The 45,472-nt window shown below is 72.8% G+C and carries 35 protein-coding genes; 18 read left to right on the forward strand and 17 right to left on the reverse strand.

The features are described from left to right. Window positions 1–68: 68 nt before the first annotated feature. Window positions 69–3,758: a hypothetical protein gene (locus tag ACFU7Z_RS02885; protein WP_380775572.1), complete on the reverse strand. Its 3,690-nt coding sequence runs from the start codon at window positions 3,756–3,758 to the stop codon at window positions 69–71. 357 nt (window positions 3,759–4,115) lie between these two features. Here ACFU7Z_RS02885 and ACFU7Z_RS02890 point away from each other — a divergent pair, with 357 nt between their 5' ends. Further along, on the forward strand, window positions 4,116–4,907 hold the full coding sequence (locus ACFU7Z_RS02890; RefSeq protein ID WP_380775574.1) for a putative protein N(5)-glutamine methyltransferase: 792 nt from the start codon (window positions 4,116–4,118) through the stop codon (window positions 4,905–4,907). A 122-nt stretch (window positions 4,908–5,029) separates the two neighbouring features. On the opposite strand, the gene ACFU7Z_RS02895 is transcribed toward ACFU7Z_RS02890, so the two are convergent. Beyond that, on the reverse strand, window positions 5,030–5,458 hold the full coding sequence (locus ACFU7Z_RS02895) for a PPOX class F420-dependent oxidoreductase (RefSeq protein ID WP_049652970.1): 429 nt from the start codon (window positions 5,456–5,458) through the stop codon (window positions 5,030–5,032). Window positions 5,459–5,673: 215 nt separating this feature from the next. On the opposite strand from ACFU7Z_RS02895, the gene ACFU7Z_RS02900 reads away from it, so the two are divergent. Both ACFU7Z_RS02900 and ACFU7Z_RS02905 read left to right on the forward strand, forming a co-directional pair. Next, window positions 5,674–6,120, forward strand: coding sequence for a hypothetical protein (locus ACFU7Z_RS02900; protein WP_049652968.1), 447 nt, complete (start codon window positions 5,674–5,676; stop codon window positions 6,118–6,120). An 83-nt stretch (window positions 6,121–6,203) separates the two neighbouring features. After that, the gene (locus ACFU7Z_RS02905) at window positions 6,204–6,707 is read left to right on the forward strand and encodes a DinB family protein (protein WP_380741200.1); all 504 of its coding nucleotides are present in this window, start codon (window positions 6,204–6,206) and stop codon (window positions 6,705–6,707) included. A gap of 68 nt (window positions 6,708–6,775) precedes the next feature. Here ACFU7Z_RS02905 and ACFU7Z_RS02910 read toward each other — a convergent pair whose 3' ends face one another. Then, a complete protein-coding gene (locus ACFU7Z_RS02910; protein WP_380775576.1) occupies window positions 6,776–8,164 on the reverse strand; it encodes a pyridoxal phosphate-dependent decarboxylase family protein in 1,389 nt (462 codons plus the stop codon). Between the two features lie 433 nt (window positions 8,165–8,597). Here ACFU7Z_RS02910 and ACFU7Z_RS02915 point away from each other — a divergent pair, with 433 nt between their 5' ends. From ACFU7Z_RS02915 to ACFU7Z_RS02925, 3 genes are all read left to right on the forward strand, one after another. Further along, complete coding sequence (locus ACFU7Z_RS02915; protein ID WP_380775578.1) at window positions 8,598–9,956, forward strand: cytochrome P450; 1,359 nt, start codon at window positions 8,598–8,600, stop codon at window positions 9,954–9,956. A gap of 135 nt (window positions 9,957–10,091) precedes the next feature. After that, window positions 10,092–11,069 carry a pentalenene synthase gene (locus ACFU7Z_RS02920; protein ID WP_380775579.1) on the forward strand — a complete coding sequence of 326 codons (978 nt, stop codon included), beginning with the start codon at window positions 10,092–10,094 and terminating at the stop codon, window positions 11,067–11,069. An 81-nt stretch (window positions 11,070–11,150) separates the two neighbouring features. Next, window positions 11,151–12,350: a cytochrome P450 gene (locus ACFU7Z_RS02925; protein WP_380775580.1), complete on the forward strand. Its 1,200-nt coding sequence runs from the start codon at window positions 11,151–11,153 to the stop codon at window positions 12,348–12,350. Window positions 12,351–12,536: 186 nt separating this feature from the next. Here ACFU7Z_RS02925 and ACFU7Z_RS02930 read toward each other — a convergent pair whose 3' ends face one another. Further along, window positions 12,537–13,208 (reverse strand): hypothetical protein, encoded by a 672-nt coding sequence (locus ACFU7Z_RS02930; protein WP_079272198.1) that lies wholly within the window; start codon window positions 13,206–13,208, stop codon window positions 12,537–12,539. A gap of 10 nt (window positions 13,209–13,218) precedes the next feature. On the opposite strand from ACFU7Z_RS02930, the gene ACFU7Z_RS02935 reads away from it, so the two are divergent. Then, complete coding sequence (locus tag ACFU7Z_RS02935; RefSeq protein WP_181970420.1) at window positions 13,219–13,362, forward strand: hypothetical protein; 144 nt, start codon at window positions 13,219–13,221, stop codon at window positions 13,360–13,362. Window positions 13,363–13,452: 90 nt separating this feature from the next. Here ACFU7Z_RS02935 and ACFU7Z_RS02940 read toward each other — a convergent pair whose 3' ends face one another. Then, window positions 13,453–14,364 (reverse strand): S41 family peptidase, encoded by a 912-nt coding sequence (locus ACFU7Z_RS02940; protein ID WP_380741205.1) that lies wholly within the window; start codon window positions 14,362–14,364, stop codon window positions 13,453–13,455. 58 nt (window positions 14,365–14,422) lie between these two features. On the opposite strand from ACFU7Z_RS02940, the gene ACFU7Z_RS02945 reads away from it, so the two are divergent. Then, window positions 14,423–14,929: a winged helix-turn-helix domain-containing protein gene (locus ACFU7Z_RS02945; RefSeq protein WP_049652949.1), complete on the forward strand. Its 507-nt coding sequence runs from the start codon at window positions 14,423–14,425 to the stop codon at window positions 14,927–14,929. Between the two features lie 44 nt (window positions 14,930–14,973). Here ACFU7Z_RS02945 and ACFU7Z_RS02950 read toward each other — a convergent pair whose 3' ends face one another. The 7 genes from ACFU7Z_RS02950 to ACFU7Z_RS02980 all read right to left on the reverse strand — a co-directional run bounded on the left by ACFU7Z_RS02950 (window position 14,974) and on the right by ACFU7Z_RS02980 (window position 26,497). Further along, window positions 14,974–15,864, reverse strand: coding sequence for a transglutaminase family protein (locus tag ACFU7Z_RS02950; RefSeq protein WP_380775582.1), 891 nt, complete (start codon window positions 15,862–15,864; stop codon window positions 14,974–14,976). Between the two features lie 191 nt (window positions 15,865–16,055). Then, the gene (locus tag ACFU7Z_RS02955) at window positions 16,056–18,974 is read right to left on the reverse strand and encodes a poly(A) polymerase (protein WP_380775583.1); all 2,919 of its coding nucleotides are present in this window, start codon (window positions 18,972–18,974) and stop codon (window positions 16,056–16,058) included. Beyond that, window positions 18,974–20,770: an RNA ligase family protein gene (locus ACFU7Z_RS02960; protein ID WP_380775585.1), complete on the reverse strand. Its 1,797-nt coding sequence runs from the start codon at window positions 20,768–20,770 to the stop codon at window positions 18,974–18,976. The genes ACFU7Z_RS02955 and ACFU7Z_RS02960 overlap by 1 nt, the downstream gene beginning before the upstream one ends. Before the next feature lie 159 nt (window positions 20,771–20,929). After that, a complete protein-coding gene (locus ACFU7Z_RS02965; RefSeq protein WP_380775586.1) occupies window positions 20,930–22,222 on the reverse strand; it encodes a protein kinase in 1,293 nt (430 codons plus the stop codon). A gap of 1 nt (window position 22,223) precedes the next feature. Further along, on the reverse strand, window positions 22,224–23,204 hold the full coding sequence (locus ACFU7Z_RS02970; RefSeq protein WP_380775588.1) for a WD40 repeat domain-containing protein: 981 nt from the start codon (window positions 23,202–23,204) through the stop codon (window positions 22,224–22,226). A gap of 45 nt (window positions 23,205–23,249) precedes the next feature. Continuing rightward, window positions 23,250–25,817, reverse strand: coding sequence for a WD40 repeat domain-containing serine/threonine protein kinase (locus ACFU7Z_RS02975; RefSeq protein ID WP_380775589.1), 2,568 nt, complete (start codon window positions 25,815–25,817; stop codon window positions 23,250–23,252). Between the two features lie 14 nt (window positions 25,818–25,831). Continuing rightward, window positions 25,832–26,497, reverse strand: a complete 666-nt coding sequence (locus ACFU7Z_RS02980) for a DUF7019 family protein (RefSeq protein ID WP_380775590.1) — start codon at window positions 26,495–26,497, stop codon at window positions 25,832–25,834. A gap of 282 nt (window positions 26,498–26,779) precedes the next feature. Between ACFU7Z_RS02980 and ACFU7Z_RS02985 the strand changes: the two genes are divergently transcribed. Then, a complete protein-coding gene (locus ACFU7Z_RS02985) occupies window positions 26,780–27,565 on the forward strand; it encodes a class I SAM-dependent methyltransferase (RefSeq protein WP_380775592.1) in 786 nt (261 codons plus the stop codon). A 104-nt stretch (window positions 27,566–27,669) separates the two neighbouring features. Beyond that, window positions 27,670–28,185 carry a hypothetical protein gene (locus ACFU7Z_RS02990; protein WP_380775594.1) on the forward strand — a complete coding sequence of 172 codons (516 nt, stop codon included), beginning with the start codon at window positions 27,670–27,672 and terminating at the stop codon, window positions 28,183–28,185. Between the two features lie 23 nt (window positions 28,186–28,208). On the opposite strand, the gene ACFU7Z_RS02995 is transcribed toward ACFU7Z_RS02990, so the two are convergent. Then, the gene (locus tag ACFU7Z_RS02995) at window positions 28,209–29,234 is read right to left on the reverse strand and encodes a DUF5937 family protein (RefSeq protein WP_380775597.1); all 1,026 of its coding nucleotides are present in this window, start codon (window positions 29,232–29,234) and stop codon (window positions 28,209–28,211) included. A 270-nt stretch (window positions 29,235–29,504) separates the two neighbouring features. Between ACFU7Z_RS02995 and ACFU7Z_RS03000 the strand changes: the two genes are divergently transcribed. After that, window positions 29,505–30,221 (forward strand): flavodoxin family protein, encoded by a 717-nt coding sequence (locus ACFU7Z_RS03000; protein WP_079272196.1) that lies wholly within the window; start codon window positions 29,505–29,507, stop codon window positions 30,219–30,221. A gap of 570 nt (window positions 30,222–30,791) precedes the next feature. On the opposite strand, the gene ACFU7Z_RS03005 is transcribed toward ACFU7Z_RS03000, so the two are convergent. After that, window positions 30,792–32,537, reverse strand: coding sequence for a UvrD-helicase domain-containing protein (locus tag ACFU7Z_RS03005; RefSeq protein ID WP_380775598.1), 1,746 nt, complete (start codon window positions 32,535–32,537; stop codon window positions 30,792–30,794). Continuing rightward, window positions 32,537–34,492: an ATP-dependent endonuclease gene (locus ACFU7Z_RS03010; RefSeq protein ID WP_380775599.1), complete on the reverse strand. Its 1,956-nt coding sequence runs from the start codon at window positions 34,490–34,492 to the stop codon at window positions 32,537–32,539. Before ACFU7Z_RS03010 ends, ACFU7Z_RS03005 begins: the two co-directional genes overlap by 1 nt. Window positions 34,493–34,584: 92 nt before the next feature. On the opposite strand from ACFU7Z_RS03010, the gene ACFU7Z_RS03015 reads away from it, so the two are divergent. Continuing rightward, window positions 34,585–35,043 carry a hypothetical protein gene (locus ACFU7Z_RS03015; RefSeq protein WP_380775600.1) on the forward strand — a complete coding sequence of 153 codons (459 nt, stop codon included), beginning with the start codon at window positions 34,585–34,587 and terminating at the stop codon, window positions 35,041–35,043. Here the strand turns inward: ACFU7Z_RS03015 and ACFU7Z_RS03020 are convergent. Next, window positions 35,021–36,811: a prolyl oligopeptidase family serine peptidase gene (locus ACFU7Z_RS03020; RefSeq protein WP_380775602.1), complete on the reverse strand. Its 1,791-nt coding sequence runs from the start codon at window positions 36,809–36,811 to the stop codon at window positions 35,021–35,023. The genes ACFU7Z_RS03015 and ACFU7Z_RS03020 overlap by 23 nt on opposite strands. Before the next feature lie 666 nt (window positions 36,812–37,477). On the opposite strand from ACFU7Z_RS03020, the gene ACFU7Z_RS03025 reads away from it, so the two are divergent. Then, window positions 37,478–38,533 (forward strand): PIG-L deacetylase family protein, encoded by a 1,056-nt coding sequence (locus tag ACFU7Z_RS03025; RefSeq protein ID WP_380775603.1) that lies wholly within the window; start codon window positions 37,478–37,480, stop codon window positions 38,531–38,533. 209 nt (window positions 38,534–38,742) lie between these two features. Here ACFU7Z_RS03025 and ACFU7Z_RS03030 read toward each other — a convergent pair whose 3' ends face one another. Then, on the reverse strand, window positions 38,743–39,900 hold the full coding sequence (locus tag ACFU7Z_RS03030; protein WP_380775604.1) for a hypothetical protein: 1,158 nt from the start codon (window positions 39,898–39,900) through the stop codon (window positions 38,743–38,745). Window positions 39,901–40,139: 239 nt separating this feature from the next. Here ACFU7Z_RS03030 and ACFU7Z_RS03035 point away from each other — a divergent pair, with 239 nt between their 5' ends. The 5 genes from ACFU7Z_RS03035 to ACFU7Z_RS03055 all read left to right on the forward strand — a co-directional run bounded on the left by ACFU7Z_RS03035 (window position 40,140) and on the right by ACFU7Z_RS03055 (window position 45,381). Then, window positions 40,140–41,342 (forward strand): nucleotide disphospho-sugar-binding domain-containing protein, encoded by a 1,203-nt coding sequence (locus tag ACFU7Z_RS03035; RefSeq protein ID WP_380775606.1) that lies wholly within the window; start codon window positions 40,140–40,142, stop codon window positions 41,340–41,342. Beyond that, complete coding sequence (locus ACFU7Z_RS03040; protein ID WP_380741216.1) at window positions 41,339–42,583, forward strand: hypothetical protein; 1,245 nt, start codon at window positions 41,339–41,341, stop codon at window positions 42,581–42,583. Before ACFU7Z_RS03035 ends, ACFU7Z_RS03040 begins: the two co-directional genes overlap by 4 nt. A 94-nt stretch (window positions 42,584–42,677) precedes the next feature. Continuing rightward, the gene (locus tag ACFU7Z_RS03045) at window positions 42,678–43,433 is read left to right on the forward strand and encodes a TylF/MycF family methyltransferase (RefSeq protein WP_234348545.1); all 756 of its coding nucleotides are present in this window, start codon (window positions 42,678–42,680) and stop codon (window positions 43,431–43,433) included. Then, window positions 43,430–44,185 (forward strand): tRNA-dependent cyclodipeptide synthase, encoded by a 756-nt coding sequence (locus ACFU7Z_RS03050; protein WP_049655871.1) that lies wholly within the window; start codon window positions 43,430–43,432, stop codon window positions 44,183–44,185. Before ACFU7Z_RS03045 ends, ACFU7Z_RS03050 begins: the two co-directional genes overlap by 4 nt. Beyond that, window positions 44,182–45,381, forward strand: coding sequence for a cytochrome P450 (locus ACFU7Z_RS03055; RefSeq protein ID WP_074002874.1), 1,200 nt, complete (start codon window positions 44,182–44,184; stop codon window positions 45,379–45,381). Before ACFU7Z_RS03050 ends, ACFU7Z_RS03055 begins: the two co-directional genes overlap by 4 nt. Window positions 45,382–45,472: the final 91 nt, after the last annotated feature.

Genomic DNA, 45,472 nt, shown 5'->3' on the forward strand with positions numbered 1-45,472 from the left:
GTGCCAGCAGGCACCGAGGGCGGTACGTCGACCGCAGGACGGCGGGGATCAGGCGGTGATCGGGGCTGCTACGCCACGAACCGACCGGCGGCCGCGCGGCGCCGGGCCCGGTAGAACAGCGCCCCACCGAGGGTCACCAGCCCGCCCCCGGCCAGGCCGAGGACGGCGACCGGCGCCCCGGCCTGGGGCAGCTCGCCGCCGGGGCCGCCCTTCTGCGGCGGAATCGGATGGTGGCCCGGACGGCTCGGGCAGCCCTTGCCCCCGCCGCCCTTGTGGTCGTGCCCCTTCGGTGGGCAGGGTGCGACGGAGATGCAGAGCTCGACCGGCGGGCTCTGCACGGTCTGCCCCTGCGGGTCGCGGGCGGAGGCCTGGGCGGTGTTGGTGACGCTGCCCGCCTGAGCGTCCGCCTCCGTCACCGTGTACGTGCCGTGGCAGGTGGTGCTCTGCCCCGGGTCGAGGGCGGTCTGCTCGCAGGTCACCTGCCGGACGCGGTCGTCGCCGACGGTGAGGCCGGTCAGCGTGGTGCTCCCGGTGTTGGTGACGGTGTACGTGTAGGTGACGGTGTCACCCGGGTACACGGTCCCGGCGGCGTCGGACCGCTTGGTGACGGCCAGCGAGGAGGTGGCGGTACCGACCGTCACCGTGGCCTGGACCGGTGCGCTCTGCACGGGCCGGCCCTGGGGGTCGGTGCCGTTGGCGTGGGCGGTGTTGGTGACGTGCCCGGCCTGCGCGTCGGCCGCCGTCACGGTGTACGTCCCGTGGCAGGTGGTGCTCTGGCCGGAGGTGAGGGTCGTCTGGTCGCAGGTCACCGACGACACGTGGTCGTCGCTGACGGTGATGCTGTTGATCACCGTCATCCCGGAGTTGGTCACCGTGTAGGTGTAGTGCACTGTGTCACCGACCTGGAACGGCCCGGCGCTGTCGGCCTGCTTGGCGATGGTGAGCGCGGACACCGGGGTGACGACGTCGACGGTGGCCTCGACGGGCGGGCTCTGCACGGGCTGGCCCTGGGGGTCGGCGCCGTTGGCGTGGGCGGTGTTGGTGATGTGCCCGGCCTGGGCGTCGGCCGCCGTGACGGTGTACGTCCCGTGGCAGGTGGTGTTCTGGCCGGAGGTGAGGGTCGTCTGGTCGCAGGTCACGGACGACACGTGGTCGTCGCTGACGGTGATGCTGTTGATCACCGTCATTCCGGAGTTGGTCACCGTGTAGGTGTAGTGCACCGTGTCACCGACCTGGAACGGGCCCGCGCTGTCGGCCTGCTTGGCGATGGTGAGCGCGGACACCGGGGTGACGACGTCGACGGTGGCCTCGACGGGTGGACTCTGTACCGGCTGGCCCTGGGGGTCGGTGCCGTTGGCGTGCGCCGTGTTGGTGATGTGCCCGGCCTGGGCGTCGGCCGCCGTGACGGTGTAGGTGCCGTGGCAGGTGGTGTTCTGGCCGGGCTCCAGGGTGGTCCGGTCGCAGCTCACGGACGAGACGTGGTCGTCGGCCACGGTCAGGTCGTCGATCACCGTTGTCCCGGAGTTGGTCACCGTGTAGGTGTACGCGACGGTGTCCCCGACGTGGAACGGCCCGGCGCTGTCGGCCCGCTTCGTCAGGTCGAGCTTCGGGACGCCCGCCACCGGCAGCGTCACCTGGGCGATCGGGCTCTGCACCAGCTCGCCCAGCGGCCCGGTGCTGTCCGCCTGGGCCGTGTTGGTGACGTGGCCGAGCTGCTCGTCGGCGGCGGTCACGGTGTAGGTGCCGTGGCAGGTGGCGGCCTGCCCCGCGAGCAGGGTGGTGTGGTCGCAGGTCACGTTCTGGACGTGGTCGTCGGCCACGCTCACGTCGGTCAGCGTGGTCGTGCCGGTGTTGGTCACCGTGTAGGTGTAGGTGACGGTGTCCCCGGTGTGGACCGGACCGGGGGTGCCGGCCTGCTTCGTCAGGGAGATCGAGGACGGGCCGATCACCGTGACGGTGGCCTGGGCCTCCGCGGTGACCGGCCGGCCGTCCGAGGTCCCGTTGGCCGTGGCGTGGTTGAGCACCTTCCCGTCCTGGGCGTCGGCCGCCGTCACGACGTAGGTGCTGTGGCAGACCGTGCTGTCCCCGGGGCTGCCGGCCGGTGCCAGGACGGTGGAGTCGCAGGTGATCCCGGTGGCCTTGTCGTCCGTCACCGAGAGCGCGGTCACCGGGCTGCCGCCGGTGTTGGTGACCACGTAGCTGTACGGCACGGTGTCGCCGACGTGGAAGGGCTCGGGCGCGTCGACGTGCTTGGTCAGCGTGATGCCCGGCGGCGCCACCACCGGCAGGGTGACCGTGTCGGGCGGCGAGGTGACCGGGCCGACGTCGGTGGTTCCGGTGGCCTGGGCGGTGTTGGTCACGTGGCCCTGGGCGGCGTCCGCGGCGGTGACCAGGTACGTCGCCGTACACGTCACCGTCTCACCGGGCGCCAGGGTGCTCACCGGGCAGGTGACCGGCCCGACCTTCGGGTCGTTGACGGCCAGGTTGGCGATCGGCACGTTCCCCGAGTTGGTGACCACGAAGTCGTACGGGATCGGGGTGCCCACCGTCAGCAGCCCGGGCAGCGGCTCGTGCGGCTGCTTGACCAGGTTCAGCTCGGGCAGCGGCTGGTCGGTGTAGATCACCACGTTGCGGATCAGGTGGACGTCGGTGAACAGGCCGGTGGAGCCGGCGAAGCCGAACTTGTAGGTCGAGGGCACCGGTTCCGGTGCGGGGGTCTGGAGCACCTGGTGCGAGCCGGTGCCGTCGTTGAAGTCGACGGAGACCGTCAGCACCGGGGAGGGCGCCGGCGTCAGGTGCACGTTCACCCGGCGGCGCGAGGGCTCCAGCAAGGTCTGGGCCTCAGCTGGGGTCACCCCGGCCGGCAGCGTGGTGAGCGGGCCCTGGAGCTTGCCGGGCAGGGTGGAGGGCCACGGGCCGTTGGTGGTGAAGTTGCTGGTCGTCGCGGTGAGGAAGCAGTAGCCGGTGGTGCCGTCGCCGGGGCCGCGGACGGTGACCATGTTGGCGCCGGGCGCGGGCACGCGGAAGGACGTACCGGCGGGGGAGCGCTGGGAGCAGCCGTTGCCGCGCTGCTCCCAGTCGCCGAAGTAGTTGCCGAGCACGTCGAGCCCGACGCCGAGGTAGCCGCGGTCGACGCCGGGCAGGAAGCCGAGGTTCGGGTTGTCGTCGGGCAGCTTCTGGGCGTAGCCGAGGCTGCCGCCGAACGCGCCGGGGTGGGTGAGCGAGACGTCGCCGTTCACCAGGAAGAACGAGATGCCATCGGCCGGGGTGTTCGGCGTGGTGCTGCCGTACTGCCACTGGTCGAAGGTCACGTCCAGGCCGTTGCCGGCGGGCAGGGCCTGGTCGAAGAGCACCGCGCCGCTCTGGTCGTTGCCGGAGTCGGTGATCCGCAGGTAGCCGAGCGGCGCGGAGTCCAGCGGCGGCACCGGGCCGGTCTCGGCGGCGGGGCAGCCGCCGAGCGGGTGGTCGCCCGGCCCGGGCTGGGCGGGGGCCGCGCCGGTGAGGCAGGCGGAGCCGACGGCGATGAAGCGCGAGTCGGCGGTGGCACCGGTGAAGGCCTCCTGGAGCAGGGGGGTGCCGGTGGCCCGGACCCGCTCCGGCAGCGGCGCGGCGGGGTGGTGCGCGGGCGTGACGGCCTGGGCGAGTGGGGCGAGCGGGGCGGCGAGGCCTGCGCCGAGCAAACCCAGCGTGGCCGCGGCGCTGATGAAGCGGGCCGTTCGGGCGCGAAGCCGTGACGCTCCGCGGGATTGTCTCGTCATAGCGTCACTATGGGTGGCCGTCACGATCCGCGACAAGCTGTGTACTGTCAGTGGAGCTATCGAATAGCTCGGATGAACGAGCGTGAGGCACGGCGCGCGCCAAGGCGGGTTCGGCGGGGCCGGTGGACATTGTTCGACCGTTCCCGACTGACGGTGCGGTAGGGTGGCCGACGCCGAGTATGACCGCGACTCAGGGAGGTGAGCCCCATTTACGGAATGTCCGAGCGGGTGCTCCCGGAGCGCGGCCGCGTGGGCGCCTCGCGCGCATAGCGCGAACGGCGCGCCGACGCGGTGTCGGCCCCCGCGGGAGCCCTGACGGAGTCGTCAGCTCTCCCGTCTTCCCCCAAGGGGTTTCTCTTGTCGGTCTTCTCCTCCGCCTCCCTCCGTTCCTCGGTGGTCTCCCGGCTGCGCGCCGCCGGGTGCGTGTTCGCCGAGGACGAGGCGCGGATCCTGCTCTCCGCCGCCGCCTCGCCCGCCGACCTGGCCGCCATGGTCCGCCTCCGCGCCGACGGGCGCCCGCTCGAACACGTCGTCGGCTGGGCCGAGTTCGCCGGTCTGCGGATCGCCGTCGACCCGGGCGTCTTCGTCCCGCGCCGCCGCAGCGAGTTCCTGGCCGCCGCCGCCACCGCGCTGACCGCCCCGGGCGCGGTGGTGCTCGACCTGTGCTGCGGCAGCGGCGCGCTGGGCGCCGCCGTGGCGGCCGCGGCCGCGCACCCGGTCGAGCTGTACGCGGCGGACATCGACCCGGGCGCGGTCCGCTGCGCCCGCCGCAACCTGGCCGGCGTCGCGGCGCGGGTCTTCGAGGGCGACCTGTTCGCCGCCGTCCCCGTGGAACTGCGCGGCCGGGTGGACGTGCTGATCGCCAACGTCCCGTACGTCCCGACCGGCGACCTCGGCCTGCTGCCGCCCGAGGCGCGGCTGCACGAGGCGCGGCCGGCGTTGGACGGCGGGGCGGACGGGCTGGACGTGCTGCGGCGGGTGGCCGCCGAGGCGCCGCGGTGGCTGGCGCCCGGCGGGTCGCTGCTGTTCGAGACCAGCGAGCGGCAGGTGGCGGCGGCCCTCGCGGTGACCGGGGCGGCCGGGCTGGCGGCGGTGGAGAGCCGGCAGGAGGACCTGGACGCCACCGTGGTCACGGCGACGCTGCGCTGACCGGCGGCGTCGACCCGCTGTGCTGACCGGGTGCGTCGACCCGCTGTGCTGAACGGCCCGGCTCCGGAAGGGGTTTGCGGCCCGGCCACCGTTCCCCCGTGACGGTGGCCGGGCGGGGCCGGTCAGATGCGGGTGCCGTACACGTGGTCGACCGGGATGGTGAGGAGCACCCGGCGGTCGGCGACCATCGTCTCGCGGTACTCCGTCCAGTCCGGGTGCTCGCCGGCGGCGCGGCGGTAGTAGTCCACCAGGGCCTCCACCTCCGGCCCCTCGGGGTCGGTGCCCGGGCCGGTCAGGGTGGCCACGCCCTCGGCGGTGGTCCAGGAGCGGCCGTCCGGCCCGGTCACCTCCAGGCTGACCCGCGGGTCCCGGCGCAGGTTGGCGGTCTTGGCCAGCCCGTCCCGGGTGGAGACCAGGATGGCGTTCGCCTCCCGGTCGTAGAACGGCATGACGGGGGAGAGCTGCGGCCGGCCGTCCGCCTTGATGGTGGCGAGGATGCCGAGACGGCTCTGCGCGAGCAGCTCGTACGGGTCGAAAGGAGTGGCGGTCATGGGAGCATCATCGGCCTTCACACCGGTGTGAGGGCAAGGTCCGCCACGCGTGTTGGGCGAGGAGGCCGCGCAATGGTGGCACGGGCCGGCGGGCTGGTACGGGATGTTCGGAAATCGGCCATGGTGTCCGGTGCGAGCCGATAAGGTCGGTGGCGAGAACGGTGACGGTGCGTCAGTGTGCGTGCACCGTCCGAGCCGAGGGGAAACGCCGCACGATGGCACGCGTACGCAAGCAGGTGGAACTGCTGGAGTTCGCCGACGACCTCCACACCGACGACGTCACCCCGCTGCGGGCCTTCCTGGCCGCCCGCATGAGTGAGCTGGTCGAGGCCCAACCCGAGGGCACCAGCGCCCGGTTGGCCGCCGCGCGACTGGCGGAGGTCACCGCCAGCGACTGCATCTTCCTCTCGGACGTCCTGGTGGCCTGGGAGGAGGTGGTCCTGGAGGGCCGCAAGGACGAGCCCGGCTGGACGCAGCGGATGCGCCAGGACGCCATGCTGTGGTGGAGGCGGCTGTGCGTGACGGCGGAGATGTTCGGCGACCACCCCGACCACCGCTCCCGCTGGCGCCCGCTGCGGTACATGAACCTCGCGCACGCGGAGCTCATCGCGGAGCTCACCGACGAGGCGGGCGGCGTGTACGGGGACGGGGCGCACCCGTGATCCCGGACGGCTGGGGGCAGTGGCCGTAGGGCTGTCCCGCCACCCTCGCGGTTGTGTCGGTGGCGGCTGGTACGGTCCCGCGCATGAGCAATCGTGTGCCCTTCACGGGTGGGGAGAAGGAAAGCCTCCGGGCGGCGCTGGACCGGCACCGCGAGGCCGTGCTGTGGAAGCTGGAGGGGCTGGACGACGAGCAGCTGCGCCGTCCGATGACGCCCTCCGGGACCAACCTGCTGGGGATGGTGAAGCACCTCGGCGGTGCCGAACTCGGCTGGTTCCGGGGGACGTTCGGCCGGGAGATGGGCCAGCTGCCGTTCGACATCGAGGCCGATGACGACTCCGACATGCGGGTGGAGCCCGGCGAGTCGACGGCGGACGTCCTGGCGTTCTACGCCCGGGCCCGGGCCGACGCCGACGAGACGATCGGGGAGCTCGCGCTGGACGACCTCGGCACCTCCTGGTTCGGCAACTCCGTCTCGTTGCGCTGGGTGCTGATCCACATGACCACGGAGACGGCGCGGCACGCCGGGCACATGGACATCCTGCGCGAGCTGATCGACGGCGGGACGGGGGACCACAAGCGGAGCTGAGGCCGACCCGGAGCCGGCACCGGCCGGAACTGACACTGGCCGGTGCCGGTTCCGACCGGTGCGTCCGCTTAGGCCGTCAGCTTCCGGACGGCCCGGTCCAGCGCCTCCGCCGTCCGCCGGACGTCCGCTCCGGTGGTGCGCCAGTTGCTGAACGCCGCGCGCAGGGCGGGCCGTCCCGCGTAGCGGGTGGGCGTCAGGAAGGCCTCGTCGGCCAGCTCGGCGGCGAGCGCGGCCAGCCGCTCCGGGGTCGGGTCCGCCGTCAGCGAGAAGCAGACGACGTTCAGCCGGACCGGGGCGAGCAGCTCCAGTCCGTCGATCCGCGCCACCTCCGTGCCGAGCGCCCGGGCGCCGGCGACGCAGCGCTCCACGATCTCCCGGTGCCCGGCACGGCCGTACGCCCGCAGGGTGAACCAGGCGGCGAGGGCGCGCAGCCGGTGGGAGTTCTCGGGCGTGAGGTGGACGAGGTCCGGGTGCTCGCTCAGCGGGCCGAGGTAGGCGGCGGCGTTCTGGAAGACCCGGGCCTGGAGGTCCGGGCGGCGGGTGAACTGCACGGCGCTGTCGTACGGCACGTTGAGCCACTTGTGCAGGTCGACGCAGACCGAGTCGGCGAGGTCCAGCCCCGCGACCAGCTCCGCGTGCTCCGGGGACAGCGCGGCGAAGGCGCCGAACGCGGCGTCCACGTGCAGCCAGAACCCGTACCGTTCGCGCAGCGCGGCGATCGCGCGCAGGTCGTCGAAGTCGACGGTGTTGACCGTCCCGGCGTTGGCCACCACCACGCACGGCCCCGGGGCCTCCGCCAGCGCCCGCTCCAGCGCGGCCACGTCCACCGCCTCCCGGCCGGGCAGGACGGGCACCGTCCGCAGCGCCGTACGGCCCAGGCCGAGCACCGACAGCGCCTTGGCGACGCTGGAGTGCGCACTGCCCGACAGCACCCGGACCGGCCCCAGCGCGCCGACCCCGTCCTCGGCGACGTCCACACCGAGCCGCTCGCCCAGCCACTCGCGGGCGATCGCCAGCCCCACCGTGTTCGACATCGTCGCGCCGCTCACGAAGGTGCCGCGGTGCGCCGTCGAGAGCCCGAACAGCTCGCCCAGCCAGCCGACCGTCTCCCGCTCCAGCTGCTGACCGGCCGGGTCCAGCGAGGAGTTGGAGTTCTGGTCCACGGTCGAGGTCAGCCAGTCGCCCGCGAGCGCCGCCGGCGTCGCCCCGCCGGTCACGAACCCGAAGTAGCGCGGCCCGGCGCTCGCCGAAAGCCGGGGCTCCCAGCGCTCCGTGAACTCCGTGAGCGCGGCGCGCGTCCCGCCGCCCTCCTCGGTGAGCGGGGCGACGGCGGGCGGCCCGGCCCGCTCGACCACGGGCCGTTCGTCGAGGCCCGCCAGGAAGGCGAGCGCGTGCTGCCGGGTCTCCTCCAGGATCTCGGGCAACCGGCCGAGGTCGGCGGCGAGTTCGGGGTGCATGGGGCTCTCCGTTGATCGACTGTGCGGTGCGGCCGAGGCTAGCCGCCGGGGCGGACGGCGTCCCGGTCCAATCCGGTCCTGGTGGCCTGGAACGCGGCTTCGGGGAACATCGGTACAGCGGTGGCCGATGGAGGTCAGGCCGGAGCGCAGGTCCACGCTGGCGTCGGAGGGCCTGCGCTGGATGACGGCCCAGCGCATCGGGTCTCCGGCGGCGTCCTCCTCTGAGCGACCGGGTGGTGTTCCCCGGGGCCGGAATGCGCGGGCGGTGGGGGAATTCACGCCGTGCGGCTCAAAATCACCCCGGTGGTGCAATTCCAGCCGGTCCCTTGACCTCTCCCGATCCGTCGGACGATGATCACCGTGCACCGCGAGCGAATGAACGTTCCAATACCGGGCTGATTTCCGGTCCGAGACTTCAGGGAGGTGCGGGGCCGTGCGTTCCATCAGCGCTTCCACGGCGGCGCCCGTGGCACGGGGGCGGGTTCCACTGCTCGGCCACCTGCCGCAACTCGCCGTCAAACGCGTGGAGTTCCTCCAGTCGATTCGGGCGCAGGGCGGCATCGTCAGGATATTCCTGGGCAATCGGCCGGTGTTCGTCCTGAACTCGCCCGAGGCCGTCCACGAGGTTCTCCTGACGCAGAGCCGGAAGTTCGGCAAAGGCCTGCTGTTCGACGTCGCACGGCCTTTCATCGGCAACGGCATCATCACCTCCGAGCACGACGTCCACCTCCGTCAACGGCGCGCGCTCCAACCGGCGTTCCGCCGGGACGCCATCGCCGGCGGCGTCGCCACGATGACCGGCATCGCCGAGGAACAGGTGTCCTCCTGGCGCCCCGGCGAGGTGATCGCCATGGACGTGGTGCTGCGGCGGACGGTGACGGCCATGCTCGTGGCCACCCTGTTCAGCACCGAACGCCCGGACGGCGCCCGGGCCGTCGCCGAACTGGGGGAGCGCGTCGCCGAGCACCTGAACACGGTGATGCGCGGGGTCCTCGTCGGCACCCTGCTGCCCGCTCCCCTCGCCTCCTCACCCGCACTGGGGCACCGCAGGTACCTGGCCGCGGCCACGGCGCTGCGCGAACTCGCCGACACCGCCGTCCGGCAGGCCCGTCAGGACCCGGCCGACCGCGGCGACCTGCTGTCGATCATGTTCGCCGGCACCCCGGGCAACCCGCGGGGGATGACCGACGTGGAGGCCCGCGACGAACTGCTGTCCCTGCTCATGGCCGGCGCCGAGACCACGGCCACCACCCTGGCCTGGGCGCTCCACGAGATCGGACGGCGCCCCGAACTCACCGAGCGGATCAAGGCCGAGTGCGACGCCCTGCCCGCCGGCGCCCCGCCCGGCGCGGCGACGCTCCCGTTCACCGAGCGGTTCCTCCGCGAGGTGCTCCGGCTGCACCAGCCCAGCTGGCTGCTGATGCGGCGCGCCCTGGAGCCCGTGCGGGTCTGCGGGGTCGACCTCCCGCAGGGGGCCGAGCTGATCTACAGCGCGCTGACGATGCACCGGGACCCGGCCCACTACCCGGACCCGCTGCGGTTCCACCCGGACCGGTGGCTCGACCGCCCCGAGAAGGACCTGCCGCCGGGCGCCTACGTCCCGTTCGCCCTGGGCAACCGGAGGTGCATCGGGGACCACTTCGCGATGACCGAGATGCTGGTCGTCCTGCGCGCGGTCGTCTCCCGGTGGCGGCCGCGACCGGTGGCGGGCCATCAGGTCCGGCCGGTGGCCCACGCGCTGATCCGGCCCAACGCGCTGCCCATGCGCGTCTCACCCTGGCCGGGCGACTGAACCAGCCCCGTTCCGTACGGCTCCGATCCGTACGGCCCGGTTCCGCGCGGCTCCGTTCCGTACGGCTTCGTTCCGCGCTGCCCCGACCCTGACCCGGCCCCGTTCCTGTTCCCGTTCCCGGAGGTGCACCTCACCATGACAGCCACGGCGGAGACCCTCTCCCCGGGCCCGCAGGCCCCGGCCCCCGACCCGCTCCCCTTCCCGAGCCGGACCAGCCCGGACTTCCGGGCCGCCCACGACCGCCACCTCGACTGGCCGCGGTCCTTCGGCTTCCTGGCCACGGACGCGGAGCGGGACCACCACCTCAAGGGCCAGTTCCCGCTGATCGCGGCCATGTTCTACCCGAACGCGACCGGGGCCGAACTGGACATCGGCGTCGACCAGCAGAGCTGGTACTTCCTGTTCGACGACGAGCTCGACGAACAGTGGGGCGGCACGCCCGAGCGGGTCCGCCACCTCGTCGGACTCGTCCAGGAGGGCGTCACCGGGCAGGCGTCCCCGCTGCCGCTGGCCGCCGCCTTCGCCGACATGCGGCGGCGCAGCTGCCACGGCATGCCGGAGGACTGGATCCGGCGCTCGGCGGCCCACTGGTCCTCGTACCTCGACCACCACGTCCACGAGGCGCGCAGCCGGCAGTCCGGTGCGCCGATGCCGTTGAGCACCTACCTGCGGGTCCGGCGCCACACCATCGGGGTGGCACCGGTCGTCGACCTCGCCGAGCGGCTGTCCTCCTGCGTCCTGCCCGACCACCTGTACGCGCTGCCGCACCTGTCCGTCATGCGCGAGATGACGAAGACCTTCATCATCTGCGACAACGACATCGTCTCCCTGGAGAAGGACGCGGCTCAGGGGGAGCGGAACAACCTGGTGCTCTGCCTGGAACGGGAGCACGGGCTCTCCCGGGCGGAGGCGCTCGACCGGGCCCTGCGCCGCCGCGCCGAAGCCCTGGAACTGTTCACCGGCGCCCACCGGGCCCTGCTCGCCGGCACGGCGGCGGGCCACCTCACCCCGGCCGAACGCGACCTGCTGCGGCGCTACTGCACCGAGGCGCTGCAGACCACCATCCGCGGCGCCCACGACTGGCACCACGCCTCCACCCGGTACCACGGCTAGGCCGACGCTTCCCGTCTTTTGTCGCACGACTCCTGTCGCGCGACCGCGCCCCCGGACCGATCCAGCTGAGGAGCCCGCACCATGCCCGATCACCGCTCGGCGTCCTTCGTCGCCTCCGAACGGGACCGGACCTGCCCGTTCGACCCGTCGCCGGACCTCCGCCGGATGCGCGAGGAGGACGGCCTGCCGCGGCTGCGCGTGACCCATCCGGTCCGCGGCGAGATCGACGCCGTCGTCATCACCCGGTACGGCGACGTCCGGGCCGCCTTCGCGGAGGAGCGACTGGTGACGGGCAACGGCATCGACCCGGCACTGCCGCGCACCCTGTTCAACCACCCGGGCTTCCTGCCCGCGTACAGCGGCCCGGAGCACGCCCGGCTGCGCCGGATGCTCACCGGCAGCTTCACCGTCCGTCAGGTCGAGCGGCTGCGGCCCGCGATCGAGGCGATCGTCGCCGAGCACCTCGACGCCATGGCGGAGCAGGGGCCGGTCGTCGACCTGGTCGAGGCCTTCGCCCTGCCGATCCCCTCGGCGGCGATCTGCGAACTGCTCGACGTCCCGTACGGGACCAGGACGATGTTCCAGCGCTGCTCCCAGGTGATCATGGACGGGACCGCCGATGCCGGTCAACTGGTCGCCGCTTCCGGCGAGTTGAACGCCGCCATGGCGGACATCGTCGCCCGCAATCGGGCCGCCCCCGGGGACGGCGTGCTGGGCGCGGTGGTGCGGCAGCACGGCGCGGAGCTCACCGACGAGGAGCTCATCGGCTTCGGCACCACCCTCCTGGTCGGGGGCCACGAGACCACCGCGACCCAGCTCGCCCTGAGCGTGCTGGCGTTGCTCCGCCACCCCGACCAGCTCGCCGCCCTGCGCGACGACCCCGCGGTCACCGGCACGGCGGTGGAGGAACTGCTGCGCCATCTCGCCATCCCCGCACCGCTCCTGCGCACCGCCGTGGCCGACGTCGAGGTCAACGGCCACCGGATCGCCGAGGGCGAGCACGTCCTGCTCTCCCCGCTGACCGCGAACCGTGACCCCGAGCTCGTCCCCGAACGACCGGACGACCTCGACCTGCGCCGCCGCCCGGTCGCCCAGCTGGCCTTCGGCTTCGGCGCCCACCAGTGCCTCGGCCAGCAGCTGGCCCGGCTGGAACTGAAGGTGGCCCTGCCGGACCTGCTGCGGCGCTTCCCGACCCTGCGCCTCGCCGTTCCCGAGGCGGAGCTCCGCTTCCGCGAGGGGTCGACGGTCTACGGCGTCGAGGCGCTCCCGGTCACCTGGTGACGGGTCGGCGGGGTCTGGCGGGCGGGCGGCCGCGCCCGGTGCTGGGGGTTCAGCCGGAGGCCACGCGGGGGAGTTCGGCGCGGGGGAGCTCCGCGCGGCGGACGGCGGGGGAGGCGAGGACCTCGCCGCGTTCGGCCTTGAGGAGGGCCAGGCAGGCGGGTACGGGCTTCCAGGAGCCTGATCAGGTCAGGAGTCCTGGACGAGCAGCCTGCCCTGGGCGCCGTCCTCGGACACGAAGGCGAACAACCTCGGCGACGAGCCGAGGTTGAGGTGGAAAGGCACCCAGTTCGAGTCCAGCTGCAGCAGCAGCCGCCAAGGGCCGCCCTCCGGCCACTCGTCGCCCTGGAAGAACAGCGGTGTTCCGCCGATCTTGTCGCCGTCCATCAGCTCGATGCAGCGGTCCCGGTCGGCGGAGGGCAGGGAGTCGAGTTCCTCGTCCGTCATGGAATCGGGCTCGTCGGCGGGGCGGAGGTCGACGGTGAACTCCACCTCCGACCCGTCGACTCCGTACAGCCCGGGGCCGGTCAGCAGTGGGCGCACCGGGCCGGCATAGCCGCCGCCCGGCTGCACGATCACCGCGTTCTCGCCGCCGTCGGGGTCGATGATGTCGGGGTCGAAGAAGTGCTCCTCGTGATCGGCGTGGGTGACGAACACGTAGGCGACCTTTCCGTCGCCGGCCGCTCCGATCACCGGGCCCAGCTCGATCTGACCGACGAACCGCATCGGCCGGTCCCATGCCGCGCTGATCGGCCACTGCGGGCCGGCCAGCCACACGGGCTGGCCGCCGAACTTGGTGGTCGGCGTGGAGATCGGCCGGCCGGTCGCGGAGAAGCCCTTGATGCGCTGTGTTCTCACCATGCCGGGCATCATGCCAAGTGACAGCGACATCACTGCCGCAGGTTGCCTGGACCGCCGCCGCGGGGCCGTCGCCCGGGTCCCGGTGCTCACCGGCCGGGTGCCCGGCGGCCTGGCCCAGACCCTGCTGAGCATCAACCGCGAGCCCGTCAGGTGAACGGGGCCGCGGTCATCGGGGCCCCGGACTCCTTCGCCGTCTCGACCATGCCCCGGCGTCGTCCCGCAGACGCGAGTCCGAGGACAGGCCCTACGCCAGGCGCGCCGCGGCCAGGGCCAGGGCGCGGTCGAGTGCCGTGTCGGCGTCGCAGGGGACGTCGGGCTGGACGCCGACGCCCTCCCAGTTGGTGCCCGAGACCGGGTTGACCGCGCGGGCGAAGGGCACGCTGAGCTCCAGGTGCGGGTGCACCGTAAAGCCCTCGCGCGGGTGGGCGCCGCCGCGGGTGACCTCCCCGACGACCTCGGCGCGGCCGAGCTGCTGCAGGTCGTAGGCGAGTTCCTCGCCCCCGGAGAAGGTGTCCGCGCTCGTCAGCACGTAGATCGGCTTGGTGCCGCCGAAGCGGGCGCCGGGGACGAACGGGGGCGTCCAGGACTGCGCGCCCACCTCGTCCTTCCGCGAGAACATGGTGTTCAGGTGGGTGCGGCCGTCGAGCAGGTAGGCGCAGACGAAGGCGACCGTGTTCGGGTCGCCGCCGGTGTTGCGGCGCAGGTCCAGGATGAGGCCGCGGGCGGGGGCCACCAGGGAGAGCGCCGCGGTCAGCGGCGGTGCCGCCCAGTCCAGCGGGAACAGCTTGGGGCCGATCTCCAGGACCGCGACGCCGTGGTCGAGGAGTTCCACGCGGGGAACGCCGTTCAGGAAGGTGTCGAACTCCCTTCGCACCATGGCGAGTACCGCCGCGCCCGGCTCCGGCGGCACCGGCACGGCGTGGTACTTGAGGCCCAGGTGCAGGTCGCCGTTGACGGACCGCAGGTCCGCGGTGACCGCTTCGGACAGCTCCTCGGCGGATTCGGTCCGGTAGGCGCCCTCGGCGCTCCGGCGCCTCAGCAGGTCCGCCAGCTGCCCGGCGACGTCGGGGAAGACGTAGTTCTCACGGACCAGGTCGGCTATCGACTCGACGAGGGTGACGGTGTCCAGGGCGGACGGCGTTGTGGTGGAGGTCATGGAGAGGCAGTAGACCAGCGACTTGCCAAAGCGTCAACCGTACTTAACGCTTGATCAGATGAGTCACCGACCGGACGAGACCGTCCAGCAGATCAGCGCGCCGCTGCAGCACGCCGCGCTTGCCCACCCCCTGCGCCAACGCCTGCTCTTCGCCCTGAGCAGCCGTCCGTCGACGATCAGCCGGCTCGCCGCGCAGCTCGGGGCGAACAAGGGCAGCGTCTCGCACCACCTCAGGGTGCTGGGCGAGGCGGGGCTGGTCCAGGACGCGGGAACGCGACGGGTGCGCGGCGGCACCGAGAAGTACTACCGGCGGACCGCCGATCGCTTCTTCGTCGCCGAGCCGCAGGTCGAGGGCACAGCCGCGCTGTTCGGCGCCGTCGCCCAGGAGTTGGACCGCTCGCCCGTCGACCACCTCCTGGCGCTGCGCCACCTCCGACTCAGCCCGGCCAAGGCGGCGCGGCTCGTCGAGGCGCTGGCCGGACTGGTCGACGAGACGGAGGAGGACGCGGAGGGCGAGCCGGTGTACGGCCTCCTGGTGACGCTCTACCAGCAGGCCGGGGCGTAGGGGCGGGCTGCTCCGACAGGAGGGGGCGAGGGGGCCGGGGGCCGTCAGCGCAGGGTGACCTCGCGGGGGCCGTTGAAGGGGGCCAGGGACAGGACGGTCTTCGGGGTGCGCAGCGCGTCGTGCTCGGAGAAGAGCCGGCGGACGGCGGGGAGGTCGACCGGGCCGACGGTCAGGTGGGCGACCTCGTCGTACGGGGCGTGGGGGGTGTTGGTGGAGCCGGTGCCCCAGGTGTCCCAGAGGAGGGTCTCGACCTTGTTCAGGGCCGCGAGGTCGAGCCGGGTGGAGTGGGCGACGAACCACTCGCCGTTGAGCGGGCCCTCCTCGGGCGGGTGGACGCCGAAGGAGCCGGCGGTGGACCGGTCGGCGCGGATCGTGCGCCAGGCCCGGCCGGCGACCAGGAAGCGGTCGCGCGGGACGTCCATCGGGTCGAAGTCCACCCGCCAGGCGGCGGCGACCTTCGGGTCGGCCAGCTGCGGGTCGGCGAGCAGCCAGCCGCGCCGGTCGTCCCAGTACTCGGTGGCCACGTGGTCGCAGTGGAAGCCGTCCGGGCCGAGGTAGCCGGCGAAGCCGCAGCGCAACCGGGCCGGCACGCCGATGTGGCGGAGGAAGGAGCAGAGCAGCAGCGCCAGGTCCCGGCAGACGCCGACGAAGCGGTCGGCGGGCGCGCGCGGGTGGTTGAGCGGGGCCGGGTCGCGGTCGGTGATCAGGTGCAGGATGTCGTCGAGGTAGCGGGTCTCGGCGTCATGGTGGAGCCGGTTCGCCGGAATGGGGTGGTGGAACAGCCAGCCTTCGAGGCGGTGGATGATCAGGTCGCGGGCGATCCGGGCGAGGCGGCGCGGATCCTTGGGGAGGTCGGCGTAGCGGGGGAGGTGGGCGCCGGGGTCGGAGAAGGTGCTCTGCCCGAGGTAGAAGGCGGGGAAGTCGGCGGAGGGCACGGGGAACTCCCATGGGGCTTCGGCCGCATGATCGATGGCTGGGCCGCTGGTCCTCACCGTGGCAAATTTCGGGGGTGATTGTCCAGAAGAGACCGATGGGCAGGGGTGGTTCGGCCCATCGGGGTGGTCGGGTCGGTCCAGTAGGTGGGGGTGGTCCAGGCAGGAGGGATGGTCCAGGCGGGAGGGGTGGTTCAGCGGGTCGGGGTGGGAGCGCCGCCGCCGTCGACGTGCTCGACCCGGACGCCGGGCAGGTTCCGGGAGCAGGCCTTGGCGAGCGGGGCGAGCCGGGTGGCGGAGAGCGGGTCGGGGCCGAGGCCGATCGGGAGGTGGAAGCGGCCGTCGGCGGTCCGGTACGGGTGGGGCCAGGCGTGCAGCCGGGTGGCCCCGGCCTCCTCCAGGGCGGCCAGCAGGGCGCGGACGCGGCCCCGGGCGAGGCCGAGCGACTCCTCGTCGGCGCTGACCACGGCCCAGGCGGCGTGCCGGCGGTGCAGCGGGGGAGCGGCGAGCAGGGCGGGCCACAGGGGTTCGGCGGCACCGGGTGTCTCGGGTGCCTCGGGTGCCTCGGGCGCGTTGGGAGCCTTGGAGGAGTCGGCGGCCTCGGTGGCTTCGGCGGCCTCGGTGGTGAGTTCCCAGGCGCGGTAGAGCTCCTCGGTGAGCAGGTCGCGGGTGTCGGCGCTGACCTGGGTGGTGCAGCTGCGGACCGGGGCGGAGGGGGTGAGGACGGTGAGCGGGCCGGAGGAGGGCGGCGTCGGACCACCCGTGAGGGCGACGGGCTGGCGCCAGTCCCAGCCCGCCCAGGTCTCGGTGAAGCGCTGGAAGAGGTCCTCCTCGGGGCCGTCGGGCGCCTCCAGGACCGTCCGGGCGGCCAGCACCGACCAGGCGAGCGAGGGCAGTTGGCCGAAGGGCGCGGAGTCCAGGCCGCGCGCCCGCGCCCAGGCCTTGACCTGGCGGGCCAGCCGGACGAAGCGGGCGTGGCGGTCGCCGAGCGCTGCCAGGACCGCCTCGGCGTCCGTGACGGCGCTCAGCGCGACGGCCTCCGCCTCGCCCAACTCCGTACGGCGGTCTACGGCTTGGGTCGGATCGAGAGCGCCGGTGAAGACCACCACGAGGTCGACCGACAGGCCGTCGGCGGTCAGCCGGAGCCCCGGCACCCGGGCACCGCGCACCTCGCGCAGCCGCCGGGCCTCCGGCAGCGCGGCCGCCACCCGGGCGCGGACGGCGGGCAGATCGGCGGCGCCGGGCAGCGCCACCACCAGGTCCAGGTCGCCTCCGTCCAACTGGCAGCCGAGCCGTCGGGAGCCGACGGTGTGCACCACGCCCTCGGGCAGGGCCGCCGCGATCCGGCGGGCCAACTCCGTTGCTGTTGAAGCGTGTTCGGGCGGCTCCGGGGCCGGTGAGGCGAGCGGCTGCTCGGGCACCGGCCGCACCTCGCCGGTCCCCAGCGAGACCACGGCGCGCGGCCGCATCGGCTCGGTGCCCCGGCGGGAGAGCACCACCAGCTCGCCGACCCGGGCCGAGGCCCCGGTCAGCCGGGCCGCGCAGTCGGCGGCCACCCGCTGCGGGTCGGCGCTGCGCCCGAGGCTCAGGTGCGGGGTGAAGCCCTCCGCCCGGCCGAGGCAGCGCGGGAAGCGCCGTTCCAGCGCGTGCCGCAGCGCCGACCAGGGCGCGGCGGAGGCGGCGGCCGGGTCCAGCCAGACGGTGGCGTCCTCGCGGTGCCCGAAGGTGTGCACGCCCTCCAGCCGGGCGGTGAACGGCGCGACCTCGGCGGCGGCCGCGCCCAGCAGCGGCAGGGCGCGGTCGAACTCGGCCTCCGGGGCGAAGCCGAACAGCAGGTTGACGTGCGGGGGCCAGCGGCGCACCTGCGGGTCGTACGCCTCGCGCAGGTGCTGGATCGGCGGCCACAGCTCCTCGGGCGGCAGCCAGGCGACGGCGGTGCGGGCGGTGGGCGCGGCGTCGAGGACCATGGCGCCGTCGCCGTCGCCGCTTTCGAGGAGGAGGTCGACGGCCACGCCGTAGTGGTCGGAGGGCAGGAGCCCGTCCGCGTCCGGGCGGTCGCCGAGCAGGACGGCCGTGGTGGCGCGGGTGCCGTCGGCGCGGTGCAGGACGCGGTCCAGCCGGCCCGGGCGGCCGGTCAGCGAGGAGACCGCGGCGAGCGGGTTGGCCGTCGGGTCGAAGGTGGGGGTGTCGTCGCCCGGCCCGTGCACCTCGGCCCAGGCGTCCCGCAGGCCGAGCGCGGCGGCCGGGCCGGCCGGGCCGGAGCGGCCGTCGTTGAAGTCCCCGAGCAGCAGCAGCTCGCCCTCCACGCCCGCCAATCCCTCGGCGAGCCGGGCGAGTTCGGAGCGGCGGCGGTCGGCGCCGTCCGGGGAGTGGTCGCTGCTGAGGTGGACGGCGGCGACGGTCAGCGGAGCGCCGGAGGCCCGAACCGCGAGGGCGGTGACGGCCTTGTGCGGGCCCAGCGTGTGCCGCCCGGCCGCCAGCACCGGCAGCCGGCTGAGCAGCAGCAGGCCGTGGTCGTCGACCTCCGGCCCCAGCGGGTCGGCGCCGAGGGTGTACCCGGCGCGGACCCAGGGCGCCGTCAGCAGCAGGGCGATCAGCTCCGGCTCGACCTCCTGGAGGGCGATGACGTCGGCGTCGGCGGCCGCCAGCGCGGCGAGCAGCAGCGGGCGGCGCCGGGCGGTGGCGATCCGGTCGGCGTCATAGCGATCCCACAGGGTGTTCCAGGTGACCACGCGCAGGCCGGTGGCCGTGGCGGCGGTCCCGGCGGTCTCGGTGGTCTCGCCGGTCCGGGCCGGCCGCCAGCCGCCGTCCGGGTGCCAGGCGTACGGGGTGGTCGCGGTGAAGAAGGGCGCGGGCAGGAGCGGCGGGTCGGTGCGGCGCCCGGCCTCGGTGCGGTCGAGCAGGTCCACGCCCGAGGCGCGGTCCCAGACCCGTACGCCGTCCGCCTCGACCCAGTGCACCCGGTGCCAGGGGATCTCGCCGGAGGCGGTGAAGGCCTCCAGCGGGACGCGCTCAGTGCGGTCGTCGCGGTGGCGCACGCCCAGGGAGAACCGGGCCGGGTCGAAGCGGGCGTCCCAGCGGATGCGCTGGCAGATCTGTTCGATGGGGCGCATCAGTCCTCCTGCTCGTCGAGCGTGCCCGCGGTGTCCTCCACGGTGCCACCGGGGCCGACGTACCAGGTGCGGTGCGCCTGGCCGGGGTAGGGCGGGCCGAAGCGGTGCAGCTGCGCGGTGAGCACCTGGTCGGGCACGGGGTGCGGGCGGACGGCGTTGCGGCGCAGCAGCTCCTCCTCGCCGACCACCAGCACCACCTGGGTGACCAGGGCGTCACGGCGCTGGGCGACGGCGTGGACGTGGGAGCGCTGCTGGCGGTTGAGCGAGGTGGCGTCCCAGACGGCGGTGGCGCCGGCGGATCCGCCAGGGTCAGTGGTGGATTCTCTAGGGGCAGGAGTCGGGGCGGTGGCCAGGGCGGCGTCCAGCCGGGCCAGGCCCTCGCGCAGCACATCGGCGTTGTCGCGCTGGTCGGCGCGCGAGCCCCGGGCGGCGCGCAGGTCGTCCAGGCTGATCCGGGCGGTCACGCCGGTGAGCCCGGCGGCGAAGCTGCTCTTGCCGCTGCCGGAGGGGCCGCACAGGTGGACCAGTCGGGGGAACCGGCCGTCGCGCCAGCGCCAGGTGGCCGCGACGGCCTCCTCGGCGGTGGCGATCCGGCCGAGGGCGTACGCCTCGCGGGCCTGGGCCCAGCAGCGGTCGGCGGCGTCGCGGTCCAGACCGGCCAGCGCCGTCCGCAGCTCGGCCCGCAGCCGGGCGAGCGGCGCCTCGGCGAGCAGCCCGGCGTCCTCGGCGTACAGCGCCGACCAGGCGACCTGCTCGCGCTCCGCCCGTCCGGGGGCGGCGGTCGCCGCGACGGCGTGCAGCACTCCGAGGTCGGCGGCCGCCGAGAGCCGGACCAGCCCGGCGCGGCGCTCCTCGTCCGGGTACGGCTGCTGGAGGGCGGGGTGCAGCCCGACCAGGTCGGCGACCCGTCGGGCCAGCGGCAGTCCGATCGGCCCGGCCAGCAGCGGTGCCAGCGACCGGCGGGGGGCGGTGCGCAGCGCGGTGGCGAGCACACCGGCCAGCCGGGCGTCCCCGCCCCGGCCCAGCTCGTCCAGCCGGGCCGACACCTCGGCCAACTCCTCCGGAGAGCAGGAGAGTTCGGGTATGTCCAAGGCCGCCGCGAGGGCGGCGGGCTCGGGCAGCGCACCGGAGCGCACGGCCCAGAGCGCGGAGCCCGGGGCGAGCCCGTTCTCCACCACCGCGGCGTGCATCCAGTGGGTGTCGGTACGCACGTGCCGCGGGCGGACCCACTTGGCGACCCGCTCGCCGAACTCGGCCCGGGAGAAGCCCCGGACCGTCCGCACCACGTACCCCTCCTGCCGGTCGAGGTCCAACCGCAGGGCGCGCAGGGCCCGTTCGTCGTAGCGGCCGCGCCACAGCACCCGGGGGGCGGGGACGCCGAGGCGGCGCAGGAAGCGGACGGTGTCGTCCCAGTCCAGGCAGTGGTCCCGGCCGTGGCTCCGGTCGTCGGTGCCGCCCGTCCAGACCGAGAAGCCGTAGAACCAGCTCTCCAGATCGGTGTACGGGATCGAGTGCCGGGCGAACAGGTTCTCGCCGCAGATCCGCCAGCCGTCCGGGATGCGCGGGGCGATCCGGCTCTGGAGGCCCTTCACCCAGGCGCGGGAGGGGTGGTGGGCGGAGTCCAGCGAGCGGGCGTGCAGGCCGTCGCGGTAGAGCGTGGTGTTCTCGCCGTCGAGCTTCTCGGTGACGACGACCTCGGCGCCGGCCAGCGCGGACAGGTCCCCGGCCCGTACGTCGTCCGCCGCCGCGCCCGGTGACCAGGGCAGATGCGGCGTCCGGGGGTAGTGCACACGCATGTCCGGCTCCCTGGGCGTTCTTGATCAGGCGGACACTGTAGGAGCCGCCACGGACGCCGGGCCACCGATTTACCGAGCTTCGGAGTGGGTGCGCGGCGGAGCAGGACGCGACGGTACTTGCCGTCGTCGTCACCGCGGTCGGCGAACAGTCCGCGCGGCTCAGAGCGCCCGGCGGAACACCTCCGCCAGGTCGGCCGCGGTGGTGGGGGCGATTCCGGGTTCGTCGACGAGGGCGGTGTCGATGGCCGCCGCGAGCCGGGGCGGCAGCGTGGGCAGTCGGTCGCGCACGGGTACGGGCGGCCGGTGCAGGACGACGGTGACCGGATCGGCGTCCGAGGGGAAGTCGCGCGGTGGCGAGCCGGTGAGCATCCAGTACAGACAGGCGGTCGTGGCCCAGAGGTCGACCTCGGGCAGCGCGTACTTGAAGTCGAGCACCTGGCCGCGCGGCATGAAGGCCGGGCTGCCGCCCAGAGCACCGGTGAGGGTGTGGCCGGAGAGGCCGGCGCTGTCGAACGCCTTGGACAGGCCGAAGTCGGCGACCTTCACGGCCGGGTTCTCCCGCGTCCCGGTGAGCAGGAGGTTCTGCGGTTTGATGTCGCGGTGCACCAGCCCGCGATAGAGGGCCGAGGACCCGTCGGCGTGCCGGACCGGAACCTGCGCGGTGTGGGCGTAGTGCAGTCCGCGGAGCACCTGGAGGGTGATGCCCACCGCGCGGTCGACATCCAGCCGGCCGCCGGACCGGGCCACGAGGTCGGCGACGCTGCCCAGACGGCAGAACTCGCAGGTGAAGTAGAAGGTGCTGCCGTGGGCGCCGGCACCGTGGAAGGCGACGATGTTCGGGTGGCGCAGCGCGCGGGTGCAGGCGAACTCGCGCAGGAAGCCTTCGCGGGCCGAGGGGTCGACGGCGCCGTGCGCCGACAGGGTCTTGAGGGCGAGGAGTTCGCCGGTCTCCTCGTGCCGGGCGAGGTGGACGACGCCCTGCCCGCCGCGGCCGAGTTCCTGGAGCACCTGGTAGCCGCGGATGCCGGTGAGCTCCGGCGCCCCGGCCCCGGCCGCGTCGAGCAGTACGTGCAGTGCCTCGACGGGGTCCGGCGTGCGGGCGTCCGCGTCCGGGCCCGGGTCGCCGGCCATGCGCTCCGCCGCGTGGACGGCGACGCGCAGGACCGCGCGCCCGACGCGGATCTCGTCGCCGTCGGACAGGTGCCGCCCGGGCGGCCCCGGCCGCAGTCGCTCGCCGTTGACGTAGGTGCCGTTGCGGCTGCCGAGGTCCCGCACCCGCAGCTGCGGGGGGTCGACGTCGAGTACGCAGTGGTGGCGGGAGGTCCGGGTCTCGGTCGGGGCCAGCCGGATCCCGCACTCGGCCGCCCGGCCGACCAGGCAGGTGGTGCGGCGGCCGAAGACGCGGGCCGCCGCCGGCGCGCCGCGGAGGGTCAGGGTGACGGAGAACGGCATGTCAACGCTCCCGCCGCGGCGCGGCGCCCGGGCCGCCGCCCGCACCCGGCGCCGGGTCCGGTTCCCAGGTGTGGTCCCAGTCGAGCTCCCAGCAGCGGACGGAGTCGAGTCCGGACGCCAGCAGGTAGCGGTCGTCGGCGCTGAGGGCGAGGCCGAAGACCGGGCCCTGGTGTCCGCCCAGGACGCGCAGCCTCCGCTCCCGGTCCAGGTCCCACACGTGCACCTCCTGGTCGGTGAGGCCCACGAGCGCGAACCGGCCGTCGGAGGTCAGTTTCAGCGCGTTGACGAGGCCGGGGTCGCGGAACTCCCGGAGCACCCGGCCGGTGGCTGTGTCGAACACGGCCAGCCTTCCGTACCCGGCGGCCACGGAGTGCCGGCCGTCCGCGGAGATCGCCAGGTGGTGGGAGTTGTACAGGCCGTCGAGCGAGTAGATCCGACGGCCGCTCGCGGCGTCGTAGCCGTGCACGCCGAGGTGGTCGTGCTCCAGCAGGGTCCGGCCGTCCGGGGCGAAGCGGAAGCCCGCCCGGACGGGGCGCCCGGCGTGCCGCCAGAGGCGCTCGCCCGAGGCGAGGTCCCATCCGCAGAGTTCGCCTCGATCGGAGCCCGGTCGGCTGCCGTCCCCGCCGCCGTCCCGGGCGTCGACGGAGGCGGTCGAGGCCCCGTACCGGCCGTCGGGGCTGATCGCCACCGTGGCCACCGGCCCTCGGTGGGCGGGGAAGCGGAAGGCGGGCCCGGGGCGGCCACCGTGGTCCGGCAGGTCCGCGATGTCCCAGCGGCAGAGCCTTCCGCCGTCGTCGCCGGTCAGCAGCCACGGGCCGGCGTCGGCCAGCGCCACGGCCTCGACGCCGTCGGGCAGCAGCGTGACGGTCCGCTCGTCCCGGAGGTCGAACAGCGCGGCCTCCCCGCCGCCGTGGAGGACGGCCCTGGCGCCGTCGTGGGTCAGCAGGAGGGCCTGGCCGGCCCCGGCATCCGAGGCGACCACCCGGTGGCGGCGGGCGTTGGCGGCGTCGCACAGGACGAACCGGTCCTACAGCACCGCGGCGAGGAACCAGCTGGTGTCCCCGGCGAACGCCGTCGCCGCGGGCCTCGCGAGGCGCACGGTGAAGTCGAACGTCTGCCAGGCGCCGCGCAGGCCCGTGGTGCGCCCGTGCCGGCCCAGGGCGTTCCACGCGTGCAGCAGTTCGGGGTGCCGCTCGTGGCCCGGCACCGCCCGCGCGGCGCGCAGGGCGTCCGCCGACCGCGCGTGGCGGCCCTCCCGCAGGAGCCGTTCGCCCTCGCGCATCGCCGCCCTGAACCGCCCGGCGTGGTCGGACAGTTCACCGGCGGCCCGGGGCCTGGCGTACGCCCACGGCGCGCGGTAGCCGGGGACGGGCAGGGGCAGCACGCTGATCCGGCCGTCGCCGAACACGGGCAGCACGGCGTAGCGGCCGTCGGCGCTCACCGCGAGGACCCGCGTGTGCTGCGACGTGCCGTCGTCGACGGTGCGCAGGCAGCGGCCGGTTGCCGTCTGCACGACCTGCAGCGGCTGGCCGCCTCCGACGACGGCCAGCGAGCCGTCCGGGGTGAGGGCGAGCGCCGAGACGTCCGTCAGCGCGTGGCGCACCTGGGCGGCGATCCGGTTTGCCCGCACGTCCCACAGCACCATCGGCCCGGCCCACACCTGCACGGCGTACATCGCCCCCGGGGCCACGGCGGCCCCTCGCACGAAGCCGCCCCAGGCCGAGTGGTGGGGCTTGGCGCGCGGCTCGGTGAAGACCGCCCCGCACACCCCGGTGGACACCAGCCAGCCGCGGAGCTTGTCGTCGCGCAGGTCGCCGGCCGTCACGGCGAACTCGCCGTCGTCGCTGAGTCCGAGTGCGGTCAACCGCTCCGCCCGGCTCTGCACCGGGCCCAGGAGCCAGGGGGTGTCCAGGCGCCGGAACCACAGGGTGCCGTCGTCGTGCCCGGTGGCGGCGACCGTCCCGTCGGCGCTGAGCGCGACCGCCGCGACGGGACCGGCGGTCGGGCCCGCCGGGAGGGGGAGCCGCCGGCCGCGGGTGAGGTCCCACGCCTCCGGCGGACCCTGCCCGCGGCCCACCAGGCCGATCCGTCCCGCGGCGTCCATGGCGACGGACACGACGCCCGGCCCCTCGCCCTCCGGCGTCAGCTCGCGCAGGCAGCGGCCGCTGCCCGTCTCCCACAGCCGCAGCCCACCCCGGTGGTCGCCGGACAGCACCAGACCGCCGTCGGCCGACACCGCCAGTGCGGCCACCCCGGCCGGGTGGCCGGCGAGGACCGCCGGGCGCGTCCCCGGGTCGCGGGCGAGCTCCGCCAGTGCCTCGGAGATCTCGGCCGGTTCCGGTTCCCCCGGGGCCGAGGGGCGCAGCAGTTCGGCGGCGCGCTCGCGGTCGCCGCGCTCCAGGTGGACGAGCCCGAGCAGCCGCGCGCCCAGGGCGTCGTCGCCACCGGCCCGGCGGGCGACCTCCAGCTCGGCGACGAGGTCCAGGTCGGTCTTGCGCGCACAACGCCAGCGGTGCAGGCCGAAGTTGAAGGCTGCGACGAGGTGGTGGGGGTCGGCCGTCATTGCCTCCCGCCACCGTGCCTCGGCATCCTCCGTGCGTCCGAGGTCGAGCAGGGACAGCGCCTGGTTGGAGAGTCCGTCGGCCAGCAGCGCGGCCGGCTCCGGGGCCGGGCGCGGGTACGGCATGCCCGTGAGGTCGCGGTGGACGCCGATCAGGACGTCGGCGGCGTCCGCCGGCCGGGCGGGCCGCGCCGCCGGGTCGGTCGTGAAGCACTGGCGCAGCAGCGCCACGACCGCGGGGGGTGCGGGCGGCAGTCGGGGGTCGAGCCGTCCGGTCGCCAGCAGTTTCTCGAACACCGCGCCGGCGGCCTGGCCGTACCGGGTCGGCCGGTGGCCGGTGAACATCTCCAGCACCGTCAGCGCCCAGGACCACACGTCCGTCGCGGGCGTCAGCCGGACGGCCCGGCGGCCCAGGGCGGCGAGCGCCTGTTCGGGGGAGCAGTAGGCGGGGGTCATGCCGCCGAAGGTGACGGCTGCCCCGGCGAGGGGTGCGCCGGCGGCGGGTGCGCCGTCGGGGCCCGCCGCACGGGCCCGGGCCAGTCCGAAGTCGGTGACCTTGGCGGTTCCGTCGGGTTCGAGCATGACGTTGGCGGGCTTGACGTCCTGGTGGACCAGGCCGCTGTCGTGGGCGTGCTGGAGCCCCCACGCGGTCTGGACGGCGACGTCCAGCACGCGTGCGAGGGCGGCTTCCCGACTGCCCTCGTAGAGGCGGCCGTCGGCCACCGCCTCGGCGAGGCTGCCGCCGTCGACCCACTCGGCGAACACCCGCGGCAGCCCGTCGACGGTGCGGACGTAGGCGCAGTTCACGGTGTGCGGGTGGAGGCCCAGGTCCACCCAGGTACCGGCCTCGGCCTCGAACCGGAGCCGGCTCGCTTCGGAGGCGACGAGGCCCGGGCGGGGCGTCTTGACCGCGAGGTCGACGTTCCAGCCGCGGTGCCGGACCCGCTGGACGACCCCCATGCCGCCGCTGCGCACGTCGTCGAGCACCTCGTAGAGGTCGAGGACCACGTCGCCGGGCCGCCAGGCGGGGGGCATCGTGCGCCGCATCGTCAGTCGGCCAGTGCCACGTACAGGGGGCTGCCGAGTAGCACCCGCATGTCGGGCCCGGCGTCGAGTTCGGGGTAGGGACTGGGCCCGGTCAGCAGGCGGCGGGCGACGAACTCGACGGTCTGCCGCGGGCCGCGCAGCAGCCGCCCGGCGGTGTGTACCGCGGCCAGGGAGGCCTCCTCGACAGGGGCTTCGGTGCATTCGCTGTCTTCGGTGCCTTCGGGGGCGAAGGCCGAGGCCAGACCGGCCAGGAGGGTCGGCCCCGAGGAGGGGGCGAACACCTGGGCCTGCGGTGCGGTCGTGCCGAGCACGTGGCCGACGGCGCCGCCGAGGCCGAGGACCGTCCGGTCGGTTCGGCCGCCGAAGTACACCAGCGAGCCGTCGCCGCCGCCGTGGAGGGTGCCCCACTGCATGGGCAGACTGCCGCGGAAGTACGGCCCCGGTTCGTCCACCGATCCGATCTGGTCGGTCTCCTCCAGGTGGCGCAGGACGCGCTCCAGCTTGGCGGTCCGGTCCGGCGCGGGCGTCTCGACGCTCCGCTTGATGTTGAACAGCCTGACGCTCAGGCCTGCTTCGGTGGTGCTCCGGCGGCCGAAGGCGGGGTCGACCTGGGAGAGCAGCATGTCGATCTTGGCGTCGCTGATGTACAGGTAATAGCGCACCGTCACCATATGAGGGTATCCCGTCACCGTCCCGCCGGTCACGGCTTTCGCCGAGAAACCTCGAGGCCGCCCGGTGAGTCAAGGCGGGCGGGTCGTGGGTGCCTCGCGATCGCCAACGCCTGCTGACGGCAGTGAAGTTGACCTTGCCGGACAGCAGGTTGTCCGACGGGGTCCTCGGTCGCGGAGGTGTGGACGACACGCGGGCAGGAACGTCCCTGCACCCCCGCGCCGCCGCCCCGGGGTGCAATGGGCGCCACCTGGCACACCGTCAACAGGGGAGGCCGACAGGTGGAGACGACGACGAGGGACGCGGACCCGGTCCGGGTCCTGGACGTGACGAGCGCCGACTACCGCCGGGCGTTCGAACTGTTCCTGGCCGGGACGGACGAGAAGCCGATCACCCACGCCCGGCTGAGCGAGATCGTGGCCACCCTGCCGCACCGCCGGGTCCTGCTGGACCTCGGCGCGGGCGACGGCCGCACCACCGCCCACCTGAGCCGCTCCTTCGACCGCACGATCGCGGTGGAACCCAGCGCCGCGATGCGCGAGAAGCTCGGCGCGGCCTGCCCCGACGCCCTCGTCCTCCCGGAACCGCTCGACCGGGTCCACCCGCCCGAGCAGGCCGACCTCGTCCACCTCTCCCACGTGCTCTACTACGTGCCCGAGGCGAACTGGTTCGGCACCGTCAGCCGCGCCCTGGACTGGACGGCCCCCGGCGGCACCCTCCTGGTCGTGCTCCAGAACCCGGAGAGCCCGTGCATGCGGATGGCCGCGCACTTCACCGGCGTCCGCTACGACCTCGCGCCGCTCGCCGACCGCCTGCACGAGCGGCACCCGGAGCACGACTACGCCCTCGAAACCCTCGACCTCCACTACCGCGCGCCCGACCTCGCCGAGGCGGTGGACGTCGCCGAGTTCATGGTCAACGTCGCCGACCTGGCCACCCTCGACCCCCGCCCGTCCCGCGCGGCCCTGGCCGCCTACGTCCAGGAGCACTTCGCCCTCCCCGGCGGCGGCTACGGCATCGGCCACACCCAGGACATGCTCGTCATCCGCCGGGCCGACCGGGCCTGAGTCGCTCCCCCTCTGCCCTCTCCCGGCAGCCCTCGTGTGTGACGATCACTACGGGCAGAACGACCCGCGCGGCGGGTGGCGCCGCGACACCACGGGAGACCCGCATGGCCGACCACTATCCGTACCGCATGGCGACCAGGAGCGGGGACCTGACGGTGATCTGGCGGCCCGGCGAGGGCGACGCACCCGATGAGCTCCTCGTCGACGACCTCGGAGGACTCCTCGTCTTCCGGGACATCGAAACGCTGCGGGACCACTGTGATCGCAACGGCCGGGAGCTCGTCTGGGAGGGCGAGGGCACGCTCGACCTGGCCGCCGTGCGGCGGTGGGTCGAGCACCCCGAGCCCGGCCCCGGCCCCGGTCCGGTGCCGGCGGGACTGCTGCTGGAGGCGTGGAACTTCTTCGAAGACCTCGCCCACAGCGTGACGGCCGGCCCGCCCCTTCCCTCCCAGGGGCCGGTCCACGACAGCGCCTACGAGAAGGTCTTCGGTGGCGACACCCTCGAACCGGCCGCCGACGAGGAAGCCCTGACGGACGAGGAGACCGCGGCCGTACGTGAACTCCTGCGAGCCGGGCTGGACCTCTGGGAGGACGCCGTGCGCCGGTCCGGCGCCGGCTGATTGGTGGGGTGGTAGTGGGCCGCTCAGCGCCGTCCGGAGGACGCGTCGAGCACCGCGACGCCCGTCGGGGTGGCGACGTGGGCGGCCGTCTGGCGGTCCCGGTGGGTGGCGATCAGGCCCGCGTTGCGCAGCGTCGTGGCGTGCTCGCTGGCGCTGGCCACGGAGATGCCGACGAGCGCGGCGAGTTGCCGGGTCGAGCAGCCCGGGTGACCGGCGATGGCGCCGAGCACCGCCGCCCGGGTGCGGCCCAGCAGGGATCCGACGACGTCGACCGCCGGCGGCGACTCCCGACGGCCGCCGGACGGGAGGGCCGGGAACAGAGGCATGGCCGCACCCTCCTGGAGCCGGGCCACCGGATAGGTGAGGACGGGCTGCGGCACCGCGTCGAGGTTGACGATCGGGGCCTCGACGGCGAACACCGACGGCTGGAGCAGCATCCCCTGCCCGGCCAGGTGCACGTCGGCGTCCAGACCGGAGACCGTCGCGATCTCCAGCACGGGCGCCCGCCAGCGGACCCGCCGCGGGTTGAGGCGCGCGAGCAGCGCCTCGACGCCGCCGCCGAGCAGCTGGCGGGACCGCACCGCCGCGTCGGCCGCCGTCAAGGCCTCGACCTCCCGCCAGTGCGGGACGAGGGCGTGGCCGGCCACGTGCTCCAGGCTGTCGCACAACTGCCGCAGCAGCAGCGGGTCGTCGGGCAGCCGGCGGGCCCACGAGGGCAGGGGCTGGTGCCGGGCCGTGTTCTCCAGGCTGGCCCGTACGCGGCTGCGGGGCGTGGCACGGACCTGTTCGATCAGTTCGGCGGGCGTCGCGGCGTTCGCGCCGCTCAGGAAGTCGGTGATCCGCCCGCGCGAGGGCATGAGGGCGAGGACCATGCGCGAGGCGGGCTGCAGGGCGGACAGGGTGCGGTGGCGCCAGGCCCCGAGCCGCTCCGGCTGGGTGCGCTCCTGCAGCTGCCGTGCCGCGGTGCTCAGCTCGATGCAGGGCGCCGGTCCGTCGGCGACGCGGGTCCGCGCGAGGTCCTCCATGGTGAAGTGGATGCGTAACGGCACGTCGTCGCCCTCTCCCCAAGCCCGACCGGCGCCTCCGCCGGTGCTGCCGTCCTCCTGCGCTCGACGGCCATCCTCGTCGAGCGCGGGCACGCGGGCCAGTAGGGGGACGGGCCGGAATCGGGACCGGGTCGCCGGCCCCGAACGGTTGATCAGGTGCTGTGGCGTCAGGCGACCGGCCCAGTTCCGCGAGCGCCCAGGAGACCGGACTGGTGAGCTGTACCGGGAGTCCGCGGCCCGACCGGCCTCCCGCCGCCCCTGGAGGAGGAATCCGTGCCGGACCCGACGACGTCCTACGCCGACCTGCGCGCCCTGGTGATCAACTGCACCCTGAAGCGCTCCCCGGAGCGCAGCCACACCCAGGGCCTGATCGACGTCAGCACCGGCATCCTGGAACGCCAGGGCGTCGCCGTCGACGTCCTGCGGGCGGTGGACATCGACATCGCCACGGGCGTCTGGCCTGACATGACGGAACACGGCTGGGAGACCGACGAGTGGCCCGTCATCTACTCCCAGGTGATGGCCGCCGACATCCTCACCCTGGCGGGGCCGGTCTGGCTCGGCGACAACTCCTCCGTCATGAAGAAGGTCATCGAGCGACTCTACGCCTGCTCCTCGATCCTCAACTCCGAGGGCCAGTACGCCTACTACGGCCGGGTCGGCGGCTGCCTGATCACCGGCAACGAGGACGGCGCCAAGCACTGCGCGATGAACGTCCTCTACAGCCTCCAGCACCTCGGCTACACCATCCCGCCCCAAGCCGACGCCGGCTGGGTGGGGGAGGCCGGCCCCGGCCCGTCCTACCTGGACCCCGGTTCGGGCGGCCCGGAGAACGACTTCACCAACCGCAACACCACCTTCATGACCTGGAACCAGCTCCACCTGGCCCGCATGCTCAAGGACGCCGGCGGCATCCCGGCCCACGGCAACCAGCGCTCCGAATGGGACGCCGGCTGCCGCTTCGACTTCGAGAACCCCGAGCACCGCTGAACTCCTGTCAGGAGCGGCAAAAGATCTACAGCGGTTCAGGGGCGGCGTGATCGGCATGTGGTGGAACTTCATCGGGCGGTCCCACGAAAACACTACCCGAGCCCGTGAGGAGTGGATGAGCTCCATGAATTCCGACCGCTTCGGCGAGGTCCAGGGCTATCCGGGCGACCGCCTCCCGCCCGCGAACTCCCCGGAATCCCCCTGAAGCCGGTGACGCACCCGCTGACCTGCACACTCACCGGCGGGGGGTTAACAGAGTTTGCCCGGAACGATGCTGACCCGATGCTGCATTTTTTCGACGCATCTTCAGCTGAGATTGGGCACCTATGCGCGCATCGCCGCCGACACGTTCGAGGAAGGTCTGACTGGCACCGCAGGACGGTGGCGAGGGCGGAGGCAGGGAAGGACGAAAGCGGCCCAAGACCGGACTGTGGGATGGAATCAATCTGTCCGACACTCCCAACCCTCCGACTCCAGGGAGCGAGTCGACAGGAAACAGGCCCGACTTGCGGAACGCTGCGGTGAGCCCTGTCCAGAGCAGGTGAGCACGCGGTGCGGCTACCCCCCCAGCTACCGGCAGACCTGGTACGGGACGGCGTCCCTCGAAAGCAGCTTCGCCACCCGCTCCGCGTGGCTTACCGGGACCACCAGCATCAGGAGCTCCTGTGCTCGGGACGCCCCGACGTAGAGAACACGCCTGGCTTCTGTCTGGAACCCGAACTCCCAGTCGTCGAGGACTGTCCGGCCTGTAGCGTCCTTGCGCATCCTCGCCGGAAGAGTCAGTGCGACGGCCGGAAACTCCTGGCCCTTCACCCCATGGATCGTCGAGGACAAGATCTCGGATGCGGCTTCTGCATTGAGGAGTCCCTCCCAATCCTTGGCTTTTGGGGCTCGGAAGACGGAGCAGTCGACCGTCAGCTGTGAAGGCCAATCCAGTTGGGCGACCCTCGCTCGGAGCTCAGCGCTGAATCCGGATGCGGTCTTGTTCTTCGGTTCCAAGGACTGACAGAGGCGGATGGCCGTGTCCCGCAACCATCGGCGCTCGATTCCGATGGCGTCCAGCACTGCGTCCAGGGACAGCTCGTTGAGGGAGCCGGCGGCCACCGTCTGGATCAGGTACCGCTCGACCCGTTCGAGTGCTGCGACTCGGGACTTTCCATCGGAGCCGGCCCTGAGCTTGTGGCCGGCGTCGACAACGGCGGCGACACGGTTGGCGCCGACCAGGTCGGTCCCGGCAGCGCCGACTGCCCGTAGGGCATCGGCTCCTCCGTGCGAGACGATGATCGTCTGGCGGGCGGAGAGCCCGTTCTCCGCCGCTACGGACAGCACCAGGGGCGCGATTTCCTCGGCCCGGCGGTAGCCGATGACGTGGACCGGGACGGTGCTCCCCGCATGCGGGCCACTGGCCCGGTCCGGCTGCCCACTGACCCGGAGTGAGGAGTTGATGGCGCATATGGCCGACGTGCTGCGGAAGTTGTCACTCAAGCTGAGCTGGCGGGGAAGTCCGGCTCCGAACGCCTTCACCCGCTCGGGCACCGCGCGTCGGAATTCGTAGATCGACTGATCGAGGTCGCCGATCATCAGAATCCGGATACCGCACTCCAGCAGGAACTGGAGGATCACGAGCTCGTCCTCGCCGCAGTCCTGCGCCTCGTCGACGACGATCTCCGCGAAACGGTTGGCGATGAGCGGCTGGATCGCGGCTCGCATGGCGGGATCTGCGAGCCAAGCGCAGGCGAGACGCCGGGATGTGTCACACGTGAGCGTTCCCGCCCTGAGAAGCCCCTGGTGGATCGCACCAGCTCTGCGCTCGGCGTCCACCCGTCGAGTACCGGTCAGCAGGCCCGTGAGCTCAGATCCTGCTTGGCGCGGAATCCGTTCGGGGCGCAGCTCCGCACGACCCGTGCCGTCGAAGTCGAACCACGAAAGCTCAACGTCGGGTATTCGGGCCTTGATTGGCAGTCGGAAGGATGACAGCCCGATGTCGTTCCAGGACTGGACGAGCCTCGGGCTCACCTTGAAGACGGCTCGGTAGAGGGGAGCCACGAGGTAACGGGCGATGAAGCTGTCGAAGGTCCCGACGAAGTGCGGGGCCTTCATCGCGTCGTGCCGATCGGCGCAACGGCTCCGGACCTCGTCCACCGCGGCGTTGGTGAACGATACGAGAGCGATGCCCTTTCGCGGCTCCTCCTCGACGCGGCGCAGGTATCGTGCGACGACAGCGCGTGTCTTGCCGGCCCCGGGGCAGGCCGTCACGAAGGCGCTCTCGGCCACCTCTTCGACGAGGGCGCGCTGGTCATCGGTCAGTTCCGGCATCACTCGCCGTCTCCGGTCTCAGGGGCGGTCGTGTTGGAGACGACGGCATCGATCGCCCTGCGAAGGTAGTCCGGCACGGTGAAGGGCTCGCCGTCCTGGAGGAGCAGTGCGACGTCGTGCGCGAACTCGCCCTTGCTGATGAAGGGCTTCTTCTTGTCCCTGAGCTTCTTATAGAAGGCGAGTGCCGGCTCGTCCGCGGCCGTGATGGCATCCCAGTGCTTCTTGGACCGCTTGTGCTGTGCCAGGTAGGCGGCGCCCAAGACCTTGTCGTTGCCTTGTGGGGCAAGAAGGTCGGCTTCGAGGGTGTACTTGGCCTCCGCGACGATCAGCCGGTCTCCTGCGCCGAGTTGCTTGGCCACCTCCAGGAGGTCGTTGCTGCGGTTCCAGGCAGTCGGTTCGTCGTCTTCGTCCTGCTCGTCGGCACTCGCCTCTTCGCCCTCCGTGGAGGAGGGCGGCAATCCGGTCGATGTCTCGTGGCCGTCGGCGGGCGGCGCGAGGTCGTCAGGGATCTCCGGATCCGCGTCCGTGATGACCACCAGCTGGTCCAGCAGACGGCAGCCGTTGACCGCCCCCAGAAGCAGCTCGATGTAGGGGCGGAAGTCGACGCTGCCCACGTTGATGATCGTGGCCGCTTGGAACTCTCTCCGCCGGGCGACGTCTTCCGGAGCGTCGCCCTTGTACAGGCAGTGCTTGGCGATCACCGGCAGCAGCACCGCCTCGGCGATTCCCTCGACGAGAATCACCTTCCGGGCGAAGAGAAGTGCAGCGCGGGTCGCATCGAGGTACTGGTTGATCTTCCGACGGCTTCGGTCGTTCAACGGCAGCCGGCGCAGCGGGACAGCCTGGGTGGTGTTCCGCCCCCTCTGGGCCGGGGACTCGCCCTCGCCCTCCGGTTCGGGGACCGCGCTGCTGCGCAGTGCGACGACGTTGTCGATGCCCACCGCGCTCGCCAGATGGGCGGAGTGTGTCGTCGCCACGACCTGGATCCGACCGGCCGGTTCCTGCCTGTCGTCCTTGGCGGAGCCCCGGGCCTGTTCCTGGAGGTAGTCCAGCAGTACCGCCTGCAGCTGTGGGTGCAGGTGCGCTTCGGGCTCCTCCACGAGGAACAGGGTGAGTTCGGAGTCCTTCGCCTTGGAGAGTTCCAGGACGACCGTCGCGATGAACAGCAGGTTCGCGTAGCCGAGCCCCGAGTCCGCGAGATCTGCCGGATCGATGCCGTGCTCGGACATCTTGAGGCGAAGTGCACGTGTGAGCCGGTTGAGCTCGTAGTCGTGGAACCCCACATCGACGTACTGGCCCCGCACCGCCTGCGTCAGGCCGCTGAGGTGTCCCTGGATCGCCTCGGATGTCTTGGTGAGGACCGGGTCTTCCCTCAGCTCTTCGAAGGCAGTGTTGGCCTTCTTCAGGAAGATGTCCCGCTCGCCCTCACTGGTCAGCTGCTGAATGACCCTGGTGAGCCGGCTGTTCTCCGCCGAGCCCAGTTCCCGCTGGGCGTCCCGTAGCGGCGCGAGGTAGACATGGGTGATCTGGTCACGCTTCTCCGGTTCAGCATCCGGCCCGTCGGTGAGGCCCGCGCTGTGGACCGGGCGTCGCTGCCGGGTCGTGTCTCCAATGAATCGGTACCGGGTGGTGAAGTAGGCCCGCTTGGAGGGTACGTCGAGCGCGGCGAGGTACTGGGACTGCTGCATCGGAGTCAGTCCGTCGAGTTCGACACCGAACTCGACGTCCTGGTCCTCGCATCCGTGTGAACGGTCCGCCTCGTCGAACCACCGGGCGCTCCTGGGGTTCAGAGGCGAGGTCGCCAGTCGCAACGCCTCTATGACGTTCGATTTGCCGGAATTGTTCTCCCCGACGAGCAAGGTGATGTCGGGCTGCAACTCGACCACCGTGTCCCGACATGAACGGAAGTTCTTGACGGATATCTTGCTCATGAACATGCCGACATTGCCTGTCAAGGCACCCTCCGCACGACGCGTCCCGCGATCCCCAGAAGGAGAACGTTGGCACATTCCGCACCTGACTGCCAACGAAGCCCCGGCCGACGCAGTTGACACATCGAAGGGCCGCCGATCAATCAGCTCCGCTGGCGGTCGTTGGCGCCGACGCCGACGCCTTCACCGCCCTGGCCTGCCTCGCGCAGCAGGAGAAAGGCACCCACGCCGTGTGGGTGCTGCGGCGCGGCATCACCAGCTCCACCTACGGCGGCGGCACGGCCGACGAGCTTCCCGAGTGCGGCGCGCTCGGCCTGCGCGCCCAGGCCGCCGTCGAGGACGGCCACGCCAACGCCCTCACTGGCTTCCGCGCCGCCGCCGTCGAACCACAGGGTGAGCAGCTGGTCCTGGTCGCCGAGGGCGGAGGTCGCAGCGAGCCCGTCGACCAGGCCGTGGCCCTGGCCGAGCTGCGGGTCCATGCCGACTACGCCCGGGCCGGGGAGCTGCGCGAGTTCGCCCGGGCCGTGCTACCCGAGGCCGACGACATGGCCGTCAAGCTCTTGGGCGGGTCATGAGGTGGCGGTAGAAGTCGAGTTCGGCGCGGAGGGCCTGTTCCCGGGCGGCAGGCGCCGACAGGTAGTGGTCGCCGTCCTCCAGCAGCAGGCTGTCGTGGTCACCGCCGAGGGCGGCCAGGTCCTGCGCGAACTGCATCGCCTCCTCGGCGGAGGTGATCGTGTCGGCGGTTCCGTGGATCACCAGCATGGGGCAACGGATCCGTTCCGGCGTAACGGCTCCGGCAGGCCCGCGGAGGGCGGCCGCGTGGGGGCGCTGGAACTCCGGGACGGACAGCTCCCACCGTGCGGGGTCGATGATCGCCGAGGTGGCCGTCGCACCGGTGAACGGCCCCGGACGACTCGCCGCCTGGAGCGCCGTGTACCCGCCGGCGCTCGCGCCGCTGATGAACATCGCCCCGGGCAGTGCCGCGCCGGTCGAGCGCAGGTGCTCGGCCACGGCGGCGCAGTCCTCGACCTCGTACTCGCCCCAATGGCCGTGCAGCACCTGCCGGAACGCGCGACCCAGGCCGGTGCTGCCCCGGTAGAGGACCTCGGCGACGGCGAAGCCGTGGCTGACGAAGAACTGGGTCGTCCAGTCCAGCCGCAGGGGCACATCGTCCGTCGGACCGGGGTGCGCCCGCACCAGAAGCGGTACGGGCGCCGCTGTTCCCGAAGGCCGGTGCAGCAGGAAGCGGACAGGACCGTCCGCACCCGGTGCTGTGTCGAGCGACGGGGGGACGGGCGTCCAAGGCGGAACGGCCCCTGACCGGGTGCCCACCGGGACGGCCGGGGCGTCGGCTTGTGCTGCGAGGTCGAGCGACCACAGCCCGGGGGCGGACGAGGGGGAGGAGCCGATCACGGCGAGCCGGCCTTCGTCGACCGCGATGTACGGCTTCACCGAGGTGAGGTTCGGGCCGAGCCGGCGCCGACCGCCGGTGGGATCGACGGCGACGAGTTCGGTGGAGAACCCGTTCAGGACGGTCAGCACGACGGTGCCGTCGGGGGCGAATCCGTACGACTGGTAGCCCGCTTCCCAGGGCGCCGGCGCGCAGTCCGCATCGATGGGCAGGACCGGCGTCACCGTGTCGTCGCGAAGCCGATAGAGGTTCCACCAACCCGTTCGGTCGGACATGAAGTACAGCGACCCGTCCGGTCCCCAGGACGGCTGGACCACGGACTCCGAGGAGCCGCCTGCGACGACCCGGCCCGCTCCGGGGCGGCCGGAACGGATGTCGGCCAGCAGGAGGTGGCAGCTGTCCCAAGGCATCTGGTCCCGGCCCCACTCCAGGTACGCCAGGGCGTCCCCGGCGAGCCGGGGGCAGGAGAGGAACTCGGAGGAGCGAACCAGGATCTGAACGTCTCCGGCCGGAGTCACCGCGACGATCTCGTCCGCAGCGCCGTCACCACGGACCGCGAAGACGCTGTCGTCCGGGCCCGGAGTGAGGTCGCCATAGTGTTCGGAGCCATGGATGGACACGATCCTGTCCGGCGCGCGGCCGAGCGGTTGGCGGAAGAGGGAGCCGCCGTCCCCGACGAACCACACCGCGCCCTCCACCACGGCGAAGCTGCCGCCGCCGTAGGCGTGGAGCTCACCCCCGACGGAGAAGTCGGATGGCGTCACCGCGAAGGCGTTGCCGGAGCCCTCCGAACACATCACGCGCCGGACGCCGCCGCGATCGGGGTCGGATTGCAACCACCACAGCGAGCCCGCCACGGCCTGGAGTTCGTCGTACGCCACGACCTTCCGCGCGACCCACGCGGGTGACAACCCTGTGTCCTGAGACCTCATGAAGGGGATCCTGCCGAATCACGCCGGTAAGTGCCACCGCCGCAATGTGACCGGTACGCGAGGTTGGGTGCCCGGTCCGAGTGTGGAGGGAGACTGGGAACCCCGAGCACCGCTGAGCCGCCGTCCACGGCTCGGCCGCGCGGAACGCGTGCGGGGTAGGCCGTCGTGGGGCGAACGATCCTCACCGTCGTGAAAACGTCCTCAGCACAGCCGATGCAATCGCACCCGGGCCTGATCCTCGCATGGTTTGAACTGCGGCTTCGTGCTCCGGCCGGCACCGACCCCATGAGGACGAGCCCCGCGCTGTGCGCCGGCGCGAGGTAGCTGGCTCCCTGCCGCACCGGGAGCACGGGAAGTCGACCGGTCCGACGTCCCGTGCTCCCGCACGACCGGGCAGGGCAGGGCGAGGCGTCCGGCGGGGCGGATCCGCCGGCCGTGGAGCCGGTTCGGTGCGCCGCCACCCCCGCCGATGGGCGGGGTGGGACCCGGGAGCACGGTGCCGGGCCAGGGTGGGAGCGGGAGTGCGGTCCCCGTTCCGGTGGGTGACGCCGGGTGACGGGGGCGCTCTGTAGCGTCGGGGGCGTGACCTGGTGGTTCGTCCGCCGGCACCGTCGACTCCCGTTTCCCGTGCCGCCCCCGTGGGGCCGCTGTCCAAGGAGCCTGCCCATGGCCGATCGTCACTTCCTCCACCGCTTCGACTCCTCCGCTGCCACCGGCGACGGCGGGCCGGGGTACGGGCCGGCCCGGTGGGGCCGGCAGGAGGCGGCAATGGTGGACAACGGAGGGGCGGGTCTGTCCCGGCGGCGGGTGCTGACGGCAGGGGCGCTGGCCGGTGCGACGCTCCTGGGCACCGGCCTGTCGGGGGCCAGGGCGTCGGCCGCGTCAGCCCCGGCGATCTTCTACTCGCCGCACCAGGACGACGAGGCGCTGGGTCTGGCCGGGTCGATCCTGGAGCACAAGGCGGCCGGACGGCCCGTGTACCTGGTGCTGGTGACACGGGGTGAGAACGACGGGCTGGCGAGGCGGATGAACGCCGATCCCTGTCCGATGACCACAGAGGACCGCCGGCATCCGTGCGTGGCCCGCGGCCACCACGGGCTGAACTGGCCGACCATACCTGCGAGCGCCAGTGACAGCGTCATCGTGCCCGCCCGGACCGCCGAGTTCATGGCCTCGGCGGCCCGCCTCGGCGTCGACAAGGTGATCAACCTCAAGCTCCCCGACTCCGCGTGGGGCGGGGACGACGCCTTCAAGAAGTTCACCAGCACGGTCAAGTCGAAGATCGCGTCCATCGCGGATCAGTACCCGGGCGCCTCGCACAAGTTCACCGCGGGCTGGCTGGAGGTCAGCGCGACCCACAAGGCGATCACCGACGCGGCCGTGCAGCTGGCGAGGGAGGGCAAGCTCACCGATGTGCGCTTCAACTTCGTCTACGCCTACGACCACGAGCTCCCCGACCGCAGCAGGGGCGCCGCCTACGTGTTGAACATCCCCGACGCCCACATGAAGACCAAGCTCAAGGCCATCGCCTGCTACAACAGCTGGGATCCGTCCAAGAACCTCTACGCGCTCGGCTACCACAGCGTCCCGGAGAAGCTGGAGGGCGCAGCGGCCGACCCGCGCGAGTACGTCTTCGCCCTCCCCAACAACAAGTACCAGTACGGGGACATCGGCCTCGAGGACGGCCCCTACGGCGCCAAGCCGCAGTGGGGGTGGTCCTGACGGGGCCGCCGGGCGCGGTCCGGCGCCCGGGACGGTCGGTCGCCGACCGCCCCGGGCGGTTCGTTTCCTGACCGCCGGTCGGGACTGCGAGCTGATGATCGCCGACCCCGGTCGGACGCACTGTCGCACCCTCGACGAGGCCCGCGCCGTGCTGGGGTCCGCCTGGCTCTTCGCCGGGCTCTGCCTGTGTCACGAGCGGTGTTGCAGGCTCAGTGGCGGATCCAGCCCGGGATCCCCCCTTCGGCGTTGCGGCCCTTCTCCAGGAACGCGATGTTGCGGTAGAGGTGCATTCCGGCCAGGGACGGACCGACTCCGCCGGTGGTCTTCAACGGCTGCTCCTCGTAGTGCAGGTCGTCGACGAGCCGTTTGACGAGGCCGAGCGTGGTGCTGTCGCACGCCTCCGGGTCCTCGTTTCCGCCGAAGCCCGGGGCGTAGGAGGTCCACAGGTCCTCGATGACGTAGAGGCCTCCGGCGCGGATGTGGGGGAACAGCGCCCGGAATGTTGTCCTGACGTGTTCGTTGATATGACTTCCGTCGTCGATGACGATATCGAACGGACCGTGCCGTTCGGCGATTTCGATCATCTGGGCGGGGTCGCTCTGGTCCGCCTTCAGTGTGTGCAGGCGCTGTTGGTCGAGGCCGCTCTTGTCGTACAGGTCGACGCCGAATACCAGACCGCGCGGGAAGTAGTGTTTCCACATCTTCAATGACCCGCCACCCAGGGTGGGGTGGTCGTATCCGCCGATTCCGATTTCGAGCACTCGGACGGGTTGGTCGCGCAGCTGGCGCAGGTGGCGTTCGTACAGGGCGGCGAACCAGTGCAGGCCGCCCCACTTGTCCGAGTCGTGGCGCAGGGCCAGCCGGGCGAGTCCGGGGTGGTCGGAGGAGCAGCCGGTGAGGACGGTACTGGCCGCCGCCATGATCGAGCCGAGCGGGCGAACACCCTCCACTGTCATGGACTCCGGGACGAACCGCAGCTCGGTCCGTCGGTTCGCCGGCCCGCCGGGCGCGGACGGCCCGAACAACTCCCGTACCAGGTCGAGCACATCGTATTCGATGCGGAAGAGTGCGGCCGGGCCGTCCGCACCGTTCAGGCCGACCGGTCGACCGGCTTGGACGAGAAAGGAGGTGCTGACCCGCTCCTCGCCGCGCGTGACGTCCAGGACGACGGTGACCGGATCGGCGTTGCCCGGTGGATCGCAGCGGAACAGGATCTCGTCGACCAACACGGCCGTGAGGTCGGCCAGTTCGAAGGAGTGGACGACGGAGTGCAGGGAGCGGGTGTCGTCTCCGGCCAGCCTGAGACATTCGATGGGTGTGGCCGAATCGGCTTTCCTGTCCGCCATGGGATCTGAGAATGTGCTCATCACATGAAATCCCTTTGTCCGAACTCTGTTGGAATGACCGTCGCGTGACACGTTCTCGTGTCCGTTGCCTCCGGTCAAGCTCCCCCGGAATGCGCGTGCCAGGCAATCCGGTGCGATCGGTCTCGGGGTGACGGTCCCGGCCCGGCGTACTTGAATACGGTGTGGCCGAGCTGGACAATCCCAACGAATCACGCCGAATTCGGCGGTCCTCGATGCCTCCAGCCGGTTAGGAGCACTTCGTGCGCATCTTGTTCGTGGTGGCACCCGGGGTCGGCCACCTCATGCCCGCGGTGCCCACCATGTGGGCGGCGCAGTCGGCCGGTCACGAGGTACTCGTGGCCGCGACCGGACCGAGCCTGGACATGGCCGCGCGTTCGGGCCTGGCCGCCGTGGACGTATCCGACGGCGACGCCGCCGACGCCTACCACCGGCTCGGTGTCCGGGTCACGAAGAACCGGCCGGACCGGTACGACCTGTCCGACGCCTGGCGCCGGTTCACCGGTGCGGCGGACCGGCCGGGCCCGACGGCCGCCGATCGGCCGGACCCCGCGCGCGAGGACGTCGCCGCCCTGGTCCTCGGGGTGGGAGGCCGGATGGTGGACGGCACCGTGGACCTGATCCGCCGGTGGCGCGCGGACCTCCTGGTCTTCACGACCTTCCTGGCCGGCGGTCAGCTCGCCGCCGAGGCCACCGGAATCCCCTGCGTGATGCACGGGATCGGGCTGCCCTATCCGTCCTTCGCCGCGGTGCTGAGCGCACTGGAGGACGTGCGGGCACGCCACGGGATCACCGGTGCGCTCACCGGTCCGGTGGCGACGGTCGACCTGTGCCCGGAGAGCCTGCGCCCTCCGGACGCCAAGGCCGGATGGCCGATGCGGTACGTGCCGTACAACGGCGGTGCCGTGCTGCCCGACTGGGTGAGCACTGCGCCGCGGCGCCCACGCATCTGCGTCACCTGGGGATCGGTGCTTCCCGCGGTCGGTGGAACCCCGGTCCTGCGGGACGTGGTCGACGCGCTGGCCGCCGAGGACGCCGAGGTCGTCCTCACCACGGGCGGGGCGGATCTGTCCGGCCTGGGGCCGCTCCCGCCGAACCTCCGTGCCGTCGACTGGGCGCCGCTCAGCGCTCTGCTGCCGAGCTGCGCCGCCGTCGTCCATCACGGCGGGTCGGGCACCACCTTCACCGCACTCGCCAACGGGGTGCCACAGCTGGTCCTGCCCCAGGTGGCGGATCAGCCGGTGAACGCACAAGCGGTGGTGGAGCGGGGGGTGGGGGTGGCGTTCCCCGACCGGGACATCGACCCCGCGGCACTCGCCGACGGCATCCGCCGCGCACTGACCGACCGGCGGATCCGAGAGGCCTGCCGGCAGGTCCGGGAGGAGATCAAGGCCATGCCCGGCCCCGAGCGGGTCGTCCGGCAGCTGGTCGAGGCCGCGTCATGACCCGCACCGGCCCTGGACCGGTCGGCGCCCCGACCGTGGCACCGGCCGGAGACGCCCCCGTGGGCGCGGCGGCCGGCCCCGGCTGGCCCGCGATCGAACCGCTGCTGCGTGCGGCGGCCGACGAGCACCGGCTGGCGCGGGCCGTCGCCGACCTCGGGCTCGACCGGGTCGCGGAGGTCGTCGTCGAGGAACTGGCCGTGCGGTGCGATCCGGTGCGGGTGGACGGCGCCGCGCACCTCGCCTTCGAGCTCACGTCGGGCGGTGAACGGGCCTGTCGCCTCCTCACCGTCGACCGCGACGGGCTGACCTCGAAGCGGGACGGCTGGCAGGCGGCGCCGGTGCGGATCACCCATGACGCCGTCGACCTCCTGCGCGGCCTCTACGGCCCCGGCACCGATCGCCGGACCAGTCGGCGGGTCACCACCTGCGCCGAGCTGAATGCTCCAAACCCGGCCCCCGGTGGGCTCACCGCGATCGTCCGCGAACGCCAGCGGCTGGCGGTCGCGGTCCAGGCGGTCGTGGCCGCCTGCCAACGGCACCCGGTCGACCTCGGCGGGCTCTCGACCCGGTTCGGCTCGGACAAGTGGGCCGACCTCCACTGGTACACCCAGTACTACGAGCGGCACTTCGCCCGCTTCCGGAACGCGCCGGTCCGAGTGCTGGAGATCGGGATCGGCGGCTACGACGCACCCGACCAGGGCGGCGCGTCACTGCGCATGTGGCAGCGCTACTTCCCGGCGGGACTGGTCCTCGGGCTCGACATCGTCCCCAAACCCGGTGTTCGGGGCCCCCGCATCGCCACCGCCGTCGGGGACCAGGGCGACCCCGGACTCCTGGACGACCTCGGCCGTCGGTTCGGGCCGTTCGACATCGTCATCGACGACGGCAGTCACCTCAACGCCCATGTGCGAGCCTCCTTCACCGCCCTGTTCCCGCACGTGCGGCCAGGCGGGCTGTACGTCGTCGAGGATCTCCAGACCGCCTACTGGCCCGGTTACGGCGGCACCGCCGGCCCCGTCGCCGGGCCCGGAACCTCGGTCGGCCTGCTCAAGCAGCTCGTCGACGGCCTGCACCACCGGGAGTGGGTGCCACCGGCGGCAGCGCCCGGACCGTCCTACGCCGACCGGCATGCCGTGGCTCTGACGGTCTACCACAACCTCGCCTTCGTCGAGAAGGGCGTCAACTCCGAGGAGGGCGCTCCCGACTTCATCGACCGCGGGTGGTCCGCACCACCAGCGTGACGTCCGCCAAGCCCTCCGGACCGATCCAGACCGATCCGATCCGATCCGGTCCGGACCGATCCGGACCAGAACCGACCTGCCAGGGAGACAGCCAGTGGATGACTGCGACAGTGACGGGCACCTCTACCTGGACCTCATGAAGAAGGTCCTGACCAATGTCATCTACCAGGACGGTGGGCTCACTCCGGACGGACCGACCGGCTACCAGGCCGAGGAGCGGCACGGAGGGTTGGACTGGCCCGCTGCCGCGCACACGATGATCGGAAGGGAGCGGCTGGACAACCTGCACGACTGCCTGGAGCGGGTCGTCGCGGACGGCGTCGACGGCGATCTCATCGAGACCGGCGTCTGGCGCGGCGGGGCCTGCATCTTCATGCGTGCCTTCCTGAAGGCGCACGGCATCACCGACCGCCGCGTGTGGGTGGCCGACTCCTTCACCGGCATCCCCGAGGTGGGCGCGGACGGGCACCCCCTCGACCGCGAACTGGCCCTGCACGAGGCCAACGGGGTCCTCGGCGTGCCCCAGGAGGAGGTGGCGGAGAACTTCCGCCGCTACGGGCTGCTGGACGACCACGTCGCCTTCCTCCCGGGCCGGTTCCGGGACAGCCTGCCCCAGGCGCCGGTCGAGAAGCTGGCACTGCTCCGGCTCGACGGCGACCTCTACGAATCCACCTGGGACGCCCTGACCCACCTGTACCCCAGGCTGTCCACCGGAGGGTTCGTGATCATCGACGACTACGTCATCCCGGCGTGCCGGGCCGCTGTGCACGACTTCCGTGAGGAGCAGCGGATCGACGACCCGATCCGACGGATCGACGTCTGCGGCGCGTACTGGCGGCGGAGCCTGTGATCGCGGTCCCGGCGGAAGCCGTCACGGTCCACCCGCTCAACGAGCAGTCTCGGGAGATCCTCGACACCGGTGAGGCCGCGGTGTTCGGACTGAGCCCGTTCAACGGGTTCTACCGGCCCGCGACCGTCGAGACCCTGCTGGCCTGGGCCGCCGGAAGGTTTCGGCACGTCGAAGCCGTCCTGCCCGGCTACGAGACGGCCTTCGGCCTCATCGCCTGCGGGCGGGCACCCCGGGAGGCCGCACAGAGCGCGACCCGGGCCGTGCGCAGGATGCGCGCGGCGGCACGGCGTGCCCTCCACGCCTCCGGCCCGAACCCGCACGACCGGGTCAACAGCTGGACCCGGCTCATCAACCGGAAGCGCTACCGCGAGCTGCGCGCCCAGGTCGACGACGCCTTCCGCTCGGACGGCCGGTTACGGGAACTGTGCCGGGAGGCGTCCCGCGGCTACCTCATGACGGTCCTCGGCGGCGAACCGACCCCGGCGCAGATCGAACTCAACCTCGGCTACGTCCTCGCCGAACTCCCGCTCGTCCTGGACCTGCCCGGCATCACGGGGACCCGGACCGCCCTCCTCCTCTACAACCGTCCCTGGCCCTTGCAGCTCGCCCTGTGGAACGGCGAGGTCCCGGCCCTGGCGCCGGCGCCGGGCCACGGCTTCGCCACCATCGCACTGGCCGTCGAGCCGGCCGTGGCACCGGCCGTCGAGCAGGCCGCGCCGCCGAACGCCGGTACCAGAGGAGCCCAGTCGTGACCCTGTCGGACACCGACATCCTCCAGTGGCCGCTGCCCGCGGGGGAGCACGGGACCCCGCCGCCGCTGTACGCCACGCTGCGGCGGGAGCGCCCGGTCTGCCCGCTGCGCATGCCCAGTGGGCAGACCACCTGGCTGCTGACCCGCCACGACGACATCACCGGAGTCCTGACCGACCCGCGCTTCTCCAGGGACCTGGTCTACCCGGGCGCGCCGCGACTGATCGGCGAGGACTTCAACTCCGTGCCCGGGGGCATCTTCAACCTGGACCCGCCCCGGCACACCCGGGTGCGGCAGATCCTCAACCCGCTGTTCAACCGGCGAGCCGCCGAACGGTACTCCACCGCCATCGCGGCGCACGCCGAGGACCTGCTGACGGCGATGGCCGCGGGAAGCAACCCCGCGGATCTGGTCAGCGCCTACACGGCGCCCCTCGCCCTGCGGGTCAGCTGCGGGCTGCTCCGCATCCCGGCGGACCGGCGCCAGGCGCTGCACGGCTGCTTCCGTGAGCAGACCAGCCAGAACGCGGACCGGACGGACGTCTCGGCCGCCACCGAGCAGATCGGCGCGCTGGCCGCCGAGATCGTCGCGGACAAGTGGTCCGCCCCCGACCCGACCGAACCGATCGGCGCCCTGATCGCGGCCCGCCAGGCCGACGAGATCACCTCCGACGAGCTGCACGGCACCGTCAGCTACCTGCTCGTCACCGGGATCGAACCGCTCGTCTCCTCGGCGTCCACGGGCATCGTCACCCTGCTCAGGCACCCCGAGGAGCTGCAGAGCGTCCTCGAAGACCCGCGGCTGTGGCCCGCCGTCGTGGAGGAGGTCCTGCGGTTCCACCACAACGGCTACCTGTCCAACCCGCGAGTCGCGTTGGAGGACACCGAGATCCGCGGCGTGCCGATCCGCGCGGGGGAGTCGGTCGTCACGCCGATGATCGCGGCGACCTGGGACCCGGATCACTACAAGCACCCCCACCGGTTCAACATCCACCGCCGTACGGACGGATCGAGGACCTTCGGTGCCGGCCCGCACTTCTGCCTGGGCGCCTCACTGGCCCGGGCGCACCTGCGGATCGCTTTCGAAGCACTCTTCACCCGGTTCCCGAGGCTCATCCTCGCGATCGACGCGGACGAACTCCCCTGGGACGAGGACAACCTGTTCACCCGCCCGCTCGTCCTGCCGGTCGCCTGGTGAGGGGGGCGACAGCGCACGGGCCGGGGTCGGCGGACTACCAGCGCGTCGTGAGGGTTCGAGCGGACCGCGACCGGATCGGTCACGGTCCGCC

Origin of the sequence: Kitasatospora sp. NPDC057518 (assembly GCF_042802075.1) — a bacterium.
Lineage (GTDB): Bacteria > Actinomycetota > Actinomycetes > Streptomycetales > Streptomycetaceae > Kitasatospora.

Bases quoted from the DNA above. Each gene is read 5' to 3' on its own strand.
- ACFU7Z_RS02900 (WP_049652968.1), top strand. From the start codon at position 5,674: ATGGCACGCGTACGCAAGCAGGTGGAACTGCTGGAGTTCGCCGACGAC.
- ACFU7Z_RS02940 (WP_380741205.1), bottom strand. From the start codon at position 14,364: ATGACCTCCACCACAACGCCGTCCGCCCTGGACACCGTCACCCTCGTC.
- ACFU7Z_RS02935 (WP_181970420.1), top strand. From the start codon at position 13,219: ATGCCAAGTGACAGCGACATCACTGCCGCAGGTTGCCTGGACCGCCGC.
- ACFU7Z_RS02905 (WP_380741200.1), top strand. From the start codon at position 6,204: ATGAGCAATCGTGTGCCCTTCACGGGTGGGGAGAAGGAAAGCCTCCGG.
- ACFU7Z_RS03030 (WP_380775604.1), bottom strand. From the start codon at position 39,900: ATGAGCACATTCTCAGATCCCATGGCGGACAGGAAAGCCGATTCGGCC.
- ACFU7Z_RS02945 (WP_049652949.1), top strand. From the start codon at position 14,423: ATGAGTCACCGACCGGACGAGACCGTCCAGCAGATCAGCGCGCCGCTG.
- ACFU7Z_RS02885 (WP_380775572.1), bottom strand. From the start codon at position 3,758: ATGACGAGACAATCCCGCGGAGCGTCACGGCTTCGCGCCCGAACGGCC.
- ACFU7Z_RS02920 (WP_380775579.1), top strand. From the start codon at position 10,092: ATGACAGCCACGGCGGAGACCCTCTCCCCGGGCCCGCAGGCCCCGGCC.
- ACFU7Z_RS02910 (WP_380775576.1), bottom strand. From the start codon at position 8,164: ATGCACCCCGAACTCGCCGCCGACCTCGGCCGGTTGCCCGAGATCCTG.
- ACFU7Z_RS03025 (WP_380775603.1), top strand. From the start codon at position 37,478: ATGGCCGATCGTCACTTCCTCCACCGCTTCGACTCCTCCGCTGCCACC.
- ACFU7Z_RS02955 (WP_380775583.1), bottom strand. From the start codon at position 18,974: ATGCGCCCCATCGAACAGATCTGCCAGCGCATCCGCTGGGACGCCCGC.
- ACFU7Z_RS02925 (WP_380775580.1), top strand. From the start codon at position 11,151: ATGCCCGATCACCGCTCGGCGTCCTTCGTCGCCTCCGAACGGGACCGG.
- ACFU7Z_RS02975 (WP_380775589.1), bottom strand. From the start codon at position 25,817: ATGCCCCCCGCCTGGCGGCCCGGCGACGTGGTCCTCGACCTCTACGAG.
- ACFU7Z_RS02990 (WP_380775594.1), top strand. From the start codon at position 27,670: ATGGCCGACCACTATCCGTACCGCATGGCGACCAGGAGCGGGGACCTG.
- ACFU7Z_RS02965 (WP_380775586.1), bottom strand. From the start codon at position 22,222: ATGCCGTTCTCCGTCACCCTGACCCTCCGCGGCGCGCCGGCGGCGGCC.
- ACFU7Z_RS03040 (WP_380741216.1), top strand. From the start codon at position 41,339: ATGACCCGCACCGGCCCTGGACCGGTCGGCGCCCCGACCGTGGCACCG.
- ACFU7Z_RS02895 (WP_049652970.1), bottom strand. From the start codon at position 5,458: ATGACCGCCACTCCTTTCGACCCGTACGAGCTGCTCGCGCAGAGCCGT.
- ACFU7Z_RS02960 (WP_380775585.1), bottom strand. From the start codon at position 20,770: ATGCGTGTGCACTACCCCCGGACGCCGCATCTGCCCTGGTCACCGGGC.
- ACFU7Z_RS03020 (WP_380775602.1), bottom strand. From the start codon at position 36,811: ATGAGGTCTCAGGACACAGGGTTGTCACCCGCGTGGGTCGCGCGGAAG.
- ACFU7Z_RS03005 (WP_380775598.1), bottom strand. From the start codon at position 32,537: ATGCCGGAACTGACCGATGACCAGCGCGCCCTCGTCGAAGAGGTGGCC.
- ACFU7Z_RS02930 (WP_079272198.1), bottom strand. From the start codon at position 13,208: ATGGTGAGAACACAGCGCATCAAGGGCTTCTCCGCGACCGGCCGGCCG.